Origin of the sequence: Paenibacillus sp. JJ-100, from assembly GCF_948329825.1 — a bacterium.
Classification (GTDB): domain Bacteria; phylum Bacillota; class Bacilli; order Paenibacillales; family Paenibacillaceae; genus Paenibacillus.
Genome location: NZ_CAOJCM010000009.1, coordinates 1 through 57,671, shown reverse-complemented (window position 1 = coordinate 57,671; position 57,671 = coordinate 1). Strand labels below are relative to the sequence as shown.

At 45.6% G+C, this 57,671-nt stretch carries 50 protein-coding genes, 1 rRNA gene and 1 riboswitch (1 of these 52 running past the window's edge); of the genes, 18 read left to right on the top strand and 33 right to left on the bottom strand.

Features of this window, described 5'->3' with window-relative positions:
- Together PQG66_RS22750 and PQG66_RS22745 are read left to right on the top strand one after the other, a co-directional pair.
- Window positions 1–1,724: the 3' portion of an alpha-glycosidase gene (locus PQG66_RS22750; protein ID WP_272040114.1), read on the top strand. The gene continues 49 nt to the left of window position 1, outside the view; 1,724 of the gene's 1,773 nt are visible here — the last part of the coding sequence; its start codon lies off the left edge, out of view; the stop codon is at window positions 1,722–1,724.
- A gap of 403 nt (window positions 1,725–2,127) precedes the next feature.
- Complete coding sequence (locus tag PQG66_RS22745) at window positions 2,128–4,275, top strand: alpha-amylase family glycosyl hydrolase (protein ID WP_442955159.1); 2,148 nt, start codon at window positions 2,128–2,130, stop codon at window positions 4,273–4,275.
- 274 nt (window positions 4,276–4,549) lie between these two features.
- On the opposite strand, the gene PQG66_RS22740 is transcribed toward PQG66_RS22745, so the two are convergent.
- Genes PQG66_RS22740 through PQG66_RS22730 form a run of 3 tightly spaced genes read right to left on the bottom strand, consistent with a single transcriptional unit; the run spans window position 4,550 to window position 8,079 of the window.
- Entirely contained in the window at window positions 4,550–5,386 is an 837-nt protein-coding gene (locus PQG66_RS22740; protein ID WP_272040112.1) for a sugar ABC transporter permease, read from the bottom strand.
- Window positions 5,383–6,738 (bottom strand): carbohydrate ABC transporter permease, encoded by a 1,356-nt coding sequence (locus PQG66_RS22735; RefSeq protein ID WP_272040111.1) that lies wholly within the window; start codon window positions 6,736–6,738, stop codon window positions 5,383–5,385. Before PQG66_RS22735 ends, PQG66_RS22740 begins: the two co-directional genes overlap by 4 nt.
- Window positions 6,739–6,789: 51 nt before the next feature.
- Window positions 6,790–8,079 (bottom strand): sugar ABC transporter substrate-binding protein, encoded by a 1,290-nt coding sequence (locus PQG66_RS22730; RefSeq protein ID WP_272040110.1) that lies wholly within the window; start codon window positions 8,077–8,079, stop codon window positions 6,790–6,792.
- A 449-nt stretch (window positions 8,080–8,528) separates the two neighbouring features.
- On the opposite strand from PQG66_RS22730, the gene PQG66_RS22725 reads away from it, so the two are divergent.
- Window positions 8,529–9,563: a LacI family DNA-binding transcriptional regulator gene (locus PQG66_RS22725; RefSeq protein ID WP_272040157.1), complete on the top strand. Its 1,035-nt coding sequence runs from the start codon at window positions 8,529–8,531 to the stop codon at window positions 9,561–9,563.
- A 368-nt stretch (window positions 9,564–9,931) separates the two neighbouring features.
- Window positions 9,932–10,546: a hypothetical protein gene (locus PQG66_RS22720; RefSeq protein ID WP_272040109.1), complete on the top strand. Its 615-nt coding sequence runs from the start codon at window positions 9,932–9,934 to the stop codon at window positions 10,544–10,546.
- An 89-nt stretch (window positions 10,547–10,635) separates the two neighbouring features.
- On the opposite strand, the gene PQG66_RS22715 is transcribed toward PQG66_RS22720, so the two are convergent.
- The 3 genes from PQG66_RS22715 to PQG66_RS22705 are packed head-to-tail and all read right to left on the bottom strand — an operon-like array spanning window position 10,636 to window position 14,266.
- Window positions 10,636–11,775, bottom strand: a complete 1,140-nt coding sequence (locus tag PQG66_RS22715; protein WP_272040108.1) for a toxic anion resistance protein — start codon at window positions 11,773–11,775, stop codon at window positions 10,636–10,638.
- A 58-nt stretch (window positions 11,776–11,833) separates the two neighbouring features.
- The gene (locus tag PQG66_RS22710; protein ID WP_272040107.1) at window positions 11,834–13,522 is read right to left on the bottom strand and encodes a vWA domain-containing protein; all 1,689 of its coding nucleotides are present in this window, start codon (window positions 13,520–13,522) and stop codon (window positions 11,834–11,836) included.
- A 12-nt stretch (window positions 13,523–13,534) separates the two neighbouring features.
- Window positions 13,535–14,266 carry a hypothetical protein gene (locus tag PQG66_RS22705; RefSeq protein WP_272040105.1) on the bottom strand — a complete coding sequence of 244 codons (732 nt, stop codon included), beginning with the start codon at window positions 14,264–14,266 and terminating at the stop codon, window positions 13,535–13,537.
- A gap of 121 nt (window positions 14,267–14,387) precedes the next feature.
- Here PQG66_RS22705 and PQG66_RS22700 point away from each other — a divergent pair, with 121 nt between their 5' ends.
- A complete protein-coding gene (locus PQG66_RS22700) occupies window positions 14,388–14,750 on the top strand; it encodes a hypothetical protein (RefSeq protein WP_272040104.1) in 363 nt (120 codons plus the stop codon).
- Window positions 14,751–15,020: 270 nt separating this feature from the next.
- Here PQG66_RS22700 and PQG66_RS22695 read toward each other — a convergent pair whose 3' ends face one another.
- Together PQG66_RS22695 and PQG66_RS22690 are read right to left on the bottom strand one after the other, a co-directional pair.
- Window positions 15,021–15,584: a Uma2 family endonuclease gene (locus tag PQG66_RS22695; protein ID WP_272040103.1), complete on the bottom strand. Its 564-nt coding sequence runs from the start codon at window positions 15,582–15,584 to the stop codon at window positions 15,021–15,023.
- A gap of 148 nt (window positions 15,585–15,732) precedes the next feature.
- Entirely contained in the window at window positions 15,733–18,051 is a 2,319-nt protein-coding gene (locus PQG66_RS22690) for a glycoside hydrolase family 127 protein (RefSeq protein WP_272040102.1), read from the bottom strand.
- Between the two features lie 204 nt (window positions 18,052–18,255).
- Here PQG66_RS22690 and PQG66_RS22685 point away from each other — a divergent pair, with 204 nt between their 5' ends.
- Complete coding sequence (locus PQG66_RS22685; RefSeq protein ID WP_272040101.1) at window positions 18,256–19,023, top strand: helix-turn-helix transcriptional regulator; 768 nt, start codon at window positions 18,256–18,258, stop codon at window positions 19,021–19,023.
- A 248-nt stretch (window positions 19,024–19,271) separates the two neighbouring features.
- Window positions 19,272–19,682, top strand: a complete 411-nt coding sequence (locus PQG66_RS22680) for a hypothetical protein (protein WP_272040100.1) — start codon at window positions 19,272–19,274, stop codon at window positions 19,680–19,682.
- 301 nt (window positions 19,683–19,983) lie between these two features.
- Here PQG66_RS22680 and PQG66_RS22675 read toward each other — a convergent pair whose 3' ends face one another.
- The 10 genes from PQG66_RS22675 to PQG66_RS22630 all read right to left on the bottom strand — a co-directional run bounded on the left by PQG66_RS22675 (window position 19,984) and on the right by PQG66_RS22630 (window position 31,504).
- A complete protein-coding gene (locus tag PQG66_RS22675) occupies window positions 19,984–20,493 on the bottom strand; it encodes a hypothetical protein (protein ID WP_272040099.1) in 510 nt (169 codons plus the stop codon).
- A gap of 543 nt (window positions 20,494–21,036) precedes the next feature.
- The gene (cdiI, locus tag PQG66_RS22670) at window positions 21,037–21,402 is read right to left on the bottom strand and encodes a ribonuclease toxin immunity protein CdiI (RefSeq protein WP_272040098.1); all 366 of its coding nucleotides are present in this window, start codon (window positions 21,400–21,402) and stop codon (window positions 21,037–21,039) included.
- A 19-nt stretch (window positions 21,403–21,421) separates the two neighbouring features.
- The gene (locus tag PQG66_RS22665; protein WP_272040097.1) at window positions 21,422–22,729 is read right to left on the bottom strand and encodes a WXG100 family type VII secretion target; all 1,308 of its coding nucleotides are present in this window, start codon (window positions 22,727–22,729) and stop codon (window positions 21,422–21,424) included.
- 305 nt (window positions 22,730–23,034) lie between these two features.
- Window positions 23,035–24,399 (bottom strand): amino acid permease, encoded by a 1,365-nt coding sequence (locus PQG66_RS22660; RefSeq protein ID WP_272040096.1) that lies wholly within the window; start codon window positions 24,397–24,399, stop codon window positions 23,035–23,037.
- A gap of 137 nt (window positions 24,400–24,536) precedes the next feature.
- On the bottom strand, window positions 24,537–24,818 hold the full coding sequence (locus PQG66_RS22655; RefSeq protein WP_272040095.1) for a hypothetical protein: 282 nt from the start codon (window positions 24,816–24,818) through the stop codon (window positions 24,537–24,539).
- 179 nt (window positions 24,819–24,997) lie between these two features.
- Window positions 24,998–25,456 carry a GNAT family N-acetyltransferase gene (locus PQG66_RS22650; protein ID WP_272040094.1) on the bottom strand — a complete coding sequence of 153 codons (459 nt, stop codon included), beginning with the start codon at window positions 25,454–25,456 and terminating at the stop codon, window positions 24,998–25,000.
- A 144-nt stretch (window positions 25,457–25,600) separates the two neighbouring features.
- Window positions 25,601–26,944 (bottom strand): DUF1963 domain-containing protein, encoded by a 1,344-nt coding sequence (locus PQG66_RS22645; protein WP_272040093.1) that lies wholly within the window; start codon window positions 26,942–26,944, stop codon window positions 25,601–25,603.
- Between the two features lie 19 nt (window positions 26,945–26,963).
- A complete protein-coding gene (locus PQG66_RS22640; RefSeq protein ID WP_272040156.1) occupies window positions 26,964–28,145 on the bottom strand; it encodes an alanyl-tRNA editing protein in 1,182 nt (393 codons plus the stop codon).
- Window positions 28,146–28,594: 449 nt separating this feature from the next.
- Entirely contained in the window at window positions 28,595–30,364 is a 1,770-nt protein-coding gene (gene dhaK / locus PQG66_RS22635; RefSeq protein ID WP_272040092.1) for a dihydroxyacetone kinase subunit DhaK, read from the bottom strand.
- On the bottom strand, window positions 30,365–31,504 hold the full coding sequence (locus PQG66_RS22630; protein WP_272040091.1) for a glycerol dehydrogenase: 1,140 nt from the start codon (window positions 31,502–31,504) through the stop codon (window positions 30,365–30,367).
- 326 nt (window positions 31,505–31,830) lie between these two features.
- On the opposite strand from PQG66_RS22630, the gene PQG66_RS22625 reads away from it, so the two are divergent.
- Window positions 31,831–32,871, top strand: a complete 1,041-nt coding sequence (locus PQG66_RS22625) for a PocR ligand-binding domain-containing protein (RefSeq protein WP_272040090.1) — start codon at window positions 31,831–31,833, stop codon at window positions 32,869–32,871.
- 97 nt (window positions 32,872–32,968) lie between these two features.
- Here PQG66_RS22625 and PQG66_RS22620 read toward each other — a convergent pair whose 3' ends face one another.
- Entirely contained in the window at window positions 32,969–34,348 is a 1,380-nt protein-coding gene (locus tag PQG66_RS22620) for a discoidin domain-containing protein (RefSeq protein WP_272040089.1), read from the bottom strand.
- A 442-nt stretch (window positions 34,349–34,790) separates the two neighbouring features.
- Window positions 34,791–35,651, bottom strand: a complete 861-nt coding sequence (locus tag PQG66_RS22615) for a LysR family transcriptional regulator (protein WP_272040088.1) — start codon at window positions 35,649–35,651, stop codon at window positions 34,791–34,793.
- 189 nt (window positions 35,652–35,840) lie between these two features.
- Here PQG66_RS22615 and PQG66_RS22610 point away from each other — a divergent pair, with 189 nt between their 5' ends.
- The 5 genes from PQG66_RS22610 to PQG66_RS22590 all read left to right on the top strand — a co-directional run bounded on the left by PQG66_RS22610 (window position 35,841) and on the right by PQG66_RS22590 (window position 39,179).
- A complete protein-coding gene (locus tag PQG66_RS22610; protein ID WP_272040155.1) occupies window positions 35,841–36,833 on the top strand; it encodes a zinc-binding dehydrogenase in 993 nt (330 codons plus the stop codon).
- Between the two features lie 160 nt (window positions 36,834–36,993).
- The gene (locus PQG66_RS22605) at window positions 36,994–37,215 is read left to right on the top strand and encodes a hypothetical protein (RefSeq protein ID WP_272040087.1); all 222 of its coding nucleotides are present in this window, start codon (window positions 36,994–36,996) and stop codon (window positions 37,213–37,215) included.
- A 28-nt stretch (window positions 37,216–37,243) separates the two neighbouring features.
- Complete coding sequence (locus PQG66_RS22600; protein WP_272040086.1) at window positions 37,244–37,762, top strand: hypothetical protein; 519 nt, start codon at window positions 37,244–37,246, stop codon at window positions 37,760–37,762.
- Window positions 37,759–38,175: a hypothetical protein gene (locus PQG66_RS22595; protein WP_272040085.1), complete on the top strand. Its 417-nt coding sequence runs from the start codon at window positions 37,759–37,761 to the stop codon at window positions 38,173–38,175. The genes PQG66_RS22600 and PQG66_RS22595 overlap by 4 nt, the downstream gene beginning before the upstream one ends.
- A 215-nt stretch (window positions 38,176–38,390) precedes the next feature.
- The gene (locus tag PQG66_RS22590) at window positions 38,391–39,179 is read left to right on the top strand and encodes a formate/nitrite transporter family protein (protein ID WP_272040154.1); all 789 of its coding nucleotides are present in this window, start codon (window positions 38,391–38,393) and stop codon (window positions 39,177–39,179) included.
- Window positions 39,180–39,346: 167 nt separating this feature from the next.
- On the opposite strand, the gene PQG66_RS22585 is transcribed toward PQG66_RS22590, so the two are convergent.
- From PQG66_RS22585 to PQG66_RS22560, 6 genes are all read right to left on the bottom strand, one after another.
- Window positions 39,347–39,802, bottom strand: coding sequence for an acetyltransferase (locus tag PQG66_RS22585; RefSeq protein WP_272040084.1), 456 nt, complete (start codon window positions 39,800–39,802; stop codon window positions 39,347–39,349).
- Between the two features lie 282 nt (window positions 39,803–40,084).
- Window positions 40,085–42,070, bottom strand: coding sequence for a methyl-accepting chemotaxis protein (locus tag PQG66_RS22580; protein WP_272040083.1), 1,986 nt, complete (start codon window positions 42,068–42,070; stop codon window positions 40,085–40,087).
- A 392-nt stretch (window positions 42,071–42,462) separates the two neighbouring features.
- Window positions 42,463–43,302, bottom strand: coding sequence for a MetQ/NlpA family ABC transporter substrate-binding protein (locus PQG66_RS22575; RefSeq protein ID WP_272040082.1), 840 nt, complete (start codon window positions 43,300–43,302; stop codon window positions 42,463–42,465).
- Window positions 43,303–43,430: 128 nt separating this feature from the next.
- Entirely contained in the window at window positions 43,431–44,102 is a 672-nt protein-coding gene (locus PQG66_RS22570; RefSeq protein WP_272040081.1) for a methionine ABC transporter permease, read from the bottom strand.
- Window positions 44,099–44,908 (bottom strand): methionine ABC transporter ATP-binding protein, encoded by an 810-nt coding sequence (locus PQG66_RS22565; RefSeq protein ID WP_272040080.1) that lies wholly within the window; start codon window positions 44,906–44,908, stop codon window positions 44,099–44,101. The genes PQG66_RS22570 and PQG66_RS22565 overlap by 4 nt, the downstream gene beginning before the upstream one ends.
- A gap of 158 nt (window positions 44,909–45,066) precedes the next feature.
- A complete protein-coding gene (locus tag PQG66_RS22560) occupies window positions 45,067–46,725 on the bottom strand; it encodes an outer membrane protein assembly factor BamB family protein (protein WP_272040153.1) in 1,659 nt (552 codons plus the stop codon).
- A gap of 214 nt (window positions 46,726–46,939) precedes the next feature.
- On the opposite strand from PQG66_RS22560, the gene PQG66_RS22555 reads away from it, so the two are divergent.
- A complete protein-coding gene (locus PQG66_RS22555) occupies window positions 46,940–47,902 on the top strand; it encodes a copper amine oxidase N-terminal domain-containing protein (protein WP_272040079.1) in 963 nt (320 codons plus the stop codon).
- Window positions 47,903–48,052: 150 nt separating this feature from the next.
- On the opposite strand, the gene PQG66_RS22550 is transcribed toward PQG66_RS22555, so the two are convergent.
- The 3 genes from PQG66_RS22550 to PQG66_RS22540 all read right to left on the bottom strand — a co-directional run bounded on the left by PQG66_RS22550 (window position 48,053) and on the right by PQG66_RS22540 (window position 51,019).
- Window positions 48,053–48,754, bottom strand: a complete 702-nt coding sequence (locus PQG66_RS22550) for an ankyrin repeat domain-containing protein (protein WP_272040078.1) — start codon at window positions 48,752–48,754, stop codon at window positions 48,053–48,055.
- A 348-nt stretch (window positions 48,755–49,102) separates the two neighbouring features.
- Window positions 49,103–49,771, bottom strand: coding sequence for a pectate lyase (locus tag PQG66_RS22545; protein ID WP_272040152.1), 669 nt, complete (start codon window positions 49,769–49,771; stop codon window positions 49,103–49,105).
- A gap of 366 nt (window positions 49,772–50,137) precedes the next feature.
- Complete coding sequence (locus tag PQG66_RS22540) at window positions 50,138–51,019, bottom strand: radical SAM/SPASM domain-containing protein (protein ID WP_272040077.1); 882 nt, start codon at window positions 51,017–51,019, stop codon at window positions 50,138–50,140.
- A gap of 227 nt (window positions 51,020–51,246) precedes the next feature.
- Window positions 51,247–51,348, top strand: a riboswitch (TPP riboswitch).
- 248 nt (window positions 51,349–51,596) lie between these two features.
- Here PQG66_RS22540 and thiM point away from each other — a divergent pair.
- The 4 genes from thiM (at window position 51,597) to PQG66_RS22520 (ending at window position 55,031) form a co-directional block, all read left to right on the top strand.
- Entirely contained in the window at window positions 51,597–52,409 is an 813-nt protein-coding gene (gene thiM, locus PQG66_RS22535; RefSeq protein ID WP_272040076.1) for a hydroxyethylthiazole kinase, read from the top strand.
- The gene (thiD, locus tag PQG66_RS22530; protein WP_272040075.1) at window positions 52,406–53,218 is read left to right on the top strand and encodes a bifunctional hydroxymethylpyrimidine kinase/phosphomethylpyrimidine kinase; all 813 of its coding nucleotides are present in this window, start codon (window positions 52,406–52,408) and stop codon (window positions 53,216–53,218) included. The genes thiM and thiD overlap by 4 nt, the downstream gene beginning before the upstream one ends.
- Window positions 53,218–53,883, top strand: coding sequence for a thiamine phosphate synthase (gene thiE / locus PQG66_RS22525; RefSeq protein ID WP_272040074.1), 666 nt, complete (start codon window positions 53,218–53,220; stop codon window positions 53,881–53,883). Before thiD ends, thiE begins: the two co-directional genes overlap by 1 nt.
- Window positions 53,884–54,287: 404 nt before the next feature.
- Window positions 54,288–55,031: a MerR family transcriptional regulator gene (locus PQG66_RS22520; protein ID WP_272040073.1), complete on the top strand. Its 744-nt coding sequence runs from the start codon at window positions 54,288–54,290 to the stop codon at window positions 55,029–55,031.
- Window positions 55,032–55,256: 225 nt separating this feature from the next.
- Here the strand turns inward: PQG66_RS22520 and PQG66_RS22515 are convergent, their stop codons facing one another.
- From PQG66_RS22515 to rrf, 4 genes are all read right to left on the bottom strand, one after another.
- A complete protein-coding gene (locus PQG66_RS22515) occupies window positions 55,257–55,763 on the bottom strand; it encodes a hypothetical protein (RefSeq protein ID WP_272040072.1) in 507 nt (168 codons plus the stop codon).
- A 255-nt stretch (window positions 55,764–56,018) separates the two neighbouring features.
- Window positions 56,019–56,675, bottom strand: coding sequence for a deoxynucleoside kinase (locus PQG66_RS22510; protein WP_272040071.1), 657 nt, complete (start codon window positions 56,673–56,675; stop codon window positions 56,019–56,021).
- A complete protein-coding gene (locus PQG66_RS22505) occupies window positions 56,672–57,295 on the bottom strand; it encodes a deoxynucleoside kinase (RefSeq protein ID WP_272040070.1) in 624 nt (207 codons plus the stop codon). The genes PQG66_RS22510 and PQG66_RS22505 overlap by 4 nt, the downstream gene beginning before the upstream one ends.
- Window positions 57,296–57,553: 258 nt before the next feature.
- Window positions 57,554–57,670 (bottom strand): 5S ribosomal RNA (gene rrf, locus PQG66_RS22500).
- Window position 57,671: the final 1 nt, after the last annotated feature.

Sequence of the window (57,671 nt, the reverse complement as noted above, 5' to 3'; positions counted from 1 at the left end):
CTTACAATCGTACAACGATGCATCTGCGCTTACGATCCAAACGAGGGGATTTGGATGCCGTAATCGCTATTACAGGGGATAAATATGCCTGGGATCGGACCATCACGCATATTCCCATGCGAATCTTTGCTCGTGATGAGATGTTTGATTATTGGGAAGCTGAAGCATCTCCACCCTATCGCAGACTGCGGTACAGTTTCCAACTAGTTAAAGGAGAAGAGTCTGTCTGGATGACCGAGCGTGGATTCGAACAGGCACTGCCAGATCACCCGCTTGAAATGTTCGATTTTCCTTTCATGAATCCGGCAGATATTTTCGAACCTCCTGCCTGGGTTAAGGATGCTGTTTTTTATCAGATTTTTCCTGAACGGTTTGCGAATGGCGACCCTTCTCTCACGCCGGCCAATGCAGAACCTTGGGGCGGTGAGCCAACACCGGTAAACTTCTTTGGTGGAGACCTTCAAGGTGTAATGGATCACCTCGATCACCTTAGTAAGCTAGGCATAACAGCGATTTATTTCTGCCCTTTATTCGAGGCAACGACCAATCATAAATACAATACGGCTAACTACCTGAAAGTCGATCCCCAATTTGGCACGAACGAGCAATTGAGAGCACTTGTAGATGCGTGCCATGCTCGTGGGATACGAGTCGTCCTGGATGCTGTGTTCAACCATTCGGGAAGAGAGTTCCCTCCTTTTGTCGATGTGATGAAAAATGGATCAGCTTCTCCTTACGCAGACTGGTTCTACATTAAAGATTGGCCGCCTCGTGTAGAAGAAGGTATCCCGACGTATGAGACCTTTGCCTTCGAACCGCTGATGCCCAAGCTGAACACGGAACACCCTGATGTAAAGGCATATCTGCTGGAGGTCGCCCGTTACTGGGTTGAAGAGATGGATATTGATGGCTGGCGGCTAGATGTAGCCAATGAAGTGGATCACCAGTTCTGGCGAGAGTTCCGTCAAACGGTTAAAGCGATTAAGCCAGATGCCTATTTGCTCGGCGAAATCTGGCATGATTCTTTGATGTGGCTGCAAGGTGACCAGTTTGATGCTGTCATGAATTACCCGTTTACCAATTCCGTGCTGGACTACACTGTACATGGCAAGCTGGATGGACTTGGATTCGCCAATGAGATTGGCAAACTGCTTGCAGCTTATTCACAAACGGTAACCGAGACCGCCTTCAATCTGCTGGGAAGTCATGACACTCCGCGTTTGCTTACCTTATGTGATGGTGACATAAGAAAGATGAAGCTGGCCGTAACATTACTGTTCTCGTATCCAGGTGCGCCTTGCGTCTATTACGGGGATGAAGTCGGACTGGATGGCGGTTACGATCCTGGCTGTCGCAAATGTATGGAATGGGATGTAACGAAACAGAATCATGAACTGCTCACATTTTTCACGCGTACCATTGAGTTACGCAAAAAACACCCCGCACTGCGTAGCGCAGAGATGAAAATGGTGTATGCACAAGCTGGAGACCCTTGTCTTGCAATGGAGCGTATTGATTCAGAAACAGGTGAGCGTATATTGCTGGTCATGAACGCCAGTGATGAGCCTTGTAAGCTGGAACTTGGATGGGGGGACCAACATATTTGGCGTGACCTGTTCTCTTCTAAACCGTTTGAGGCCAGACAGAATACATTGACGCTGGATTTAGCGGCTTATGGCTTCTCCTTATTGCAGCTCGAAGTTAAACAGCCCGCAGAAGCCTGATATTTAACATAAAAAAATACTAGCTTCTCGATTGCTTTCCTCTCTCCTCCGCCTTTTCTTATCATTGAATTGGCGGCGAGAGAGCATCGATTTTTTCGTTTTTTGTAAATATATAATTAGAAAAATAATACTCCTAAGAAAGTTATTGACATAAAACTGTTTTTTTCTTAAGATAACGATGTGATCATAACTCGAGGGCCATGCTTTTAAACCCCAGTGGTTTAGGACAACCCCGGTAACTCCTTAAGGAGATGCCGGGGTTGTTGGCGTTTATGCCTGGAAGGAGGGAGTGGAACGTTTTTCTAAAACAACTCTATATATTGTAAGCGCTATAATTCTAAGTCAGTCTGTTGATTGATGATCAAACCATTACATTCGTGAAGGGTGGATTACTATGTTCCAAATGGCCAAACGCGCAATCCTCAGTACCACACTGACCCTCGGTATGCTTGCCGGCAGCGCCCTGCCGTTCTTGCCAGCTTCTGCTGTATACGCTGATCCGGATACCGCTGTTACTAACAAGCAGAGTTTCAGTACAGATGTGATCTACCAAGTGTTTACGGACCGCTTTCTGGATGGCAATCCCTCCAACAACCCCACCGGAGCGGCATATGATGCCTCGTGCAGCAATCTGAAGCTGTATTGCGGAGGAGACTGGCAAGGGTTAATCAACAAAATCAATGATAACTATTTCAGTGATCTGGGTATCACAGCTCTGTGGATTTCTCAGCCTGTCGAAAATATTTTTGCAACGATCAACTATAGCGGTGTAACCAATACAGCCTATCATGGCTACTGGGCTCGCGACTTCAAAAAAACCAATCCATACTTCGGCACGATGGCCGATTTTCAGAATCTGATTACGACTGCTCATGCCAAAGGCATCAAGATTGTCATTGACTTTGCACCGAATCACACTTCCCCTGCCATGGAAACGGACACCTCTTTTGCCGAGAATGGCAAATTGTACGATAACGGCAAGCTGGTCGGTGGATATACTAATGATACCAACGGCTATTTCCATCACAATGGCGGCTCCGACTTCTCTTCTCTGGAGAACGGTATCTACAAAAACCTGTACGACCTCGCAGATTTCAACCATAACAATGCAACCATCGACAAGTACTTCAAAGACGCAATTAAGGTCTGGCTCGACATGGGCGTTGACGGTATTCGGGTGGATGCAGTGAAGCATATGCCTCTCGGCTGGCAAAAGAGCTGGATGTCTTCCATCTACACACACAAGCCAGTGTTCACCTTCGGTGAATGGTTCCTGGGATCAGCTGCATCCGATGCAGATAACACAGACTTTGCAAACAAATCGGGTATGAGTCTCCTCGACTTCCGTTTTAACTCTGCGGTGCGTAATGTGTTCCGTGATAACACGTCCAACATGTACGCTCTGGATTCCATGATCAGCAGCACAGCTACTGATTACAACCAGGTGAACGATCAAGTCACATTCATCGACAACCATGATATGGATCGGTTCAAAACAAGTGCAGTCAATAATCGCCGCTTGGAACAAGCTTTGGCCTTTACGCTGACTTCACGTGGTGTGCCTGCCATATACTACGGTACCGAGCAGTATCTGACAGGTAATGGCGATCCGGATAACCGGGCCAAGATGCCTTCCTTCTCCAAGTCCACCACAGCATTCAATGTAATTAGCAAACTGGCACCTCTGCGCAAGTCCAATCCGGCTATTGCTTATGGATCGACAGAGCAGCGCTGGATCAACAATGATGTATATGTTTACGAGCGTAAATTCGGCAAAAGTGTAGCTGTAATCGCGGTAAACCGCAACCTTTCCACACCTGTGAACATCACTGGGCTGAGCACGTCCCTGCCGACTGGCTCTTACACCGATGTACTCGGTGGCGTACTGAACGGTAACAATATCACGTCCAGCAATGGCAGTGTCAATGCGTTCACCCTCGCTGCAGGAGCAACAGCGGTGTGGCAATATACTGCAGCTGAAACTACACCGACCATCGGTCATGTGGGTCCAGTTATGGGGAAACCAGGCAATGTTGTAACGATTGACGGTCGCGGGTTCGGTTCTACTAAAGGCACGGTATACTTCGGTACTACAGCGGTTACCGGTGCAGCTATCACCTCATGGGAAGATACACAGATTAAAGTAACTATCCCTTCCATTGCCGCTGGCAATTATGCTGTGAAAGTGGCTGCGAATGGTGTGAACAGCAATGCGTACAACAACTTCACCATTCTGACAGGTGATCAGGTTACAGTTCGCTTTGTTATCAACAACGCTTCCACAACACTGGGACAGAACATTTATCTGACAGGTAATGTGGCTGAGCTTGGCAGCTGGAGCACGGGTACCAACGCAATTGGACCTGCATTTAATCAAGTCATTCATGCGTACCCGACCTGGTACTATGATGTAAGCGTACCAGCAGGTAAACCACTGGAGTTCAAGTTTTTCAAGAAAAGCGGATCAACGATTACGTGGGAAGGCGGTTCCAACCACACCTTCACTGCACCAGCGAGCGGAACAGCAACAGTTACGGTGAACTGGCAATAAAAGCTTCATTATTAAGAACACAAGTTAACCCGGAGCACGCTAATACAGCGTATACTCCGGGTTTTCTATGTTAATGCAACGCATAAGCTGGCACTTCCGCATATGTTGATGGAATACACAAGCAGGCACTTCCGCAGCTGTGCCAGTCGATAAAGACATGACATTACGGAAGTGCCTGATTGAAGTTTGAAGTGCCGCATGTATGACTAACCTCGCTAAACCTCGTTAATACGGCAGCTAATTATGATATTAACTATTAATGGTATGAGTAATGCTATCCTTTGGATGCTCCGCTTGTTAGGCCTTGAACGAGGAAGCGCTGCAAGAACACAAACAGCATAGTGATCGGGATTGCAATCAGTACGGCTCCGGCAGCAAACATCGTGAAGTTACTGTCTTGATACCGGTTCACAAGGTCCCACATACCAACGGCAAGGGTCCAGTTCTCCTTGGTCCGTAGCACCAAACGTGCGAAAATAAAATCCATCCAAGCCCCTGTAAAGCTGGTTAACGCAACATACGTCAGCATCGGTTTGGATAACGGCAGAATGATACTGGTAAAGACGCGAAGATGACTTGCACCATCGATGCGGGCAGCTTCATCCAGGCTGCGCGGGATGGTGTCAAAGAAACCTTTGACGATGAATCCGCCCAGCACCGCTCCTGCAGAATAAACCAGTATAAGCGCGGCATGTGTGTCGAGCAGTTTGATTTGCAGCAAAATAATATAAATGGCGATCATACTCATGAAGCTTGGGAACATACCTAGAATGAGCATCGTGGACAGAATCGTTTTACGCCCCCGAAAACGGAACCGGGACAAGGCATACATGCCCAGCGTCACCATTAATGTCGAGAAAATCATCGTGAAGAAAGCAATCTTCAGCGTGTTCATGTACCATCTTCCATACATGAAGGACGGATTGTTGAACAATTCGCCATAATGGGCGAGCGTGAAGCTTTCCGGCCATAGACGTTCACTGAACAACGCTGCTCCCGGACGCAGGGACGACAGAAATATCCACAGCACCGGATAGATGGATACGATGGCAATAATAATTAATAACACATAACTAAGTGTCAGACGAATCGGATTATTGCGTTTCTTCATTGAATCATGTCCTCCTCCTTGAATGATTTGGAGCGGCGGAAGTTCCAGATGGAGAAGGTAGCGATGATCAGGAAGATAATAATCCCTACCGCAGATGCCATGTTGAATTTGTTATTGTCCAGTGTAAGCTTGTAGAGCCAAGTGACCAGCAGGTCCGTTGCTCCGGCATATTGGTAATCGCCGCGAAGCGGGTTTCCGTTCGTTAACAGGAAGATCACGTTGAAATTGTTGAAGTTGCCGGCAAACTGCATGATCAGCACTGGAGTAGTTGCAAATAAAATGAACGGCATCGTAATAATCCGGAATTTCTGGAATGCGGAAGCGCCGTCCACCTCGGCTGCCTCGTACAGATCACGCGGAATAGCTGTCAGGACACCGAGAATCAATACCATACTGACCGGAATACCGATCCACATGTTGACCACAATGACAGTCACTTTGGCCCAGAACGGATCGGTCAGCCATGGTAGCCCTTCCAGCCCGAACGCTCGCATATACGTATTGATTGGTCCGAACTGACCGTTAAACAGGTTACGCATCAGCAACAACGAAATAATCTGTGGAATCGCATAAGGCAAAATGAAAATGGTACGCCACAGTTTTTTGAAACGAATACCCTGCTGTTCAATTAATAAAGCGACTAATACCCCACCGAAATAGGTGGTAAATGTAGCGAGGAATGCCCAGATAACCGTCCAAGTCAGAACGCCGTAGAACGTCTGGCTCCAGGATTTGAGCTGAATCAGATCTGTGAATGTTTTGAACCCTACCCAGTCGACCAACTTGGCTGGTGGAATATGATCCGGTGCGGAGTAGTTCGTGAAGGCAATCGTAACCGTGAATACAATGGGCATGATGGTGAAAAACAGAACGCCAAGTGCAGGGATGGATAGAAACAGATACGGGAAGTTTTTGTCCATCATATTCCGCATTGTTGCGGCAGCCCCAAGGGTGGGTTTGCCTTGTTCCCTTGCCAGTCCTGTCATATAAGCATCCCGGATGTTCAGAATGTACAGGAGCACAAACACAAAAAAGACTAACAATACGATAATTCCGTCTAACAGCAAAAAGATGGAATGGTCTCCCTTTTGAAGTACGGTCGAACCATTCACTTTGACAAAACGTTGTGTATTTTCCCCCAGTGTCCATATTCCCCATACAGCTTGGGACAGGCGGGGAAGCAGGTACGCAAGCCCCACTCCCTCCAGCAACAGTAGAACAATGCCTTTGATCCATTGCCGATTGTATAACTGTCCAAGGCCCTGCAATATGATGGAGCATATGGCCGCTGTCATCCGGTACTGCTTTTCCCTGGTGGGTTGAACAGGTACCGGGACATGCTGTTGTCGCATTTGCTCTCTCCTCTCCGGCCATTCGTAATGGTATAATTCATCGATTCATCTTTATTGTACGGTTGCCAGGCTTTCCTGAATTTGTTTCACAGCATTGTCGAGCGAAGTCTTCACATCCTTGCCGGTATCCCAGATATCCGTAATGGCGGATGATATAGGTCCCCACACACTGTCCATCGCAGGAAGCGAAGGCATCGGAGTCGAGTTGTTGAACTGTTCGAGAAATGCTTTGTTGATTGAATCTTCTTGCACCTTCGCGTCGGCAGCTACATTTTTATTCGCCGGTAACGTACCGTTCATTTCGAAGTTTTCCATCTGCGCTTCTTCATTGGAAAGGAAGGCAGCCAGCAGCTTGGAGGCATTTGGGTACTGTGTGAATGCGTTTACGTAATAGGCTTTGACACCTGAGAAGGATGTCATCGGTTTGCCATCGATGGCTGGAAGTGGAGCAACTCCAAAATCAATTCCGGCGTTGCGATAATCCGCAATCGTCCAAGGTCCATTAATATCCATCGCCAGCTTGCCGCTGGAGAACAACCCTTTTTTGATATCGTAGTTCACGTCACCCATCTTGAGTGGAAGCACTTCAGCCTTCAAGGTTTGGAGAAATTCTCCCCCCTTCTGTGCTCCTTCGTTGTTTAAACCGAGGTCACTGCTATCCATTCCGTTGTCACCGAAGATATATCCACCTTGAGAAGCCAGGAAGGCATAGTTGTAATAAAATTGCTGTAATTCCCACATCAGAGCATACTGATTGGACTTGGTATTATTAAAAGTTTTGGCGAATTCGATGATTTCATCAAAGTCTTTCGGTGCTTCAGGGTACAAGGCTTTGTTGTAAAAGAGAGCATAGGTCTCGACACTATACGGATAGCCGTACAGAATGTCTTTGAATGTCACCGCTTTTAGCGCATTCTCGCTCGTGTTGGCTGTCGTCTCGGCTTCAAAGATATCATTGGGCAGAATCAGCCCAGCTTCCGAGGCACTGCCAATCTTATCATGTGGAAATACGACAACATCTGCGGCTAGTCCAGCGGGCCCATCTGTCGTCAGTTTGGTTACCTGATCTGTCGGTGGCAGCTCCTCCATCTTGACTGTGACACCGTACTTCTCCTCAAACTTTTTGACACGTTGCTCAATAAAGCTGCTCTGATTCTTGTCTTCCCAGATCACCAGTGTTGCGCCCTCTTCCGGCTGAAGATTCTCAGCTGTAAGCTGAACTTGCTCCTCCGGAGGATTCTCGCTTGCCGTTGTCGGAGTTGACTCTCCGCCCCCAGACGAGCATGCAGCCAATGTGAATGCCATGACAACAGACAACGTTGCGCCTTGCCATTTTCTCATGTAAAATGTCCCCTTTCCTTCTGCATGGTTCAACCAAGTTCGCGCTTTTCTACCCTTTAAACTGCGTAGATTGTCAGGTATTTTGTTTTCTAGGTGCCTTTTGTACAAACGTTTGCTCAAAATGGAAGACAAGGTCACTGCGAGGTTCAATATGTAGGGAGAATGAATGGATAAGTATGTATAAACATAGATGTAAGCGCTATAATATCTTCCACATCATACAATACGAGGCTTTCTTTGTACAAACGTTTGCACAAGCTATATTACTCCATAATCAAGCGTTTCCTGAAGTCAGTTCGCAGTAATTTCCTGTTTTCTTGTTCTAGCTCTTTCTTCCTTTATTTTGCTATGCTTGCATTTTGGTTCATCCAGTTACCGATTGCTTTCTGGTATTCTTTGCATTACCATAGGAGAATGTTGAAATGATTGAATCAGAAGGGGTTTTTTGCATGATTACGATCAAGGATATTGCCAGATTGGCGGGTGTTTCCCCTTCTACAGTGTCACGGGTGATTTCGGGCCATCCTAGAATCAGTACGGAAACATCTCTTAAAATTAAACAAATTATGAAAGAGCTTAATTATCATCCCAACATTATGGCGAAGAGTCTGGTATCCAAAACAACACAGACCCTTGGGATTATGCTTCCGCGTCCTGCGGAAGAGCTGTTTCAAAATTATTTCTTCGGAGAACTGTTACGTGGCATTATTACTCATGCGACTCGGAACAATTATGAATTGCTGCTGTCCACCGAGACTTCCTCCGATGATGAATTACAGGCAATTTCTCGTCTCGTGCATGGACGCAGGGTAGATGGTATTCTACTGCTTGGTTCCAAACGCGACGATCCGATCATCTCTTTTTTGGAAGAAGAAAAATTTCCTTTTGTGCTGATCGGCCGAAGTGAAACACATCCCAATGCACCTATGGTGGATAACGACAATGTGCAGACAGCGTACGATGCGACACAACATCTCATCGCACAGGGGCATACTCGTATCGGATTTGTGAGCGGCCCGCCAGATATTACGTTATCACATGATCGTATGCGCGGTTATCAAAAGGCGCTTGTTGAAGCCGGACTGACACCAAATAATGACTGGATCGTAGAGGGAGAATTTCTACAAGAGAGCGGATTTCGAGCGATGTCCTTGTTCATGTCTCTGCCCGACAGGCCTACGGCTATAGTGGTTATCGATGATAATGTAGCCTTTGGTGTGTTAAGAGCACTCGCGGAGCTTGGCTATCGTGTACCTGAGGATATCAGTGTGGTCAGCTTTAACAATATTGCTTTGTCCGAACTTGCTTCGCCACCACTAAGCTCTATTGATATTGGAACATATCAGCTTGGTTACACAGCAGTTCAGGTATTGTTAAAAATTCTTAGTAACGAACCTCTCACTCAGAATCCGGTTATTATCCCCCATCGTCTGATTGTTCGTGAATCCTCTATTTATTCCAAAGTAAAGCCTTCTCTTAGCTAATCATGCTAAGCATTAGCTCAAACATGCAAACGTTTGTCCTATCACCCATCCTTCGGAACTTGAAGGTGTAGAAGAAAAACGGGCTAACATGCCAAAAGACAAAGAAGCCGCAAGCGATGCGGCTTCTTTGCTATCTTTTCATGCGTACTCATTCGTGTAAAGTTCTTCTCTCACCCTCGTGTGGCTGACAATTTAGTATGAACTCCAATCTGTGTCAGCTGTAATAACGACACCATTCACAAAACTGGAATCATCTGACCCGAGATACGAGGAAATTTATTCCACCAGGTCACTCTCCGTTTCCTGTATAATAGTAAAGATGAGCCATGGCTCTAACACAATTCAGACAAAGGGAGTTGAACATTTACGTGAACAAATTACGTATAGTCTCATTAATGACCAGTTTCATATTGCTTGGCGGAGTACTTCTCTTTCCTGCTTCTCATGCCAACGCTGCCAAGGAAGAATTCTATACATATTGGGATCAAGACGAGTTTGCGGACGAATATCCGTATGAGGGAGATTTAATAGACGATACAGAAGAGCCTGAGGCAGTAGATGAGTTTATTCAGGAAAAAGCGGAATTAAAAAAATATCTTGATCAGATTTTTGCTATCGAGACCTATGAGTCTAGAGCCATTGATTCCTTGAGTAGTGTGGGTAACACCGTATCTTCAGCGAATCGAAAATCGATGTTTCTTAAGCTGACGAATACGGTAATTCCGAATTATACCAAATTCGTCTCCAAAGCAAAACTGATCCAATCCAACAACCCAGAAATCAAAAAAATTCATACCTCCTTCATTAAAGGAACTTATATGCAGCTTGAAGGTTATATCCTTTACAAACAAGCCGTTTCCAAAAATAAAGTGAACTACACGATCCTTCAACAAGGTAATGCTAAAGTTAAAGCTGCCGATGTAATTCTCGACCGAGTTACTGAGTCATTGTTGGCGTATGCTGACAAAATTGGGTACGAGTAATACCTGTATGCAATCATTGCAAAAAAAGCAACCATCCTTAACTAGTCATTAGGGAGTGGTTGCTTTTTCTAGTTATTCTCATGGATTGGTTACAGACCAAGCTTCTGTCCTTTTTCTAATCGTTGAATCTGCTGTTCCCCGGTCTCCGCCAGTTCACGAAACTGACCAATCGTCTCGCGCATTCTTGGCAAAGCCTCTTGTTTGTAGACCGAAATTGAGTCCAGGGCGGAGAGCACATCCGTGAAAGCCTGCTTCATCGTATCCACCGAGATGCTTGCTTCATAAGCTTGCTTCTGGATGGCTGTCCCCTGATCCTTCAGCATTTTGGATGTGCCGGCGATCAGATCATTCGTAGTACGGTTAAGCAACTCGATTTTCTGCAAGACAATCTTCTGATTGTATAATGCACTGGCAACAGTGACCGCAATTTTGAGCGCCGAGATGGTCACGTTCTTCGCCCGGTCTACACCACGAATTAGCTCCTTATTGTTACGAATGACCACTTCAATCGCCATGATACCTTGCTGATTAACGACCAGCATCTGCTGTAAATCCATTACCCTTTGACGAAGTGGGAACAAGACTTCCTCAGTAATGAAACGCACCTTCTCGGGGTCTTCATTACGAACCTTGGCTGCCTCGATCTGTGTATCAATGGACTCATCCATCAGCATGCCAAGTTGAATCTCTTTCTGTAATCGTTTGGTCAGCTCACGCAGGCTCTGCTGCTCAATCTCGAGCGTCGTGTTGTCGTTACGCAGTGTGGCGCGGCCTTTGTCGAGTGAAACGACAATATCGGCAATGACGGCGTCAGCTTTCTGGTACTTCAGGAAATATGCGCGCAGCGGATTGAACAGTTTGCCCAGAAAGCCTGTTTTGGCAAAATCGACCACGCTCGGGTCGAGATCCTTCAGTTGCATATGCAGCTCGGTCAAGCCTTTGGCGACCTGACCGCCCTCGTCTCCCGTCTTGGACAGGTGTCCAACGGAGACTTGAAGCAGCGCGTTTTTCTCAGAAGAGGATCGCATCGTGTTCATGCCAAAGCCGTCAATGGATTGCAAAATTTCCTTGCGTTTCTCTAGAGATTCCAGATCCAGATTCATAATCATATCCACATTGGAATTCGCGACCTGCTGCAGTTCCGCCACCTCGGCGGGCACCGGTTTGATCTCTTCCTCAATCACCTTCTGAATTTCCTTCTGGCTCGGTATTTCCATCGTAAACGACATTCGCAGTTCCCCCTTTTCGTTCCCAACTATAGGCTTACCTCTTAACATTCATATAGAGTTACATCTGCACGTTAAACAGGTTTCCAATTTTGTAGACGACATCGTCCGTGTCTGCGTTAATGCTCGCTGCCTCGTTAATGCTGGAGATACTCTCTAGCGCTTTGATGTCGGCATTATATCCAATCGTGTAGATCGGTACTTTGTACGTCTCCACCAGATCACGAATATCTTTAAGAGAATGTCCTTCGTTCGTCTCGCCATCACTCAGAACGAAAATCAACGGTTTCACATTCGGGTTCGCCGCTTTGTAATCCTCCAGCATTTTCAGCGCGACCACAATGCCGTCAAATGTTGCTGTTCCCCCGCTCGCTTGCAGGCTATCTACCGTTCCGACAAACATGGATTGCTGGTTCGTATCATATTTGGCAATCGGTAGATTCACCGTCACGCCGCTGGAGTACGAGACCAGTCCGATACTGTTATCCGTACCGAGATACTTCTGCCCTTTATGCAAGGATTCTTTGAGACGATTCAGCGGTTCACCAGCCATACTTCCGGATACGTCTGTTACAAACACAGCCGCAATCGGATTACTTCCATTCTTCTTCTCTTTCCAGACTTTCTGTGCAGACAGCAGTGTGCCGCCATCTACGGTCGCCAGCTCGGATTTGTAATCTTGCAGGCCGTTGAATCCAAATTCCTCTGCCTTTTTCTGATACGGATCTTGCGCGACAAAGTCGGCGAACTTCTGGATAATCTCCTGTTTGTCCTGCGGCAATTGACCGAGGGCATACAGCGGACTGTCATGCCTTACACCAAATGGGGTGAACACGTATCCACTCTTGAGATCAGCCGTATTCACATAAGTCTGATACTCCAGTACAAAGGCATCCAGTCTGCCCGACTTCGCTGCTTCCCGCATCTGAATCGTTGTGGATGCTGTGAATGGCACGTTGGCCTGGAATTTCTCGAAGCCTTGAATGGCTTTCTCCCCAAGCGGATTGCTGCTATCATACGTATTCAATGCGGTAACCAAGAAATTCAGTCCTGTGGAACTGGCAAACGGGTCGGTATACCCCATCGTCAGTTCATTGTTTGCAATGGCTTCGGTTATCGTTTTGACATTCACGGAGCCGTAAGTATTCACAAGTGCATCATACTTGGCTTTGGAGATGACAATTCCCGGTACGTTGCCAACGATCCGTTTGGAGATGAGATGCGTCTTCACCCCACTGGCTTCCACCATCGCACCCCAAAGTTCATTGGACGGTGTGAAGGCATCTGGTACGTATTTGCCGGACTTGATATAATCCGTAGCTGTACCTGAAGCGATGTTACGAATCTTGACCGATACCTGTTTGCCATCAACCGTGATGTTTGCTTGGTTGAACTCCTCTGCCACCTCCGTTAACCAACCATCTGCTCCGTTGCCCGACTTCTCGGTGGAAGAGAAGATTTCGACGAAATCATTGGTGGTGTTCTCCACTGTAATCGGGAATTTCGAAATATCGGGTAGTGATTCTGCGACATCAACGGGATCGAGATCAATCTGTCCTTTGACCGGTTCCGCCGTAGCTGGAGCAATGTCCGCGTACAATTTGCTGAGTTCCTTACCTGCATTTTCGGTTGTGACCTGTGTAGAAGACTTGCCAAAGTTCGATGTCAGTGTGATTCCTGCATAAACGAGACCAAATACAAGGACTAGCATAATTATAGATATGAGAAAAAACTTCCCTTTCTTCGCCATAGGTGCAACCCCTCACTGTCTGTATAATTTGGTGTGCTTGATTAACTGATCAATCTCCTGCATACAAGGCATCTGTTCAATATCTCCAGCTTCGAAACTGTCCAGGCGCGAAATCTCCAGCAGTAGCTGGTCCAGCTTAAGTAAAACCTCTTCATTAGTGTGAAGCGAATTCTTCACATAGGTCAGATAATCGTTGTACACCTTCGTTTTTTCCTGAAAAATCTTCTGCGGAATCGTGGAGGATTTAGCTCGCATCATGCTGGCATAATCGGCTTCATCGAACACATTCAGTCGATTCAAAATGCTGCGAATGTTCAGATATAGAAGCTTCTCTACCTCTTCCGTGACAGAAGCAAACTTCTTAAAACTCAGCTCGCCGGGGTCAAAACGTTGATGAAGCACGTTCATCAGGGTTACTTTTTTCTTTTTGATCCGGTTCAGTTGGGACAGTCCCAGCGTAATGTCTTCTTCAAGGATTTTGATGCGTCTGTAAAAAGATAGAGCCTCTACATAATCTTCATGGGTTTCGATCTGTCTCACCGGTAGAACGACGGGCTGTTTGAACAGTAAACTGTAACTGCCATAGAAGAGCGCGAGTACACTGCCGAACAGTAAAGTCACGGCAAGTGCGGTCTGGAATGCACTCACTCCGAATCCAAGTCCGGCAAAACCCGGTGAGAAGGCCAGAACATTCACGGCCACGATGCCGAGGATGAGCCCAAACAATTGTATGAACCTGGTCATGGTCGATCCTTAGGCCTCCTTATATGTTATTTACTGTAGATCATTGTCGTTTATTTCCTGTTATTCATATTGTTATTGTACATGATGTGAACGCTCTCAGGTGGATAGGATTGGAAATCAGGTGGGTTATGATGTAAATATTTGTGCAGAAATTGGCGTAGATGTTGGTGTAGATGTTGAACTCGATGTTGGTGTAGACGTTGAACTTGATGTTGATGTTACACTTGGAGTTGGCGTTGATGTTAGAGTTAGACTTGATGCTAGTGTTAGTGCTGGTGTAAAAGGATACGCTGGTGCTAGTGTTGATCATCAACGAGCTACGTATATCGTTGTTCTGGTCAGTCATAGTAATATACGTGGTTCGGGCTTATCCCATTATCACTTTCAGGGACAACACAGAACGAGCTTTGCTACTTGTAGATCGGATAGATCAATAAACAACCAGGGATTGCCTTCATGTGGAAAATCAAATGTTATCCGTTAATACGTGGAAAATCGGGTTGCGTGTCATTTTTTATATGTCTGAACAGACTTGTCTTTGCAGACTGGAGAGGATGTGTTGCAAGCAGAAAATAATGCAAGGTCCTGTGTTAGTATGCACGCCAAGCGGAGCATGTGAGTAATTATTAGCGGTACTTATGTAGCATATATGACTTGTGCATCATGTACACCGCGCTTCTTCTCATGACAAAGAGACGAAACGGCAGACACCCTGCCTTTCGTCTTTTGTAGGTTTATTTCTTTTTCTGAACTATCAAAGTTTGAAGAGTACATCCAGCGGAATGCTCAGGTCAGGATATAAGACAGATTGTATCGTTTCTTGTTCTGAAAACAAGTGACGGGTCTGATATCGGCCATCCTCCAATGTGTACACATGAACCGTCTGATTACCTGGATCAACAATCCAATATTCATTCACACCATATTTTTGATATAGATTAAATTTTTCATTAAAATCTTTGAGTGCCGTTGAAGGCGATAACACTTCTATGATAAGTGAGGGGGCTCCATGGCAACCTTTTTTAGAAATTTGATCATTAGAACATACCACGGAAAGATCCGGTTGCACGACATGATCTGGCATGTCATATTGTTCACTTTCGCTGAAAAAAACATCAAAGGGGGCAACAAATACATAACATTTTCGATTTTGAAAAAATGTTCGTAAAGCAAAGTGCAACTCACCGACTATAAACTGGTGTAAGGAGGTCGGTGTAGGAGACATGTTATATGCCTTTCCGTTAATCAATTCCCACGGCCCATCCCAAGTTAGCCAATCCTCATAGCGATATACGCCAGTATTATCAGGTTTTGACACGACCCACCTCCTTTTTTATTAGCATTTGCTTTAATTATCTTTTGTTTTGCACCTCATCGTATGGCACTATACTCCGTCCATTATATCAATGCATGAACGGCATTTCATATCGAACATAGGATTGATTCTTCGCCCTAAGCATAAGTGTTCACACTAAAGATTCCGGTCTACAGCGTGTAGTTCGAACCTCTGTTACCTTCCCGGCACAGCCGTTCTCCCCGTTTGCTTGGAATGCAACTCTTACACTCTCCTTACCTCTCGTGATCTCTTCTGGAATCTCGTAGCTGACATAGAATACCTCGCCGATCTTGTTCATATGAATGCGCTGTTCGCCCACAATGACACCTTCCACCAAAATGCTAAATTGTCTCTCATACCGAACATCTTCTCGTTTAAAATGTAGGAAATCCCCGCCCCAGTAGGCTACACATAAATAGTTCATAGCATCCGAGTTTACGGCCAATCGGTAGCTGAATTCTGCATCTTGCGTGCCATACGCCTCTCGCCACATATACAGCTTGTTACGGCCATCTGTACTGGAGCCATTGAATTGTTCCGTACGGCAGTTGCTCTCCAGTTGATGTCCAATCTCATCCTGCTGACCATCCGGCTGTACGCTGTCGATAGTGATATCATTCAGTGCTTTCTCCCGTGCATCCCCTTCATCGTTCAACGCCCAATACACCGTGTAGAACTCGTGATGCACATCATAGAACGGAATGAGCTTTACGGCTTCCCCGGTAGACGTCACTTCCTCGCTCAACTCAAACGTAAGTGTCCCCTGATTAACAACCCTGATCCACTGGCTTATATCCTCTTCCTCGGTACGAATCACGGGAACAGATGCCGTCTTCGGATTCAGCGCAGTCTCGTCGATAATCGTGTCCTCGGGAAGCTCTTCGCTACCGAGCGCACCAGCAAGCACAATCGGGCCATATAGGAAAGCCACCTTGTGAGCATCGTCTCTAGCTGTATATTTACGCAGTGCCATCGGCAGCGTAAGGGTAATGACATCGCCCACCACCCAAGTGCGGTCGATGGACAGGTAGCCGGGTTCCAGACGTGTATACGACTGGGCCGTATCCCCGTTAACTGTTACCGTCATCGGCTCCTGGAGCCAGGACGGTACACGTAATCTTAGACGAGCCAAGGCCGTGCCTTCGGTGATCGTCAGGGTACCTTTTTCCGAATAAGGGAAGTCGGTATCCAGCTTCAGTGTAAGCCCCTGTGCAGCCCATTCCAGCTCCGAGGCAATATACAGGTTCACGTACAAGTCTTGCGCATCCTCATAATAGATGGCCTCCGCATACTTGCCCGGGTTCTCCATGCCAGATCCAGTGCAGCACCACCATGCGGTATCGCGTGTCCCGTAGATTTTGTAATGCCCTTGCAGGGTAGAGGCAAAGTACGTTTTATTGCCCGTATCCGGGTCTTGCGTGCCAAGAATGTGGTTATAGACAGCGTTCTCATAGTAGTCCATGTAGGCACTGTCCGGGTTCCATGCAAACAGTTGCTTCGTCAAGTGCATCATGTTGTGGGTACAGCAGCTCTCTCCGGTTTTGATGCCAAGGCTCTCCATGCCCTTTGCCTCATAATGCTCAGATATGCTCGTCGCGCCAAAGACATAAGAACGATGCTTCACGGTGGTATCCCAGAAAAATTGTGCTGCTGTCCGGTACTTCGTCTGCCCAGGGTCTTGATTATAGATTTCGGCTGCGCCGATCACTTTGGGGATCTGGGTATTGGCATGTCTCCCCTGTAGCTCATCCCGTTGTTGCTCTAATGGCTCCAAAATGAGTTGATGCGTAAATTGCTGGGCTGCTTTCAGATAGGCGGAGTTTCCGGTAATTCCGTACAATTGGGCAAACACTTCGTTCATCCCGCCATGCTCGCACAGCAGCATCGTCTGGATCTGCTCCTCGGTCATGGTATTTAGTCCCTCCACTGCCCAGTCCGCAAAACGTGTAACCACCTCAAGCGCCTGCTCATTGCCCGTCAATTGATAAGCATCAATCAGACCACGATAAATTTTGTGCACGCTGTACCACGGAACCCAATATTCACCGATGTTAAATCCACCGATGTGTTCTGCACGGAAGGCGATACGGAAAGCTTCTTCAGACAAACCGCCAATGTATCCGCTGCCTGTCGCCTGTTGGATCGCAGCCAGTTCGGTAACAGCATAATCGAGCGTCTGCTTCAACGTAGCATTCCCGGTGGCCTGATACGTCACCGCGAGAGCCGACATATAGTGCCCAAGGGAGTGTCCGCTGATCGAGCGAGCTTCCCAGCCTGCATAGCGTTCCTTGCGTGGTGTTAACCCATGAGCTTCATAACATGGAGCCAGAAAACGGTCAATGTCCAGAGATAACAAGTAATGTTCTCCGGTCTGCTGTGACGTTTGAAAAGGGCCTTTTAGCAAATTCACATGTGCAGGGCCCAAGAATCCTTTTTTCGTATCGATCATGCGGCAGCTCGCTCCTTCGGCTTATGTATTTTTTCTTTTTTCAGGTAGGATTGATTTCAGCAGAGGAGGGTAAAATCCGTGATCTTCTCCGATCTCCTCCACTTCCATCCCCTCTAGCTTCCACCCTTGAATGTCCCCATGTTATCAAATAAACTACAATTACAGCAGACTCAGAATCCAAGAAAAGGTGGATAAATCCGTCCTATGTCAAAATCAGTGGAACATTATTTATGTGGAAAATTCATATCGGAAGGTAACTGGAGTCATATGCGCCGAAGTATGCCGGTTCATGAGATCATTTTGATGCTGGAAGGTGAGATGTACATTGCCGAGGATAACGAGCGATACGTTGTTCGTGCGGATGATTTGTTATTTTTGAGGGCGGGCCGGACGCATTATGGTTATCAGATCAGTGATGCTCCTGTGAGCTTCTATTGGATACATTATGGGACGGCACCTGGCCTATTGGGTGATTTTCCAACTCATTCAACGATTCAGGTTCCATCTATGGCTAATCAATTGTTCAAGCAACTGTTACATGTCTCATCCTTCTCTCCCGAAGAGGCGGATGCCGCAGCGTTATTACTGCTCAAGGAACTGGAGCGTAACCTGCACTCAGACCATCGGCCACATAACGCCGTGGTAGACCACATCTGCAAATGGGTCGATATTCATCTGCATCTGAACATTACGGTGAGTGAGATTGCAGAGAACTTTAACTTCAATAAGGACTATATCTCCAAAATGGTAAAGCAGGAAAAAGGTGTCGGACTCAAAACATATATCCTCACTGAACGCATGCGCCGTGCCAAACGGTTGCTGCTCAATACCAACGCCAGTGTGAAAGAGATCGCTGCCCAATGCGGCTTTCGTGATTACAAGCTGTTTTTGCGCACCTTCAAGCAGCACGAGGGGAACACGCCAACTGAATTTCGCAATCATCTATACACCACACAGCTGAATCGTTTATAAGAATGGATATGCATAGCTTTAGACCTTAAGTGCCTTAGATATCCTAGATGCCCGTTGACCGGAATTGCACCTAGCTTCGCCGCAAGCTTCAGACGATCTTCGAAGTGGACATGTTGAGTCAGGTAACACCTACACATTTACGAATGAGAGTTCATGAGATTCCATACCTAAGTCTAATATGTTATTCGTTTATTAAAAAGTATAATTGAGGAAAATAATATACATAGGAACTGGAGAAAGCTGATTGAATGAAGATGAAGATGCCTGTAATGTTGCATGTGGTTCGAGCTTTACTGAGTTTGAAAGTAATCGTTTTGGTCTATTCGATGGTGCAGCTACAAATTAGAATACGGGATGCGGAGGCCAATTTTTTATATCTCGATACCAAGTCCGAAAGTTTATATTATGCTTTTGGGGCTGCCGAAGCCAGTATCTATGTTGCATTTGTTCCTGCGTTTTTAGCTGTCATTTCTATTAGCTGTAAATGGTATAAAACAATCCTGATTATTCTTGTTATTGGTCTTCTTAAAGTATCCTCTTCGAACGATGTTTTGACCATTCTAACTTATCTTTTTGCAATTCTCACCATCCTTCTCCACAGTCCCAGTAAAAACTATCTTCGAAGACAGTCCACGAATACAACAACAATAACTACCTAGCAGGATCCAGTCGAACACAAAACAAGGATGTTTCTAAACAGAAACGTCTTTGTTTGATTGACTCACTTACAAGGCTATAACTCGTTTGTCATCACAACAACGCTTAGTTAATATTGACCACATTTTTAATATGAAATCTCCTCAATTAGTGAGTTAGAAATTTGAACTGAGATAACCCACAAATTTAGAAATCTCTATACGAGATTATAAGGGCTATATTTTATTGGTTGAGTAGTGTATAGGTTCATTCAGCACTGGAATCCTCGCCAACAAAAGAATTCTAATAGGGCGGTTACGCTCCTTAAAGTTTTGAATAATAGCTCAAGATAGGTTGTACGGCACTCTCTAAATCAACTGCTTCCTGACCAATCTTCACTATACAAGTGTCATCGTCAGATGCAGGCTCAAAACCAATTCTGATATTTGAAATATTGAATTTATCTTTTAGACCTACTAGTGTTTCTAATATTTTTTTTACGTTGAGTCTTGCATCAGAACTCTCGCCTTCATATAGCTCATTCTCTGAAAAATTAAATGTAATATCTTCTAATTCTTTATTAAAGGAAAATATTATCATCACGTTTTTTATACTACACCCTATTTCAACTTGCTTCAAAAACACATTTCCCGTTCCAATCGGCGAAAGTACGTCCCTGAAACTTTTGATTTGATGAAATTCAATATCTGCTCCACTATTGTTGTCAAAGAAATGGGAGGACTTGACTTCTGCCAAGTTAATTTTAAGTTTCGAAATAAACTTGTCTAACTCATCTTTTCGGAAGTCCTCTAGTATAATTTCAAGATATTCCAAACGCTCCACTCCTTTTATTGGTCAATAAAGCCCTTAAATGTCCCGTCTTGATTTAGTCTTACTCCCCGACCACAGCTAGTTTCTTTTCTAGGAATGTGATTCCCCTAGCGTTTGTAACTTTAACGAAATCTCCGGGAGGATTGATAATTTCCTCTAAATGCTTCCATGCTATCTGATTAATTTGTTTAGACCCACCTCTAACTTGTCCCCAAATCAGGGTTCCCTACTGCGCATTTTTTGTAGAGCATGCCCTATAACAGTCTCTCCTCCTTTTATAGCTTGTGTAGCACTAAACCATTTAGCACGACGACGTAGCTTTCTTGTCATGATAAACATAGTGCATGTTCGTTTCGGATTCGTGCACAATAAAAAAGGTCAATCATGGCAATATCTGACCATAATCAACCTGATAGATGTAACTCTTTAGCAATTTTTGAGTATAAAATTAAATTAATTATATCTGTTTTTAAAAAATCATAGAAAATAAGTTTAACTATTATATCTACCTAGTAATGCTATAAGTTAGGTATATTCTTACCAAACTTATGCAATATTGAACTTTTGCTTGATTTCTACTAGTCGAGCTTCCACCTCATCCTTTACGTTTGGATTCCTCTTTAGATAGTCTATACTTGCTTCCTTTAGATACTGATAAAAAGAGGAGTAATCCAATATAACTGTCTGATCATTCTCTACCGCAGGATAATCAAAAAAATAACAAACCCCCGTATCTCCGAAATAACCTTCTTCCCATTCATCTAACTCACCAGCAAAAACACACCAAACACTCTCACTACCACCAAACCCTTCTCCATTGCAATATTTTTTAAGTGCATCTAAAAAATATTTCCCCTCAAGATGTCGATAATACATATCTATTAACTCTTTTTCTGTTAATTTGGCATTCATCAAATCAACCTCCTAGAGATTATTCTGATATCGTCGGAAAGAAGTTAGTTACCTTTCCATTTTCATCAAGATATCCTGTGAATTTTAGTCCGTTCGATGCTGTTCCACGAATCTCCCTAACCACAATTTCTCCACTCGCCATCGCTTCTTTTCCCCATTGTATCATTTGATCATTTGAAATTACACTTGGATCATATACAGTCTTAGGACTTGGAATATTTTTGTACTGATCAGCTATTACTTTCAATTCCCTATCAAGTGCCGGAATTCTATAATTAATTTCAATGACTCCAGAAATTGTGGGATGTGGTGTTTTCGAAACAATAAGGTCCTCAAGATTCCAACCTTGGTCTGTTAAAATCCTTTCGAAACTTTCTAAATTGTGACCTCCGACAACCCCCTTATTCTTTTTCCTTACAATACTTTGTGCATTTATTAGATGATCGTCAAAACCGTCCAAATACTCAAAACTATTTTTATTCACCCATGTAACATTATCATCACCATATTTTGAACGTAAGTACTCATCCCATTCTGCTCCTGTTCGAGCGATCTTACCATTTTCCGTCATCTGTCCCGTTCCAGGCCGTTGGTTAAAAGCACCAATCTTGGTGCCGCCCCCTGACGATGTCAGCATATTATGTGGTTTGAGCATCTTGGCGGTAAAACCGCCTCCGACCATCATTCCTCCCATGCCGATCATATTGGCCCAGTGCTCGCTAGACCAGGCATTCGTGGGAAATACGGCTTCACGGATTGTACCATGGATACCAAATGTCAGCCAGTTAGCCGTATCATTCGGAGAATTAAATGCCTTATCTGCCCGATCGACATATCCTTGAACCAGGCCACTCGGAATACCGAATGTCCAATAATCTAGAAATCCTCCGACACTATCATAACGCTTTTGGTAACGATCATCTGCAGCTTCAAGAATGGCCGTACCCAGCTCTGCTAAACTATCCCCCGATTTTTGAAAAAAATCACGATTATCTACAGTGGGTGCCCTGCATTCATCTGGTGGAGGTGGCACACAGTGGATATCAAAAGTCTGGGCAACCTTCTGATCCGCTAATCTGAATTTTTCAGCATGTTTTTCAAGCGTTACGGCTATCGATAGAGATAATGAACTGAAGTTATCCATCACTCGTTGTGCTGCGATGAAATCGGCATAAAACCGTTCCTTGGTGCTCCCGTTCCATTGCCTTTCTATCTCGAACAGCTGTTGTTTTAAGATTTGATTCATCTGGGAAACTTGGCTTTGGGCCGCTGTGAACTGTTTTGAAACGGACAGCAGCTGTTCAGGGGTCACTTTAATCGTTGTCATGTGGTACCTCGTTCTGAAAATGTATTTCGTTGTTATACGAAAACACAATATATTTCCTTCTATTCCACCCATCAGACAAATGGGGATTTTATTATAAATGGAATTAGTTTCTTTTCGTAGAGACTGTCGGCTTAATCTTCTAGTTCCTATTACCCCCAAAACTCCCTATTGGTGACAGGTCTTCGTACCCCAGACTGTATCCCTATCCATAAAAAAATCCCGGCGCAAGCGCCGAGATTTATATAAGATATACACTATTTATTTTTCTAATATGCTCTTGACTAGATCTCATTTAACTAAGTTGCTTAACGCCCGGTTCCCCGGCCTTCCATTCTCCGGAATCGAATCAAAGACCAGAGCGTCAGCACCAGAAGCACCCCAAGACAGATGCTGATGCTGAATCGATTCCCCTCATCAAGTACAAACATCAGAGCAATAATGCCGAGTATGACAACGACCGCTCCTGTAATATAAGGGAATCCCCACACCTTAAATGTAGGCTGAACCGGATACTTACTGCGTAATTTGAGCTGTGAAGCAGCGATGCAGATCCAGACCAGAATGACAACAAACCCCGGAACAGCAAGAAGTACTCTGAACAGCTGCTCCTGTGCAAACAGTCCTAACATCGAGCCTCCAAGCAGAACAACCGCACACACGAGCAAGGTGTTTATTGGACTTCCGTTGCGATTGGTTCTGGCGAGTCCTTTGGGTGCTTCTCCACCAACAGCCATGGAATGCATCATCCGAGATGCTCCGTAGATGCCTGAGTTCGCTGCGGATAGCACCGCAGTCACCAGAATAAAATTCATAACATGTGCAGCCCCCGGCAAGCCAGTTGTTGCCAACACTTGTACGAATGGACTGCTCTCTGGCCCAATCTCGTTCCATGGGATGAGACCACAGATGATCAGAATCGGTAAGGTGAAGAATAATATAATTCTGAACATAAAATTACCCACGATTCGCGGCATCACTTTCTCGGCATTTTCCGTTTCCGTCAAGGTCAGACCGATCAGTTCAGATCCTCCATACGAGAACATCACCACAAGCAATGCCGAGAAGATCGACGTCCATCCATTCGGGAAGAAGCCGCCGGCTTGCGTATAGTTTTGCAAATATGGTGTGTTATCACTCGGAATAATGCCAAAGATCAATCCTGTTCCAAGAACGATAAAAATAATAATCATTGCAATTTTAATCCCGGCAAGCCAAAATTCAAATTCCCCGAACACCCCTACACTAAGCAGATTCACTAATATAATGAATGTCGCACACGACAAGCTGAGCATCCAGAGCGGCACGTCAGCGAACCAATATTGCAGGAAACTACCAGCGGCAATAACCTCGATAACACATACAGCTAACCATAAAAAGCAGTACATCCATCCCATAATAAAGGAGACTCTGCTTCCGAACGCTTGCTGTATAAAATCTTTCATATTTTTATTTTTGTACACTGTAGCCATCTCTGCCATAGCGGCCATAACAACCAACAGCAGAAGTCCAGCAAAAATGTACGTTACAACGACACCCGGGCCAGCGAGTCCAATTGTCCCTGCACTGCCTTTAAAGATGCCCGTCCCGATGACACCGCCCATCGCCATGAACGTGATGTGTCTCGGTTTCAGTTTTTTCTGTAATGATTCTTCATTCTGTGTCTGAGCCAATTCAAATCCTCCTGAGGTACAAAACGTCTGTAATCCTAGTCTATTTTTAAACAATATAAATTCCAGTATACCCTATCTCATATGAATCAGCCCATCTATTCTGTTCGGCCAATTCATCCCAAGGCATAGCCAACAACCTATAATCTATACCCCTTAATTGTACAGATCAATCGGTATGTTCCCCACGTAACCAGGCTATATCCCACTCCATACATGAAGAACGCATCCAGATTGGCGATGAACGTTCCCCAGTCACTGCCAATGTATAGCAATGGTAACAAGAGGGACACCCCCAATGCGATCGCCTTGCTGCACCATTTTGTAGCGTACCAGCAGACGCCAAGAATAAGAGCGATTAAGGGGCACAACACAAATACAACGAATATCGGGTTCACTCTTTCAAATAGCCAGTAGAGCATTTCCCCACCCCTCCAGTTCACTGATGCGTCACAGCGTTTAATTCCAGCATTTATTTTAACACTTTTCTGACTTCATGAACTGTATCAAATGCATCATTTTTTTCCTATCGAATGAACAAACGACAAAACCAGCCTCCCTATGCTCGAGAGACTGGTTTCCTTAGAGTTAAATCTATGAATTATCCAATAACTTTGGTCATGAATGCACTGTTCGGATCGAGAATGTAATCGGCAAATGGCTCGCAATACTCAAAGCCAAAATCTTCATACAGCTTGCGTGCCGGGATAAAAGAATCCATCGAACCCGTCTCCAGACTGATCCGCTGATATCCGCGAATCGTTGCTTCCTCAATGATGTGAGCCAAAATCCGGCGAGCAACCCCTTTGCGCAAATGAGCCGAAGCCGTACGCATCGATTTCAGTTCGCCATGCTCTACGCTCAATTCCTTTATAGCCCCACAGCCAAGCAGCTCGTCGCCTTCCCATGCACACCACAACGTAATCCCAGGCTTCTTCAGTGCATCCAGATTCAGTGCATGCATGCTTTCCGGCGGCGTATCTGCTGTCATATCTAACAAATGTTCCGTAATCAACGCTTTTACCTGATCCCCACTCAGATCATCCACTCTAATTTCCATCGTTCCCACTCCTACCAACCTTTTGTCTATGACACATCTCTATGAGGTTAAACATTAATTACATTACATTTTATAATGATGTCAGGTTTTGTGACAAGGTAGATTCTTGGGCTTGAAAATGGATGGATCAGCTCATATGAATGATCATGACTGTTGATACGACACTGCCGTCATCTGGCATGGCTCACATACAAACATATAAAACATGCCTTCACCATACTCTTGAATCATCTCGCCGTCGAGTTGACCGATTGCCTTCATCGTAGTGGAGCAGGCAGGACATGCTGGATATTCTGCATCCTGCACCCAGCCGGGATGACCTCCAACTTGTGATAGGGAAGGTTCCATTGCCCATTCACTACCATGGAAAGGTTGTCTCGGTTCCGATGCGATATGGAACAAACGTTGCTGGCGTTGCCCCTCTGCCGAGTCATCTAGGATCATTGAAACCATACCTGAAACCTCGACTTTGTTCTCCTCCAGATCAATGTCATCCAATCCATCAGGCTTTACATTATGTTCACTCCAAAATGGATTCCCTTCCCCATCCATCTCCATGTACACCACGCCGTAACTGCTACACAGCAGGCAAGTCTGTACATCAAGCTGAGAAGATCTCCAGTCCACAGAATGTAGTGCCGGATGTCTAGCATGTACATTCATTAAGCTGATAAATATACCGCCACACCATGGACAATGCTTAGAGGTTGGCTCAAGCAGGGAAACTGGCTCTCCTTTTACACGTTCCCTCGCATCAGTCTCTCCTACTTCATATAGTGAATAACTTGGGGTTATAAACAATTCTCGGCGTTGACCATCTTGGGTTAACTCCCAGCCTGCCTGCAACGCGTAGCACTCAGGTGCGACATACATTTCGCTAGCCCATGTAGGCTGCGTCCGTTTCCATCGCCAGAACTGCTGCACAACAACATCGTCACCGATGTAGGCCAGCATCATGAGGATAAGATTCCGATTCTCCTCATCGTGGTTTACTTGATGAAGCAGGTGATCTCGCGTCTCGACAGAGGCGCCTTTGAATAGAACGGCTGGGTATAGAATCTCCCGCTCTAACAGCTCCGGGATCTCCACTGTCAGCGGCAGGTCATGATAACATACAAGATACATTAAGATATCTTTGCCGGTATCCTCATCATCTGAGCGAATTCGCTCCATTGCGTACTGCTTCATCTCACATTGCTGCTCCGCCGAAAGGGTAAGATACACCTGTTCCATGGAGTATTTATACGGTATATAGCGAATAAGCGGATCACGTATGCGGGGTTCATGCATGATTTTCAGAACTTGCACCGCATCCGTAATTCCCTCGTACAGATCCACATCACGCCGATTAGCCTCAATATAGCGCTGGTATGCCTCACGTTCCATCTCCTGCTTGCAAGGCATGCAGTACCCACCCGTTTTGGCAGCTGTAGCTGGCAGAATCTTATGGTCGCACCCTTCGTTCACACACGGAATACGTTCAGTCATCCTTCAGCCTCCTCCAAACTTAAGAATGGTCTCCGAGCTGTGCTCTGGTGAATTCGTAAAACGCAAGCGCATCTTCACTGCTGGCAAAACCTGCCTGAGCCATTGTCTCACTGCCCCCGCCTTTGCCTTGGTAAGCCGCAAGATTACCTTTGAAAAATGGCCCGCACGCCCATTCGGACGGCTGCCCGTTCTGTGCCAGCACTACCTTCGCTTCCGAGATGCTGGCAAACAGCACCAAACCTTCATGCTCTGCCGTAAGCTTGGTAGCAAGGCTCTGCATATCTTTAAGTGACTTGTTCTCAAATACTTGGGCAATAACCAGTCCTTCTCGTGCAGAAAGCAGTTCCTGAGCGTAGTAAGCATCATTGGTTGCTTTTACCACATTTAGCTCGCTGTGCAGAAGCTTCTGCTCCTGTTCCATTTTCTCAATGCGCTCTAGCAACTCATCCCGATTGGTCTTCAATTTCGTGGTAACGCCGTTCAGCACGTGTTGGATCGCCGTAAATTCATTCAATGCTCTCGTGCCGCATTTAAAATAAATTCGAGTGGCAGCCTTCACCTTTTCGGTTTTGAGAAGCTTGATTATGCCAATCTCGCCCGTAGCTGCTACATGAGTGCCGCCGCAGGCATTGTACTCCACACCCTCAATCTCCACGATACGAATATCCTCCGTCACCGTCGGCGGCTTCACCAAAGGCAGTCGCGCCGCTTCTTCGGCGGTAACCCAAGATGTGCGAACCGGTGCATTGCGAACAATCTGCCGATTCACCTCTTGCTCAATGTCAGCGAGTTGTTCCGCGCTCAGCATCTCTGCCGCCACATCAATCGTTGCGTAGTCTGTGCCTAGATGAACACTAACCGTCATTGCGTCCGTCAGCTTCAACGTGACCGCCGATAACAAATGCTGCCCTGTATGATGCTGCATATGGTCGAATCGACGTTCCCAGTCCAGCTCACACTGAACTTCGTCCTGTTCTGGAGAATGCTCCAGCTTATGCCAGACCTCTCCGTCTTCCAGATTCACATCTAGCACAGCAATGCCGCCAATCTGCCCCAGATCACAGGATTGTCCACCTCCATGCGGATAAAATGCCGTCTCAGCCAGTGTAACGTACACACCATCCGCCTTCGTCAATCGATTCGTAATATGTGTATGCCACTCGCGTATGTACGCAGAGTCGTAGTAGATTTTTTGAGTCATTGGCATGCTTCGTTCCCTTCTCGGTCAAGTGGGTAGTTCTATTTCTTCAGATTACACTATTTGGCATAACCAAGCCAATATCGGTTTATTCTGACACCCTTTGGGATCACAAAAAGACTGTTCTGCAAGCCAAGCCTATAGAACAGTCTATATTTAATTCAACGTTTGATTTGAGAACGTTTGGATATGGATAAATCGATATAACTATGTATACAGGTTCCCCGAAATGAGCAAAGCTGTATGCCACAATGCCGATAACATATCCAAGCCAACTATTCATCTAAATTTAGTTTTTTAAAATTAGATGTAAATGAGTACATGTAAATTTTGACTCACTATGGCCTAAAAAAGGCACACGTAACGACGCCGGACTCCAGCGTCGCCACCTGTGTTAAACAATATCTATATGTTTTTTATCGTCATTTATGCAAAAATAATAGATTCTCTACTTACTTCATAGACTCGGAAAGTTCTGTAAAGATCACACCCAGCGCATACGCACCAGCATCTGGATAGCCCAGACTACGATCACCGACTGTACCTGCGCGTCCCATACGTGCAACGATATCTTCCGTTTTCTTGGCACCCTCAACCGCTGCTGCTGCACCTTTGGCAAATGCTGTTTTGAAGTCATCTCCAGATGCTGCACTTTGCGTCCAGGCATCTGCACATGGTACGAGGGCATCGATCAGCGTTTTGTCCCCTACAACCGCACCACGTCCGAAGGAACGTTCACCTGTTGATTGAATGCCTTGAACGGCCGCCTGCATCATCTCAGCGAATTCAGCTACGTTCAGATGTTGCTTCTCACCAACGGCTTTGCCTGCTGCACGGAATGCCGAACCCCAGATCGGACCGGAAGCTCCACCACAATACTCCATGATCACCAAGGAGCAAGCATCGAGGAACGAACCGATATCTTTTTTCTCTTCGTTAATGATGTGGTTCCATTCACGCTTCAGTTGACGGAAGCCTTTAGCTACACTCATTCCGAAGTCGCCGTCTCCGGCATGGGAATCCAGTTCACAGAATGGTACTTCATTCTTGATGATGATCTCGCCCATTTTATCAATCAAATAGACCACGTTATCCAAGGAGAACTGATTGTTTTCAATGACAGCCGCTGAAGCATCAGTTTGCACTTCGTAAGACACCGGAACATCCTCCGTCACAACCGCTTCTAGCGCTTCAGAGTAAGGCACTTGTGTTACTGGAGGACCAGATACTTTGAATGCTGGCGTGTCACTTTCCTTGAACAACAATGTTTTCAGTTCATCATCCAGCTTCAGAATTGTCACCGATGCACCCGCCATATCAATACTGGTCATATAGTTGCCTACGAACGTTGTGGCTACATTAAGACCTGTATGCCCTGCAAGCTCACGTTGAACCGAATTGTTGAGCAAATACAGCTCTTGTAGCGGTGTTGCACCGAATCCGTTCACAAGCACAGCGATCTCAGCAGAAGCATCTTGATCCAGCTTCATATCTTGAAGCAAAGCGGAAACCATACGCTCTGCGAGTTCATCCGCAGATACGATCTTCTCACGACGAATACCTGGCTCACCATGGATACCTACCCCAAACTCCATCTCATCCTCTGCGATTTCGAAGGTCGGTGTTCCTTTGGCAGGAACAGTACAGGATGTGAATCCAAAGCCAATACTGCGCACGTTCTGTGCTGCTTTCTCGGCAACAGACTTCACTTCTTCCAGACTGCGTCCTTCTTCTGCTGCTGCACCAGCGATTTTGTGAACTAGAACCGTTCCAGCCACACCGCGGCGTCCAACCGTATACAAGCTGTCTTGCACGGCAATGTCATCTTCAACACGAACATACTGCACGTTGATGCCATCTTCCTCAGCTAGATGAGCGGCATTTTTGAAGTTCATCATGTCGCCGCTGTAGTTCTTGATAATGAGCAGCGTACCTTTGTTGCTAGCCGTTGCCTTGATCGCTTGATACACCTGAATCTGGGAAGGTGATGCAAACACATCACCGCATACAGCTGCATCCAGCATACCTTTGCCCACATAACCCGCGTGAGCCGGCTCGTGACCACTACCGCCTCCGCTGATCAGGCTGACTTTGTCAGCCTGAATCTCTCTGCGTTTGATCACTTTGTATTTTTTCAGGAATTCCAGCTCCGGATGCGCAAGCGCAATCCCGTTGCACATTTCCATGACAACATGTTCTGCCTGGTTGATGATTTTTTTCATTTATTTTGCCTCCTGGCGAGCTTTGTACTCCCGTCCGATTCGGTCTGCTGCTGCAATCGCTGCTGCTACTTCAGGAACTGTAATCGGGAATGGCATCGCGTGGATGGATTCCTCTGGAATGCAAGCAATCTCTGCTACTTTCAAAAGCTCTTCTTGTGTAATGGTTTCTACGCCGATATCTGCCAGACTTACAGGCAGTCCTACGGAGAGACAGAAGTCCATAACTTCATGCAGCTCTTCGGTCGGTGCATTTTCAAGCACGAGCTGTGCAATCGTACCGAAGGACACTTTTTCACCGTGGAAGTAATGGTGTGTGCCTTCCAGAACGGTCAGACCGTTGTGAATAGCGTGTGCTGCGGCCAGACCGCCACTTTCGAATCCAAGTCCAGACAACAGGATGTTGGTTTCTACGATGTTTTCCAGAGCTTGAGTTACCACGTTGCTGTCAGACGCCGCTTTCGCTTTGGCACCATCAGTAAGGAGCATTTCGTAACACAGTTTAGCCAGTGCCAGTGCTGCATTCGTTCCTACAGCAGAAGGGGTGTATCCTTCACGAGAACCCATTGGCAGACTTGCATTCACACGAGAGTACGATTGGGCAGTTGCTCTTGCTTCGAAGTATGTGGACAATGCATCCCCCATACCGGATACAAGGAAACGAGTTGGAGCATTGGCGATAACGGTTGTATCAACCAATACCACGCTTGGACTCTGTTTGAAGTAAGCATAATCATCAAAAGCACCTTCCGGTGTATACAGTACTGCCGAGTGACTTGTTGGTGCATCGGTAGCTGCGATCGTTGGGCAGATAATTAATGCCTCACCTTCAGCAACACATTTCGCTGCATCAATAGCTTTACCACCACCGAGACCAATGGTGCATGCGCATCCTTTTTCTTTTGCGATCTGCTGCAAGCGAGCTACTTCTTCACGTGAGCACTCACCTTTAAAACCGCTTTCAACAAAAGTGATTTTGAATTTTTCAGCAGTTGCATCCAGCTTCGCTTTCACACGCTGTACATCATCCGGGTGAGCAATCAGTAGTGCAGAATCTCCAAAGGATTTCACGAAATATCCCAGGTTCAACAATTCATCTTCGCCTTGCACGTATTTCGTTGGGCTAATAAATGCTTTTCTCATAATATGATATGCCTCCTAGTAGTAAGATAGATGGTAATGCCAAGACATCACAATAAAGCTTGTCCTTCAAATTTTAATTGTTGCAATTAACCTAAATATAACGCAGAAACAGAAGGTTTACAGTGGACTTTGATAACAAATAATTATAATTATCAATCGTAATTTTTTGCTTTTTCTCATATTCGTGGTATGTTATTGTCATGAGATGGTTGAATTTTGACCTCTTATTTTCTATTACCCGCTGTGCCCGCATTTTAATATGTACAAATTTCAAATTTTAACGACTCTCCGATCTACGAATTCGGTCTGCAACGGAGGTTACTCATATGATTAAAGAATATCTTCACATCAATAAAATACTGGATCTGGACAAGTGGAAACGCCTTCAGGATTCCCTTGCCACGGTCACTAAACTTGCCATTCTTACTGTCGATTATAAAGGCATACCCGTTACGACCCACAGCAGCTGTCAAGCATTCTGTCAGAACGTCCGCAAAGATCCCGAGCTACTTCCCTACTGTCAAAAATGTGACTCACGCGGCGGTTTGGAGGCTGTTCGCCTTAACGAACCCTATGTTTACCTTTGTCATTTCAATATCATTGATATAGCGATTCCAATTACCATTGATGGGAAATATATCGGAGCGGTCATGGCTGGGCAAGTCAAGCTGGCTGACCCTGAGAAGGGAACGGATCTGGAACAGATCGTCACGTCCAAAAACGTACCTATGCATGATGCAAAAATGAAAGAGTTACAGGCAGATTACGACCAGCTTCCCGTCATGACGTATGAGGAGATCGTGAAAATTTCCAATATGCTATCCTTGCTGTGCAACTATATCGTGGAGGAAGCCTTGAATAAAAACCTGCTGGTAGAGATGTTCAAGAAAGCTTCCGGCAATCAGGAGTCCGTCAACTTGTCCACCATTCTGCCGGGGTATTCGATCCGTAACATTGAGTCAATCAAAAAGGAAATGACCAACGCCATTGCAGATGCTTATCTCAAAAACAGTCCGAGTGATACGGAAAGTGTAAATCCGGTGCTCCAGCCTGCTTTTGACTATATCCATAGTCACAAAAGTGAACAGGTCTCGCTAAAGCAAGCCGCCGAACTGTGCCACCTGAGTCCGAGCTATTTCAGCAGGCTATTCGCCAAGGAGACGGGTGAGAACTTCACCACCTATCTCGCCAAACTCAAAATCAAGTGGGCCAAGCAGCTACTGGAGGTCACTGACATGCCCGTTTCACAGATCAGCGATGAGCTGGGATTTAATGAATCGGGGTATTTTATTAAAATTTTCAAAAAGTTCGAGGAAATCACGCCTGCTCTTTATCGAAAATATATTCATGAAAAGATACATTTGTAATCAAGCATCTCATCAACCCAAACCTTAATCGATCTAACCTGAAAAATGGCTGATCAGAGCACCTCTCTGATCAGCCATTCATATAGATCATTTACCTTTATAATGCAATCCCCGTTACTTTCCATTCCAGAATACCTGTAGAAGCCTTGCTGCTGGAGACCATTTGGAGACGAATTTTGGTTGTGCTCACTGGATCAAAGGTAGTTGTATTATACATATCTGCTCGAGTTCCCATGCCTTTGGCATTTTTCACTTCACGCCATGCTGTGCCATCCCAATACTCCATTTTATATGAGCGAGGTACATCAATGCCACCGCCATCTTTGAACCAGTACACATCTGTCTGTGACAAAGTGTAGGTGCGATCAAAATCATACTGCACCCAATGCGTTCCTATCTCTGGCCAGTTTCCATATACTTTTTGCGTGCGATCATTGGAATGTGCCGGATCTAAACCATCATTCAGGGCAGCAATCGTCTCCCATGGAGAAACATAGGACGTTGTCACTTTAGCGCGATGGGCTACATTCACAGGCTGATTCGTTGACGGTGCAAGAGGGAAACGTGCTGTGTCTTTCTTCAACTGGCTCCACGTATACCGCAGTAACCAGATGTCCCATTTCGTAATGATATTCGAATTCCCTGCCCACATAATTGTTGGTAGCGGGAATCCACCTGGTGGACGGTCTGCCACTTCATAGAAATCAGGCAGGCCAAAGCTGTGTCCAATTTCATGCTCGACAATATGAACTTCATCGTTGTTCACAGTACTCAAGATGTAATCATCCGATACGCGCTGTCCCCAGTCTCCACCAGCGCCACCGCCGAAATTAGACGTGCCCCACAAGTACATGTCAAAGCGTTTGTCCAAACCACCCGGATACACATAGTTTGCATTCTCAAAGTGTTCGAACCTAGACAACTCGCTAGGGGCATACGGTAAGGCTGCCGGGATTTTAGGATCTGACTTGCTCAGCTCATCTATAGAAGTGGTGGTATACACGATTTCGTCCGATTGTTTATTTAATATCTGTGTCGGATTCGCCACTGCCCAACCGACGACTTTAACTTTAATATCTCCATATGGCCAACCATCGTAACCCTTGAGATGTTTAGTCCAATTATTAAGCTGACGCCCCAGCATCTTCTCAATATCCTTGCGCTGTTGCAGAGTCACATTCTTGGTAGATTGCCACCGCACCACATAATTAATGGTCCCTTGTCCCGTAAAAATCTGATCATAGATTAGATTCTTCCGATTCACCGAACGTTCCTTGATCATACGATTGGTGTATACCCACTCAATGGAAGATCTTAATTCCGAAGGCATGTCTGATAAAGTAGCACTTATGGTTACCCTTGAATTGGCTTCCTCAGCTGCGTAGACCTCTCCAGACCAGGCTGTACTTCCTCCTAGCAATGTTGCAGATAGTGCGAGTGACATTACAGCTAATGTACATTTTTGACGCGAAAACATGCTCCTCATCCCTTCTCTTTTCACCCTCAGAATCGTTACCTTTATTTTAAATTTTATGTAATATATTACCTTTATTATTTTTGCATTTTTTACACATTCTTGTAATCATACTTTATACCTGATTTGTGTATAGGTTCGTGTATCTATGCTTATATTTCATTTGATCAAATCAGATTATAGCTGAACCCTTTTTTCTCATTCATGAAAAATACTTTCACGGAATTGCGCATACGAATTAAAGCCCTGTCCAAAAGGACAGAGCCGTTTCATTACATTATAGAATTTTTTGCATATGGATTCGTATCTTGATCCCGTGCTTACGACAATACACCGAGATCGACCTCCAGTTCCTCCTCCTAATGCCGCAATTGCCCGCCAATCTAACGCTGTGGCAGCTCAATAAGAAGCCAAGCAACCTCCTGATTCATTCCATTCACATACTTTATGATTCCAGTACGGTCATAATCTCCACCAGTGCATGAAGCGCACTAGAACTATGTTCACCACGAGCGTACACAAACCCTACTTCCAAACGAGAATACGGATCAGGCAGAGATACAAGTTCCACCTCACCTCTGGATGCTGCTTGAACAACCGAAGAACGTGGCAGCAAGGATACACCCAAGCCTGCCGTAACACCATGGAGAATTGTGTCCAGTGTCCCATATTCCATGACGTTTAATAATTGAATTCCTCTAGTTTTCAAAAAATCCTCAGCTTGAGTGCGATGACTGCATCCAACCTCAAAAAACAACATTGGCCTGCGGAGCAGTACAGATATGTCATCTTCTCCCGGTTTAGCGATCAGCACCATTTCATCGTCGTATATCTTCATATAATTCAGCTTCTCATGTTCTACAGGGCCATAGACCATAGCGCCATGCAATTCATGCTCGATAACCTTCTGATTTAACTCATGTGTACCACCTGTGACAAGGGAATAATGCACCTTCGGATAACATGCGCAGTACTCTGCCAGGAGCGGTGTCACGAAACGGGAAGCTGCCGTCTCAATCGAACCTAATCGCAGATTCCCCGTCGGTGGACCACCTTCCTGCGTCACCTGCTCTGCTTCATTTAATAATTGCAATATTCGATCCGCGTAGCCAAGCAAATTCTCTCCGGCCGGGGTAAGTATCATTCCACGATTGGAACGGTAAAACAATGGCACCTGAAGCTGCGCTTCCAATTGTCTGATCCGTGTGGTTACGTTGGATTGCACATAATTAAGTACGATGGCGGCTTTAGTGATACTGCCCTCGCGGGCAACCGCCTGGAATATTTTCAAATCCCCTGCATCCATTTTCTTCTCACCTGCTTGTTATCTATCATTATTCTTGATACTGACCTTCATTTCTGTTTATTTTACGTGTTTCCAGACTGCCTGTACAATGACTCGGTAATACGTAGTCTATCTATTTACACGATCACTACGATAACAGACTAACCTAAATTCTACGGGGAGGTATTATCTATGAAAGCAACACAAACCATGTACGCAATGAACCATTCAGGTCATCGTGGCCTTGAAGGTCTTCAATATTCATCCTGTGCAACACCTCAAGCAAAGCCGGGACACGTTGTTATAGAGCTTCGCGCAGCTGGACTTAATCATCGTGATCTCTTCATCATGTCAGACCGTTCGCCTCAAGACACGCCGTTTATTCCCGGGTCGGACGGGGCGGGCATCATCGTGGAGGTTGGACAAGGGGTGCTGCATCTCGCTTTAGGTCAACATGTCATCATTCATCCTACGATTGGTTGGGAACATACCGCAGATGTGCCCGTGGTTCCGCAAATTGTTGGCGGGCCATCGAATGGAACGCTCGCACAATATATTGAACTTCCAGCCAGCAATGTGCTACCCAAGCCCGAGCACCTCTCCTGGATTGAAGCTGGCGTATTGTCTCTTTCCGCGCTGACAGCATACCGGGCATTGTTCACTCGTGGCGGGCTGAGAGCAGGTGAGCACATCCTCATTCCCGGCGTTGGAGGCGGTGTAGCTACCTACGCCCTACTCATGGCAACCACCGCTGGAGCGAGGGTAACGGTAACGTCAAGAAGTGAGGTTAAACGAGCTGAAGCGTTACGTCTGGGAGCTTCCCAAGCCCTGGATAGTCACGCAGATTGGAATGACACATTGAACAACCTTGGTCCGGTAGACATCATCCTGGATAGTATTGGACAAGCTATGTTCCCCAAATATGAGAAGATGATCCGACCTGGCGGACGAATTGTGATGTTTGGTGCAAGCTCCGGTGATGACCTACATCTGCCGATTCGTTCAATCTTTTTTCCGCAAATCAGCCTGATTGGCACCTCCATGGGTAGCCGTGAAGAGTTTGTGCAAATGCTGGAGTGGGTAGAAAAACATAAGATACATCCTGTAGTAGACAGCGTCTATTCACTTCAAGATGCAGCACAAGCGTTTGAACGCATGGAAAAAGGCGAGCAGTTCGGTAACATTGCTATTACGATGGACTAAACAACGACCTTCTTACCATGAACTTTCCCCTTATCAATGATAGACTTATGCTTAGACATAGTTATCAGATAAGGGGGATTTACTACTGACTCGTTATCTTAAAGGTTACATGATACGCGCTATCATCGTGGCCATCGCAATCAATCTTCAGGAGGTACAGATGATGTCCAATCATGAACATCTCATCGCGTTAGTTCGCAACATTATGAATGCGGAAGGAACTGAGCAGGAGCTTGATGATATGTTGATCGAGGTGCAGCAGGCACTGCCTTATGCAGAGGTTAGTAATCTGATTTTTTGGGATGAACGTGATCTTACCCCGGAGCAGATCGTGGAAGAGGCACTTCAAGCTCGTCCTATTCAACTCCCACCCCAATCTTAAACTCTCTCTCAGGAGGTGAACGAAACTTATGTCTAAAAAAGATATAACTCCCCCATTGGACGCGCTTAATCTCGACTCAGCCACTTCAGAGGAAAAACAGGAAGCGCTTCGTCAGATCATTGAATTAATTGATCCAGCATTAACTCGGCAAGTCCTTGCACTTGGCATGGACAGACAGGAGGAAGATTTGGTACGTATTGAGGCTTGGCGCGCCCTGGGTATGGCAGAAGCTTCTCCAATTTTGAGTACGATCCGCGAAGCAGCAGGACAGTTGGTACGTAATTCAGATGAAGACGAGGATGTGCAAATTCAAACTTTACTGACTCTAGCTCTACTCCCCGTTACCGAGAATGAGATTCAGCTGGCTCAGGATGTCATTGAATCGGATGCCTATATCCTGTTGCAAAGCGCTGCTTTCGATGTTATAAAAGCAAACAAACATTCCCCGCAAGCTGTGCTTGCGCTGGAATCCCTGCAAACTCATCCCGACTTCGGTACTTCGGCCAGATGGGAACTTCAATCTGAATCAGGACGTGATAATCCATGAACTCCAATGATCAACAGCATTCACAAGAACAACATAGAGAACGCTCGGCAGAGGAAGCCACTCAAGCGGTTCACCTTACTCAAGGCGAGATTCATGCCATTCAGAAGGCACTGCTTTTTCTCAAATTCGAATGTGAAGAGACCGCCTCTTTGTTGTACGCAGGCAGTCCTTTATTAAATATTGCGCTAAGCAAAATGAGAGAAGCAGACGTTCACGGCGAATTCTCCAAACAGTTCCACTCTAATCCTAATCGCCATGCAGAATCGTTTATGCGCGATAAGCTGGAGCGCTCTTATGCCGAAGAACATGTTCCGCATGAACGAACCGAAGCGCAGCTGAATGAAATTTGGCAGAGTTGCATGTTTCCATTTCCCACAGGCCAGTTCAAGCCAGAATCGGATCCCCAATCATAATCCCCTTCCCTTACGGAAGGCATCCCATATTATGTTTTTGAAGTTAAGATCTCCGTGTTGGAGTTTTCCGTAGGATCATATACTACACACCTGACACTCTTTAGTATCTAATAATAATATAAATTTAAATTCTTTCGTTTTGATCAACCACTAACGTCATTTACAGGTATAATGTAGACAACTTAGATGATTCATTACATACGGGAGGGCGAATGATGGAAACAGAAGGTCTACGTGGTGTCGAGCAGCTCGCTCTAAAGAAGCACAAAATTTACAAACAAAGTTTACTGCGATATCTGTCGCGCTCTATGCTGGCTAGCATGTTCATTGGATTCGGTGTCATTGTCGCATTTAAGACGGGTAATTTCTTCTATATGGAAGATTCCCCGTTCACATACCCGATGGCAGCCATTACCTTCGGTGCGGCGATTATCCTGATTGCCTATGGTGGCGGTGATCTGTTCACTGGCAATACGTTCTATTACACCTATGCGGCACTACGCAAAAAGCTGCGCTGGCTTGAAGTGGTTAAGCTGTGGATTGCAAGCTATAGCGGAAATATGATGGGTGCGGCGGTGTTTGCCCTGTTGATCTACCTGACGGGACTGTTCGATTCGGCACAGGTGAACGGCTTTCTGCTGAGTGTGGTCGAGCACAAAATGGAAGCCCCAGCGATGCAGCTCTTTTTCCGTGGTATCCTCTGTAACTGGCTCGTATGCCTGGCGTTTTTTGTACCGATGTTTATGAAGGAGAACGGCGCCAAAATGTTTGCGATGATGCTCTTTGTTTTCTGCTTTTTCATCTCGGGGTATGAGCATAGCATTGCGAATATGTGTACGTTTGCAATTGCACTGGTGTTAAACCACCCGGGGACAATTTCCTTCGACGGTGTGATTCACAACCTGGTGCCAGTGACCCTTGGTAATCTGGTAGGCGGTGTGCTGCTAATGGGCTTCATGTATTATGCGGTGAACAAACCGTTCCTGGACGAAGAGACACATTAATTTTATTTTGGAAAAAAGATCCCCTTCCTGCCCGGTCTAACAACCACGGGTCACCAGTAAGGGAACCATTCACCCCCCGGGTGGTGTCTCTCAGATGCAGGAGACACCACCCGGGGGGTTTGCCTTAACCTGTCGTCATCTTACCCCGACAGGCATGATGAACATATCTACTGACCTTCTGCTCGCTTCATCTCCAGATGCAGCAGCGGAAAAGGATTGCCCGAGCTGTCCCGTTCGGATCGTCCTGTCTGCATAAATCCCAGCTTGGTATAGAACCCGACCGCATCCTCGTTTTGTTCATTTACATCCACTCTAAGCGCTGTGCCTTTCATCTTCATACTTTGAAAGACCAGAAATTTACCGACGCCTTGTCCCTGAAAATACTCGTCTACAAACAGCATCTCAATAAAGGTATTGTCCAGACCGATGAACCCGATGGGCTCTTGCTCGGTATCCAGCACCTCCCATACCTCTACTTGCTTTTGTTCCAGAGCTTCAGTGACCATTTGTTTATAAAATAGAAAGTGATGCTCTTCCAGAAAGGTATGCGTTGCTCGAACAGCACGCTCCCAGATGGTAACCAGCTTGGCGTGATCCTGCTCCCGGTAAGGTACCATTAACATTATTCAATTCACTCTCCTTAGTCCAAATGCGTGATATAGGTGCACAATCCCGATCATTTTCCATGTTATAGAGATTAACCCCTTCATTTCTGCCCATATCTTAACATATCCTGCTTTCGTCAACATCTGCGAACATCAGAATCACCCGCCCAACAACAAAGCTCATACCGTCTCACGTTTTTAAACAAACAAAACATCAAAAGACCGTCCTCAACAGAGGCGGTCTTTGATCTTTGATGATTTAATTGCATTTCGGAAAATGAAAGGCTTCTTTGACACTGCTCAATACTTGAATCGTTGTATCATGCGTTGCAGTTGTTCAGCCATGGAGGACAGGCCACGAGCGGATGAAGAAATCTGCTCCATTGCTGCCAGTTGCTCTTCTGATGAAGCGGCGACCTCCTCGGAAGTTGCGGCATTGTCCGAAGCGATGCCTGCAAGTTCATTAGACATAGCGGATACTTCCTGTACTCCTGCCGTGATTTCTTGTGAAGTAGCTGCAATCTCTTCAATCTGAGGTGTCGTTTCCCGCATGCTATCCATAATAAGCTCAAACTTGTGGATTGCCTCTGTTGAGATCTCCATACCCTCTCCAACTTCATTTGTCACTTTCTCCATCATACGAACGGAAGCCGCTATATCTTCATGGACTGCCGTCGTCAGCACAGCAATTTCATTGACGGAATGTCCAGATTGCTCTGCCAGTTTGCGAACTTCGGCTGCAACAACAGCGAATCCGTTCCCATGCGAACCTGCACGTGCAGCCTCAATGGATGCATTGAGAGCGAGGAGGTTCGTCTGCTTGGCCATACTTCCGATTAACTCCGTGATCGCTGAGATTTTATGTGATCTTTCGTATAACGCATGAATCATCTGACTCGTCTGTGCTACCGTTTCTTGAATCGATTGCATCTGACCCACGGTCTGTTTGACTGTGTTACCGCCTTCTTCTGCCTGTACGTTCGTTTGTCTAGCCAAATCAGCGACTTCTATCGATCGTTCGGCAATGCGTGTAATCCCAATCGTAATTTCATTCATAGCCACATGATTATGTTCGATCCCCTGGGTCTGCTTCTCGGCACCCATCGCAATCTCCTGAATAGCTCGTGCTACCTGCTCACTCGCCGCACTGGTCGATTCAGCACTCTGAGTCATTTCTTCCGATGAAGTAACGACTTGACCCGCGCTTTTCTCTACATTTTGGATCAACTCACGCAGATTGTTTTGCATTTCGCCAAAAGCATTACTCAATTCACCAATCTCATCATTGCTGTCAATGGAAATGGTCTGGGTCAGATCCCCTGTACTCACCTGAATCGCCTGATCCTTCAACTGACGGATCGGTTTAATGATGGAACTCATGACCAACCAGATAATACCACTACCAATAACGAGGAAAGCTACAATAACAATGATCATACGATTCAGAATCGGTGCAGCAGCATCCTCTACTTCAGAAGAGAACATCGTACCAGCGACCTTCCATCGTGTAGATTCATTCGTAGCAAAATACATGACTCGATCCACCTGATCCACAGTGTAGTTGAAGCTGCCGGATTCATTCGTGTACACTTGTGCCCAGAAATCTTCTGTTGCATCTGTTCCAGGTTGAAGCGTCGGGTGATAGACATATTTCTCGCTGGCATCCAACAGAATCAGGTATCCCTGTTCTCCTACCTTAATTCCACTCACTAATTTACTAAGACTTGTCAAATCAAGATCCAGCTGGATTACACCTGATTGATCACGAAGTGCCTTCGAAATCGTAATCGTCATCTCACTGGTCTCGGCAGAAATATACGGATTCGTCACAATAACCTGTTGTGGACTATTCATCGCTTCTATGTACCAGGGTCTTTTCCTCGGATCGTAGTCTTCTGGCATCTCCCCATCGGAGGAATTATGAAACACCCCTGCTTCTGTCCCCAGACCAATACTTACGATATCCGTATTTTGCGCAGCATAACCCTTCAATTCCTCCAAAATCCGAGTCTCGGCATCATCCCGTTTTAATTCATCTGCGAGCATGTCTGCATAATATTCGATCTGATAACGTTTAGCATTAATCGAGAGATCAATGGTTGCACTGGCCAGGTTCACATTTTCCATTGCACTATGTAAAATTTGCTTCTCAACTTCATTTTTTGCACTGCTGTACGATAAAAATCCTATACTTAATGAAGGAATGGCCAAAAAGGCAATAAAAGCCAACACCAGCTTGGACTTAAAATTTTTATGGAGCTTGCTGAACCAGTTTGTTTTTTTCAATTTTGTCTACCTCTTTTCTCAATGAAGTTATAGTGTGATCTGTGTGACTCTCTTAGAGATGAGACTAACCCTCCTTTTCATACTATAAGTTGAAGCGTCCTTCCCTATCCTTCATCCAGATTTTTCCCTGAGTAACTATAAATTAGGTCTTAAAGCTTATAAACGACATTTTTTTCAACATAAAACCACTTGATTTTTCATAGAAAATAATTCTTTTGAACTACTTTCATTCATTATACGCAAAAATAATACATAAAGTATGTTAGCGATATTAATAAACTGTTAAGTTTCTAAACAATTGTTAGTAGCTTGTGAATTTCATAGAAAAAAAGATCTGAGCAATAATGCTCAGATCTTAAAATTTATTGTGCATATTGATTTATCGTACTTTTCTATTCAAATGCCGGGATAACGATATCTGCGTACTTCTCTTCGAAGAACGCTTTGACTTCTGGACCCGCCATACGCTTAGCCAGCTTCTGGATGGCCTCTGAATCTTTGTTATCCTCACGTGCAACCATGGTAATGGCAAAATGGGAGTCATCCTTTTCGATCAACAATGCATCCTTTTTTGGCGTAAGGCCAAGTGGACTCGCATATGCCGGAGTCATCGCTACCAGATCAGCATCATCCATCATGCGGGCAAGCATCAACAGATCCACTTCCTGGAATTTGAAATTCTTTTTATTCTCCGTGATGTCCGCTTGCGTAGCATCGAAGCCTACACCCTCTTTGAGCTTGATCAGGCCATTTTGCTCCAGCATCACGAGAGAACGTCCGATATTCGATGGATCGTTTGCGATCGCAATCGTTGCACCTTCCGGCAGTTCATCAATGGATTTATAGTTCTTGGAGTAACCACCGTAGATCGCATTGTAGATAGGCTGTACGGCTACCAGATTAGCATTGTTCGCCTCGTTATACTGCTTCATATATGGAACATGCTGGAAGAAGTTGGCATCCACTTCCTTGTTTGCAAGTGCAGTGTTAGGCTGTACGTTATCTGATAACACGACAATCTCCAGATTGACACCGTCCTCTTTAAGGAGCGGTTTAACAATATCCAGCACATCTGTCATTGGTGGAATTAATGTAGCTATTTTCAGTGTGACTTCCTGTCCTGCTTGTGATTCTGGTTTTGCACCTTCAGCAGCCGGTGTTTCTTCTTTTTTCCCACAAGCGGATACGACCAGCATAACTGCAAGTAATGTAAGTAATAATTTTGCCTTCATTGAATGTTTACCCCTTCTCTATGTCCTTAGTTTGTGTTTCTTGATTATTCCTCGGTGTAAATGTCCTTCTTGTAACTCAGATTGCTGTTGGAGACTGCGCGCGCTTTGTTAAACACTCACTGCTGTTCTTATGACCTTCGATCCAGAAAGCGGGATAGTCGATTACCTGTAAACTGAATCATCTGCACCAGAATAATCATAATAATAATCATGAATATCATGATTTCACTTTCGAAACGCTGGTAACCGTAGCGAATGGCAAAATCGCCAACTCCGCCGCCACCTACGATTCCCATGACTGTAGAATATGATATAAAACTGATCGTTGCCGTGGTAAGTCCCAGTACAAGACCCGATCTAGCCTCCACATACAGGAATTTAAAGACAAGCTGCACCGTCGAGGCTCCCATAGACGAGGCCGCCTCAATTACACCCTTCGGCACGTCGAGCAGAGCCTGCTCGACCAAGCGGGCATAATAAGCGATAGCGATAACTGACAGAGGCACCGTCGCAGCTAACGTACCGATGGATGTGCCAACAACCATACGAGTGAATGGAATCATAAATACGACTAGCAGCAAGAACGGAAAGGAACGAATAATATTAACGAGACTTCCTAACACCGTAAATAATACTCGATTCTGATATCGCTGCCCTCTCCGAAACAGGTACAATAACGTCCCGAGAGGTAAACCAACCAAAATAGCTGCTGTAATGGAAATCCCCACCATTACAAATGTCTCACCAATGGCCTGCCATATCTCGTCCTGATATTTAAGCACAGACTCTGGTAACATCATCGTTCGCCCTCCTGTTCCGTCAGATGCTGGGCAACAGGTTCCGTTCCTGCGAAGTCTTCACCTGCAAGCAATGAAGTGAGCAGATCGGGCTGTGGAGCCGGGATGCTGCGAACTTCGGAGTCAGACAGGGTTCGTACAATCTGCCCCTCCTTCATCACCGAAATCCGATGACATAATCTACGAGCCACTTCCATCTCATGGGTAACAATCACAATTGTCATGCCCATTGTCTCGTTCACATGACGCAGCACATCTAGTATTCCACCTGTTGTTTGCGGGTCAAGCGAGGATGTTGGCTCATCGCAGAGCAATACAGCCGGATGATTGGCAAGTGCTCTGGCAATGGCCACACGCTGTTTCTGCCCTCCGCTGAGCTGAGCAGGATACTGATGTGCCTTATCCTCCAGGCCCACGAATCGCAACATCTCCATTCCACGCTCTCGCCGCTCTGAACGTGATATCCCCGCCAGTTCTAGCGGCATGCTCACATTGCCCAGCACTGTCCGGTTACTGACAAGATTGTAATGTTGGAAGATCATACCGATCGATTGCCGAGCCTTGCGAAGGTCTCGCTCTTTCATTCCTTCTAAATGTTGACCATTCACAATAACTTCTCCGCTATCAGGTTGCTCCAAACCGTTGATCATCCGCAGCAAGGTAGACTTGCCCGCGCCGCTGGAGCCAATTATACCATGAATCTCGCCCCGGCCCACTTCTAGTGAGACGGACTGCAAAGCTTGGAATCCCTGATCGGCATCGGGACCCCGTTCGTTGAATCTTTTACTTACACCATATAATGAAATCATGGAGATTCCCTCCCGTGAAAAATCATGTATGGTTCTTTCAGAAATCTTTCAAGAACACATGAAGAAAGCCCGCACAGCCGATATCCGGAGCGCGAGCAGTCCTATCCATTTATAATATAGCAACATGACGACCGAAACAAGCTCTTAGGGGGAGATCGTTACTTCAATCCGCTGACTGGAAATGCACGGAAGTGTCCATTAGCTGATCCGATGTACACCTGAACGTCGATTCGATTGATCATGCCATTCTTGGCGTCCCGATCCCGATGCTCCGGGGTACCCATGACTACATCATGTATACGCCCCAGCAAAACTCCGGTCTTTTTATCCATCACCAGTAAATCATCATACAATGGAAGCAGCAGGCGTTCTCCGATCAACAGATAGCTGCCCTGGTTAGTAGAAGACGGGCTGGCACCAATAGATGCCTTAGCACTCCAGACAGTCTCCCCCGTACGATATTTGAGAGCCGCAGGATATCCGTTCATGATTACATAGATTTGATTTTCTTCCACCAGTCCCCGTTCAATCTTCGCTTTAAGGATCCAGGAGGTCTTCCCTGTATTCGGATCAAATAAGGATGTCGTATAGTCTACATACTCACCATAAAGATATCCTTTTTTATTTTCACGAATTAGCACCCTACCATCATTCAGCACTTCTAATTGCTGGCCTGCACGAGCAGGGAAATGAGAAAGTTTCTTGCCTGAGGTCAGATCGAGCAGCACCCATTGATCATCTAATAGCATCCAGCGTTGAAGTGAGACTGATCCAAAGGGATCATCACGATAGATGCCATCAAAATAAGGATTATTTTCAATATGATCTATCGTGGATGGTTCTGCTTTAATCTGCCATATCGTCCGTCCTGTTAGAGGATCTGCGGCAATCAACTGGTCTCCCTCCCGATACAAAACGTAGGGCTCATCGGCACTCCGATTAACCAATTGATAACCTGCCGTTAACTTCTTGCTCCATAACCGTTTACCGTTTGAACTATTCAGTACATGAATCCATCCTTTGCTGGAGCCTTCGTCTGCCGAGGTATCCACTATAACTACATTTCGGGCAGCCTGAATGCCATTTACCTTCGGTATATCGTTAACAGTATTCTTCTTGTTCGTACTGTTATTTCGCTTCTTACCTTTCTCGGTTTTATATTCCCATAGAAGCTTTCCGTCTTTGAGGTTGATGTGACGCACACGATCCAGATATTGCTTACGATTCGTGTCATAACTTGTGAATAGCGTAACGGCATCTCGCTTCGTATTTAAAAGCGCTTGAGCAGGGCCATATCCGTTATGAATCCTCCACAACGTTTTTCCTGTATACCGATCCAGCGCGTAGTAGGAATCATCATGATGCATACCGCTGAATCCACCATCATCTCCTTTCATTAGAAGTACTTCATCTGTCCCTGCTTGTAAAAAAGTATAGTTCAGATCCCCTTGATTCACCCATGTAGGCTTCCAAGATAGCGTTTGTGGAATAGACTTACCAGCGACAATCTGAGTAATATAAGGAGTTACGCGATGGGTAAGTTTCATCTGATCCACTGCAACGTGATTATCTTCTCGTTCACTGAATAATGGCAAACCTTCTTGTAAAATTATTCGTTCTCCCTTTGTATAGGAGTCTTTGACAGAGATCTGTTCGGTTGAGTCTGGAGATAACGTTGAGGTTGAGGTCGTTGAAACGGTGTCCAATGTATTCTTTTGAGCTTCTGGCATTATGCATCCTGTTAGCAACATCACGCCGATCCCCGTTAGGATCATACTGCAAATCTGAACTACCGTTTGACAGCGAGACCTCTTCATCACATGCATTCATCTCCCACATAGACGTATTTTCATGTAAAACACTCTTTATGTTGAAAAGTTACACCTCATCTACAAAGATATCGAAAAATTCATAACGGCTATGACTTTGAAGTTTAATATGAAAAATTTGGGTTAATATTTTTAGGGATGTTCCAATAATATGCAACTTTTGGGATAGTCAGCCCGTCTAATGTTTGAAAGGAGAATGATCATGAAAAAAACAACACCTTCTAACACTCCTGTATGGAAGCAAAAGAAGTGGAAAATGATGCTTGCCGCCTCGATTTTAACCGCAGGAGCGGCACCTGCCCTATTCACTCCAACGGTGGCTGAAGCAGCTGCAACGGTTAAACCAACAGCTTATATTAATAATGTGCCTGCAGAATATGATGTAGTCATCCGTCAAGGTGTCACCTACATCGCACTGACTGAACTTCAATTTCTTGGAGACTACACTTTCGGATATGATAATAAAAGCAAACAAATCAGCATCAAGGCCGGCAGTGACAAGTACGTGTTAACACCGAATAGCAAAACTATGAAGAAAAACGGAACCAATGCAACCCTGTCTTCTGCTCCAATCCTAGTTAAAGGAAAAGCCATGCTGCCACTTCGTGCCATTGGTGAAACGTTTGGCGCACAAGTACGATGGGATCAAGTTGCGAAAGAAGCTTACATCTACAATACCAATGCTTCGGCAGTTAAAGATTACAACGGTTCCGATCTGACAGTTGCCCGTGAAGCAGCGCTGCAATTGCCACGTTTCTCGAATCTCGGTCAACCTCGTCTGCAATTAAAAAATCCACTTGGTCCAACAGATTCAAATACCAAATATATTTTTGAACAAGGCAAAAAAGACCGTTTCTTCATGATTCAGGATAACGATCTGGTGAGCTATTATACCATTGCTAACGGCAGTGCCATGCTGAAATGGCAAGCAAATCTGGGCAAACAAGCTGGAATTATCGGTGATCTGTTCTTTATCAAAACCAAATCCGTAGCTGAAGCTGGAACCCGACCTTCTGTCGCGGGTAAAACCCTTGTATCTTTCAAATATTCCCGTATGGCGGATGAAACAACTTATGAAATCATCAACAAATCTGGCTCGGTAAAAAGCGGCACTGTTGCTTCGCCCGAAGGTAAAATAATTGTAGAGGTTCCTGGGGAGAAGTAATTTTCGTTTGTAAAGAAAACACGGTGTATTCCAATGTACACTGCCAATAAACCAAAAAAACGGGAGAAGCTGTATTCTATGCTTCTCTCGTTTTGGTATGTTTACATATGTGCGGCATAGATAGATAAATGATCGAGATCAAAGCCTATGTCACTTTTTTGCACCCGCTCGAATCAATATTTCTTCAATTTCCTTAAAGCCTTTAGCTCGGGCATGACGGAGAGGAGACACCCCATCACCATCAGCTAAGTTTACATCTGCTCCGTGATGAATGAGTAATTCGATCGTTTCCTGCTGTCGTTCATTGCCATCGTTTAGAATAATCGCCTCCAGCAGCGCTGTCCACCCTAAACGATTTACATGATTCACGTCTATCGAGGTTTGAGTCAGAAGCTCTCGAACTACTTCTACGTATCCATGCTCCGAAGCGGGTATAAGTGCAGTTCCTCCGTAACGATTCGTTATGGTAGGGTCTGCTCCTGCCTGAATAGTCAGCTTTAAAATATCCAGATATCCCTCAGCACCTGCATACAGAAACGGACTATTTAACATATGATCTTGTATGTTCACATCTGCACCTGCCTCAATTAACTTTTGGGCAGATTGCACATCATGATTATAGGTTGCAATCATCAGTGGTGTTCTACCGTCCTGATCCTGAACCTGTACATTCGCTCCCTGCTGAATAAGCTTCTCTATGCTTTCCTTATCTTTTGCCTCAGCAGCACTCAATAATTGTTGATCTAGTGAAGCCATGTTCTTCCCCTCTTTCGAGTCACTGTTCTCATATGTACAACCTTGTATAAGCAGTACACAGCTGACCAGAATGATCCATACTATATTTTTGTTCATACGACCTCCTTACTGCTCTACACTACAATAATGGATTACTGCACCCCTTTTTAACCATGCAATTGGTGAGTTAGTACACATGTTATCACAAGATACTTCTTATTTCCCTATGGGTAATCTAAGATTCTACTATATTGCCACACAGTTAGAAAACAGAAAAACAGGTTGAAGCAGCACCCTCCTCTGCTTCAACCTGTTTGATGCATGTCCTTTTTCAACCAAAAGTAACATGCCTATGAATACAACGAACTTTTAATGAACGCAATGATTGAATAGGTTGACTGATGGATAGACCAAGACTGATGAATCAAATCAGTAATTACATCTTAGCCATAGGACCATTGCAGTCTAATACTGTGTATTGCCGGACTGGCTCGTTTTACCTGAAGCGAATCCTTTAAAGAGCGTCGGCACTTTGGAATAACGTGTATTAGTGATTCGCCCTTGTGTGCTGCTGCTATCTGTACGCATTATAGAATCTTTCACATTTGAAATATCTGAGCTATCCAGCGTCATATTAACCGCGTAGGACGTTCCTCCATTTTGCCGCACCAGTTTGCCAATATCATCCGCTCTGAAATTTTTGATATTGATCGTACCCGAAGCATTCATCTGGAACACTTTGTCGTACGCTTTATATGCTGCACCGCCTGTAATATTGACCGTTCCAGAGGATTTCAGTGTCAATGCGTCCTCTCCCACATCCTGCCACACGACATTTGAAATATTGCAGTTACCATAACAATGTACACCGTCTGCTGCTGGCGCACCGATGATGACATTTTTCAGTGTAGCACCTGCTTCCAAACGAAAGACTGGCTTCTGATTCTCGGCTTGAGATCCATCGCCCAAGGTAGATGGGTTGGCCACAAAAGTTTTCCCCTGACCATCATATGTCGTACCTTTAGGTACAACAATCGTTGAATTCACAACGGTTGGCGCGGCCGCCGCAGGCATAGCACCAAATATAGAAGCTACCAGACCAGCGGACAACAACAGTGTTAACATCTTTTTCATCATCAACATCCTCCCTTAATATGAATGGATTCGTCTGCAAGCCACAGGCTTGTCTCACGGAACCGAAGAAGTGAAGAAGTTCATCACTACCCGGGACCTGACCTTATCCTACAAAAAAAAGAAGATTACAGGAATAATCTTTAGATCAGATTTACATTATTTAGCATCAAATCAGATGATGCTTTGACCGTTATCACATATGGTTTTGTTGAGTTATACCGATATTAACTGGCGATATGCTGTTTTTATCTCTCTAGTATCCCATACATTGTTTGTAACACTGGGCATCTGGGCTATACTTTGTCCTGGATAATGATGTACCCTCGAATATGCATGTTTACTGTATGCTTCTTCCTGAAGCAAGCCTTAAGCTCCGGCTCCGAACCGCTGACGGTATCCACACTTCCGGCACAGTTCCTCTACAGCTTCTCGTTTAGAAAAACCATAGACCAGATTGTTCGCCCGCTCCCCATCCACAATTTCAGAAAAAGATTTCTCATGGATATTACCAAGGTTGATTACACCTTCTCCATCCAGGCAGCATGGAACGACGGTTCCATCCACCAGTACAGCGGCTTGATTACGCAACGCATGACAGAAGCCTTTGCCATCATCTTCAGGTGCATCCAGACTTGGCCACTGGAATTCATGATCCTGATTCAGGTATACATTGGGTGCAATTTTTACGCCACTACCCGGAACGACCTTTTCTTCAATCTTAAAATCCAGATTAAATTCTCGCTCCAGCACCTCAAGTGTCTCTCGATTTCGGTTCATCTGAGCATTCGTAAAATTATCCTGGGTAAGGTTCCATAGTCGGAATGAAACAATAACATTATGTTTCACGGCTTCACGAACAAAAGACAAAATGTTGCCCAGATAGCCCTCACGATCCGTAGAACCTTCATGTCCGTCGAAGCTGTGTAGCGAGAAATTCATCTGTCTCAGAGCAGGTTTACCTAATAATTTATGCTGCGTTTTAGGTAATAATGTGCCATTCGTCGTAATGTTTACTTTAAAACCTTTGGCATGGGCCATATCCAGCAACAGGTCAATTTTCGGATGAAGCAATGGCTCCCCTTTCACATGCAGATAAATATGTTTGGTATGCGGTTTAATTTGATCCAATATATGATTAAAAACTTCAGGGTCGATAAATCCTTTGGCGCGCTTCGTTTGTGGACAAAAGCTGCATGCCAGATTACAGATACTGGTGATCTCAATATATACTTTCTTGAACGTTTTCAACTCAGGGTCCCCATTCTGCCGGGAGGAACAACTGTCCTGCCCTCATTCGTAGTACGGCCATATGAGCCATTCTCCATTATATCGGGTTAGTGAGCTAAGGTAAATCGGAATAGCGGATCAATAGAAGATCCAGTACATCTCCACTCCAGTTTCAAGACGTAAATGCCAGCACTCTTTACATAGGAGCAGGATGTGATATATGCTGGGGACATAACTTCATAATTTAACATTTGCACTGGGGGAGCCTTGCGGCTGAGACGAATCGTACATTCGGACCCTTTGAACCTGATCTGGATCATACCAGCGGAGGGAAGTGGAGCGGCTTTTATGAATAGTAGGTTTCCCCTCTATCTAACATGGGGAACCACTTCAATGTTTAACCTATAGCTCTGCTCATTTCTCCGGAAATGGGTAGGGCTTTTTTATATTTGGTGATTATTGTCGATGCGTAGGCTGTAATCCAATATGCACTTCTGCTTGCTGATTCTCGCCCTATGGATTGTCTGGATTAGAACATGGCTCACTTTGTACGTTTGTCTCTCATATCCCGAGTAACTAGATCAAGGAGGTAATGAAGATGTCTTATCTTGAACGTGTACGTACGCGGAATCCTTTGGTTCATAATATTACGAATCTTGTCGTTGCACCCTTTACAGCGAATGGTCTGCTGGCTCTTGGTGCCTCACCGTTTATGGCCTACGCCCATGAAGAAGTTGCTGACGTAGCCCGCATAGCGGGAGCAGTCGTCCTGAACATCGGTACTTTGGATGAAAGGGTTGTTCAATCTATACGTCTGGCAGGACAATCCGCCAATGCTCATCATGTGCCTGTCGTACTTGATCCTGTTGGCGCAGGAGCCACGACATATCGCACGGATACGGCCCAGATGCTGGTTCGCGAGCTTCATCTCACGGTATTACGCGGCAATATTGCCGAAGTTGCCCATGTCATTGGTGTACCTTGGACGATCAAAGGTGTGGACGCAGGAGCTGGCGAGGGTGACCGGATCGACATTGCAGAGCGGGCAGCGAAGCAACTGAATTGTATTGTCGTCATTACCGGCCAAAACGATATCATTACAGACGGACTTCGTACGTTCCTTGCAAACAACGGACATCCCATGCTCACCCAAGTAACTGGCGCTGGCTGTCTTTTAAGCTCAGTCATTGGTGCTTTTGCTGCGATTGCAGATCAGGATGACGATTTATTGCGCTGTGTAGCCGAGGCAGTAGCTTTCTACGGGGTCGCCGCTGAACAAGCTGCAGCACGAACAGGTCATCAGGGGCCTGGCAGCTTCCAGATTGAATTATTAAATCAATTAGCACAGGTGACACCCGCACACCTTTTGCAGCATGCACAAATTCATGAAATTCGTGGAGGTGTACGATGACTATTGTACAAGCATTAACGATTGCCGGGTCTGATAACGGCGGCGGTGCCGGAATTCAGGCTGATCTCAAAACCTTTCAGGAGCTTGGCGTATACGGAATGACAGTAATTACAGCGATCGCTGCACAGAACACAACGGGTGTTCAAGGCGTTTACCCCATCAGTTACGATGGTATCGTCCAGCAGCTCGATTCTACGGGCGTTGACTTTCAGCCGTGTGCGGTCAAGACGGGCATGCTGTATAATGCCGAGATTATTCGTCTTGTCGCAACAAAATGGCAGCAGTACGGCTGGACCAATCTCGTGATTGATCCTGTTATGGTTGCCAAAGGCGGTGCACCTCTCCTTCAGCAAGAGGCTGTGCAGGCACTTGTTCAGGAGTTGCTGCCCCATGCCCTGATTACTACGCCCAACATTCCCGAAGCTGAACTACTCACCGGGATGTCTATTCGGAACCTGAGCGAGCGAGAGGAAGCTGCGAAGCAATTGGTGCAGATGGGTACAGCATATGCCTTAGTTAAGGGAGGACATGATGTGGACAGCGGTATGGTTGTCGATGTCATGTATGACGGGAAAACCTTTCATTATCTTGAGAACCTCCGTGTCGTTACACGTCATACACACGGAACCGGGTGCACGTTCTCTGCTGCGATTACGGCCGAACTGGCGAAGGGTTCTCCTGTACTAGCTGCCGTTACGACCGCGCGAGCATTCATTCAGGCAGCCATTGAAGATGAGCTGGGATTCGGGGCCGGGCATGGACCAACGAATCACTTTGCGTATCAGCGGAGACAGCGGGGTGAACGCTGATGCACGTATGGGATGTGGAGACGGTGCGTCGCGCTCTGCAATTATATTTAGTCATGGGTAGCGTCAATACGACGCGTGACCCTGTGGAGGTGCTGCGCCAAGCCATTGCTGGCGGCATTACGCTATTCCAGTTCCGTGAGAAGGGAACTGGCGCTCTGACAGGCGAAGCCCGCACAGCGCTTGCGTTGCGGCTTCGCGAGGTGTGCAGCCAGCACGGGATACCGTTCATCGTGAACGATGATGTGGAGCTGGCTGTGGAGGTAGAGGCCGACGGTGTACACGTCGGCCAAGACGATGCGGACGCGGCGCTGGTACGCGCCCGCATTGGAGAAGGGCGGATGCTTGGCGTATCCGCCCACTCCGCCCTGGAAGCCCGCCGTGCCGTGCAGGCGGGCGCAGACTATCTTGGCGTCGGACCCATGTATCCGACGCGCTCCAAAGCGGATGCCCACGCTGTGCTGGGCCCCGCTGGAGTTGCGGAACTGCGCGCCGCAGGCATCGCAGTTCCGGTAGTCGGTATCGGCGGCATTACGCCCGATACCGTGGCCGCTGTGATGGCGGCTGGAGCCGACGGCGTAGCCGTCATCTCCGCCATCGCAGGTGCGGCCGATGTACGCGCAGCGGCGGCACAGCTCGCTGCGATCCTGAACAGGGAGCAGGCATAGCCGCGCTCCCCGCAGATCAAGAGAAGGCTGCAGACCAGCGGTTTCTGCAGCCTTCTTTATGCAATTCAATTTCCTTCTCGTCAACTGCCAACGTAAGTTTTCAACGTCAAGTTCTGATGTGATCTTTTAAAGTCAACTTCACACTTCCATATAGACGAAACTCCTTAGCTCCATCGGGGCTAACAACTCCCTATCTCCTATTTCCTGTCTGCACTAGCCTCTTTTGTTACATCTATACTCCATCCAAAATCTTGGACACGTTCTATGTACTTCAGCTTGTTAAGCATCACATGTAATTGTCGGAGCTTCTGGTATCTTTTCTGGATTTAAAAGATAATACAATGAACATGTTGACTCTCACGTAACGTGACATTGTACAATTCATGTTGTAAGGAGGTTTACTTATGGCCATGAAAGTAAAAGAAGTCTCCGAACTTGTATCCATCAGTGTGCGCACACTGCATCACTATGACGAGATCGGGTTGCTTGTCCCGGATGAGACTACCGCTGCCGGATATCGAATGTATTCCGATGCCAATCTGGAACGATTACAGCAGATCCTGTTTTTCAAAGAGCTTGGTTTTTCGCTAAAAGAAATCAAAAATATTATAGATGACCCCGCCTTTGATGCAGAGGAAGCACTGCATATGCATAAGCTCATTTTGCTGGAAAAACGCCAGCGTCTGGATCAAATCATCGCAACGATCGATAAAACCGTATTACACCTGAGAGGAGAAATTCAAATGACTGCTAAAGAACAATTCCAAGGCTTTAATTTTAGTGATAATCCGTACGAACAGGAAGCTCGTCAACGCTGGGGTGACCATGCCATCGATGAGGCAAACCGCAAAACAGTTCATCAACCTGCGGATAAACAAAAAGAGCTGTCTGAGCAGATGAACGACATCTTCAGACGTTTGGCAGCACTTCGCCACACTGCACCTGAGTCTGCAGAAGTACAGGCCGAGATGAAACAATGGTACCTGTATCTGAACCAAATTGGAAGCTATTCTCCAGAAGCCTTCAAAGTACTTGGTCAGATGTATGTAGAAGATGAACGTTTCACACGGAATATAGACCAATTTGGTGAGGGTCTGGCACAATTCATGTGTAATGCCATGGCTGTATATGCTGACCAGCACCAATAACAAAAGGACGTAACGCCTAAGGCGTTACGTCCTTTTGGATCTTAGCGTACTCCGGCCGCAATGTGAATCATCCTGGTTGTCGATGTCCACTCCGAAATTCGCCCTGATCCCTAATTCTATTCTAATTATGTTTTGCTCTTTGCTTTCCTTTTGCAGCTATACTCTGTAGCATTCATATTCCTGTTTTACTACGGACGCATCGCATTCTGCACCATTGACCAGATCTTATGCTTTTGGGGTTTGATCCGATGCTTGATTAGATGCTTGCTCCGAGGTAGGTGCTTCTGAGGCCATGCTCGTTTTTGCCATCCGCCCTGGAATTTGCCAAGCAGACAGGACAGCTAAACCGATGAACAACAGATCTGTAGGTTCACTAAAATACTCCTGGATGGTTTCAATAAAAGCACTAATCATTTCTCCATCAAACACCAGTTTCAGCACACTGGCATCCGTAAGCAATTCCGATGTAAAATAAACCACCGTCAAGTATTTACCGAGCAAAATGCCCACTAGCGAAAAAATAATAGCAATTATCTTGTGCACAGTTGCAATTTGTTTGTTCGAGAACAACACGACAGCGTACCCGCACAGCACGCCAACCAGTATCGCAATTAGTCCAACCTCATACTCCGTCATAGCTGCAACGGTAGCCCATACCACACCTCCCAGTATGGCAGCAATCAAACCCCCGATGATCGGCATCCCGATTTTAATCCCTTGCTTTTCTTCCACGATGTCTTTCCCTCCTGAGTCATCCTTATACTATATTTCCAGAATTCACCTCTCCTATCGAACCACAAAAAACTTCAAATTTCAACAACTTTCTATATTTTAATACTAAAATACAGACAATTGCGCCTACCTCATTACCATATCCTCATTTTTAATACAATTTCACCATTAAAAAACACCTCTTCTACAGCCTGAACACTGTAAAAGAGGTGCCTATTTCTAATAACCTTTATTTCATTAATAATTAATATAAAATTATACCTGAGCTTCCTTAGAGGGTTTGATAACCGTTGCAATTTTCTCCAGAATAGTATCAACCGAAGCCGGGTCATGTACATCATATTCATCGATGTTTAGACGTAGCACAGGGCACGCTGTAAACTGGTCAATCCACACGGAATAGCGCTCATGCATATGTTCCCAATACGAGCGGTCTGTCTGAATCTCCATCTCACGTCCACGTTCCGTAATCCGGTTCAGAATCGATGGCAAACTGCCTTCCAGATAGATTAGAACGTCCGGGTGTGGAAAATAAGGCGTCATGACCATCGCTTCAAACAAGCTACTATAGGTCTCAAAATCGGTGGCAGACATCGTTCCCTGATCGGCATGCATCTGTGCAAAGATGCCCGTATCTTCATAGATAGAGCGATCCTGAACAAAACCGCCACCCATCTCGAAAATCTTTTTCTGCTCTTTGAAACGCTCCGCAAGGAAGTAGATTTGCAGATGAAAGCTCCATCTCTCAAAATCATGATAGAATTTTTCCAAATAGGGGTTGTGGTCAACCTGCTCCAGAGAAGTTTTGAAATTCAAACGGTCAGCCAGTGCTGCCGTCAGTGTGGATTTCCCCACCCCTACCGTACCTGCTACCGTAATTAATGCATTCGCTGGAATGCCATAGTTATTCATATGATAAGCTCCTTTACTTGATTAACAATTTGTCTGAAATGCTCCGGATGTTCTACGAAGTCAAGCTTCTCCGCATCAATTTTGAGAATAACTGGCGGATTCGAGCCATTGGCCAAATACTCCATGCCTGTTTTGTAGTCTGCTATTAACTGTTCCATATAAGCAGGATCCATGTCTTGCTCGAAGGAGCGCCCCCGTTTATTAATCCGATACATTAAAGTATCCAGCTCAGCTTCGATATAAAGTACCAGGTTCGGTTTTGGCAAGTCATCGGTTAATAGATGATAGATTTGGCGATATTTATCCCGCTTTGTTCCTTTTAAGGTACGTTCAGCAAAAATCATATTTTTATAGATATGGTAATCCGAAACGACCGGGCTGTTTTGCTCAATAAAGTGTGCACCCGTGTCCTCCAGTTGCTTGAAGCGGTTACAGAGAAAAAACATCTCGAGCTGGAAACTCCACTCATCAATATTCTGATAGAAGGAGGCCAAAAATGGATTCTCCTCAACAATTTCTTTTACCAATGGGAGGTTTAGTTCGTGGGAAAGCATTGTAGCGAGTGTTGTTTTCCCTGCTCCAATCGGACCTTCAACGGCTATAAATGGTGCTGATTTCATTCTGTTACTGTTCCTCCTCGTACGTATGCGTGTTCCGTTTCTATATAGACCCCACCTATTGTATCACAGCTAAGGGCATTGTAAGGGCAGTTATTTTATGTATAAAATAAGTCTCAGCGAAGTGACCAGCCATGCTTGTCGTGGATCTAATTTTAATTACATCTCATCTCATCTTATCTTATCTGATAATGATTAAGCATAATAATTAAGCTCCTATGCAAAAAGACACACCTGATATCATCAAGTGTGCCTTGGTTTGCTTGGCGGCTTCCTACTCTCCCAGGACCCTGCGGTCCAAGTACCATCGGCGCTAGAGGGCTTAACGGTCGTGTTCGGGATGGGTACGTGTGGAACCCCTCCGCCATCGCCACCAAAC

Bases quoted from the DNA above. Each gene is read 5' to 3' on its own strand.
- PQG66_RS22745 (WP_442955159.1), top strand. From the start codon at position 2,128: ATGGCCAAACGCGCAATCCTCAGTACCACACTGACCCTCGGTATGCTT.
- PQG66_RS22740 (WP_272040112.1), bottom strand. From the start codon at position 5,386: ATGAAGAAACGCAATAATCCGATTCGTCTGACACTTAGTTATGTGTTA.
- PQG66_RS22735 (WP_272040111.1), bottom strand. From the start codon at position 6,738: ATGCGACAACAGCATGTCCCGGTACCTGTTCAACCCACCAGGGAAAAG.
- PQG66_RS22730 (WP_272040110.1), bottom strand. From the start codon at position 8,079: ATGAGAAAATGGCAAGGCGCAACGTTGTCTGTTGTCATGGCATTCACA.
- PQG66_RS22725 (WP_272040157.1), top strand. From the start codon at position 8,529: ATGATTACGATCAAGGATATTGCCAGATTGGCGGGTGTTTCCCCTTCT.
- PQG66_RS22715 (WP_272040108.1), bottom strand. From the start codon at position 11,775: ATGTCGTTTACGATGGAAATACCGAGCCAGAAGGAAATTCAGAAGGTG.
- PQG66_RS22710 (WP_272040107.1), bottom strand. From the start codon at position 13,522: ATGGCGAAGAAAGGGAAGTTTTTTCTCATATCTATAATTATGCTAGTC.
- PQG66_RS22705 (WP_272040105.1), bottom strand. From the start codon at position 14,266: ATGACCAGGTTCATACAATTGTTTGGGCTCATCCTCGGCATCGTGGCC.
- PQG66_RS22690 (WP_272040102.1), bottom strand. From the start codon at position 18,051: ATGATCGATACGAAAAAAGGATTCTTGGGCCCTGCACATGTGAATTTG.
- PQG66_RS22685 (WP_272040101.1), top strand. From the start codon at position 18,256: ATGTCAAAATCAGTGGAACATTATTTATGTGGAAAATTCATATCGGAA.
- PQG66_RS22680 (WP_272040100.1), top strand. From the start codon at position 19,272: ATGAAGATGAAGATGCCTGTAATGTTGCATGTGGTTCGAGCTTTACTG.
- cdiI (WP_272040098.1), bottom strand. From the start codon at position 21,402: ATGAATGCCAAATTAACAGAAAAAGAGTTAATAGATATGTATTATCGA.
- PQG66_RS22665 (WP_272040097.1), bottom strand. From the start codon at position 22,729: ATGACAACGATTAAAGTGACCCCTGAACAGCTGCTGTCCGTTTCAAAA.
- PQG66_RS22655 (WP_272040095.1), bottom strand. From the start codon at position 24,818: ATGCTCTACTGGCTATTTGAAAGAGTGAACCCGATATTCGTTGTATTT.
- PQG66_RS22650 (WP_272040094.1), bottom strand. From the start codon at position 25,456: ATGGAAATTAGAGTGGATGATCTGAGTGGGGATCAGGTAAAAGCGTTG.
- PQG66_RS22645 (WP_272040093.1), bottom strand. From the start codon at position 26,944: ATGACTGAACGTATTCCGTGTGTGAACGAAGGGTGCGACCATAAGATT.
- PQG66_RS22640 (WP_272040156.1), bottom strand. From the start codon at position 28,145: ATGACTCAAAAAATCTACTACGACTCTGCGTACATACGCGAGTGGCAT.
- dhaK (WP_272040092.1), bottom strand. From the start codon at position 30,364: ATGAAAAAAATCATCAACCAGGCAGAACATGTTGTCATGGAAATGTGC.
- PQG66_RS22630 (WP_272040091.1), bottom strand. From the start codon at position 31,504: ATGAGAAAAGCATTTATTAGCCCAACGAAATACGTGCAAGGCGAAGAT.
- PQG66_RS22625 (WP_272040090.1), top strand. From the start codon at position 31,831: ATGATTAAAGAATATCTTCACATCAATAAAATACTGGATCTGGACAAG.
- PQG66_RS22620 (WP_272040089.1), bottom strand. From the start codon at position 34,348: ATGTTTTCGCGTCAAAAATGTACATTAGCTGTAATGTCACTCGCACTA.
- PQG66_RS22615 (WP_272040088.1), bottom strand. From the start codon at position 35,651: ATGGATGCAGGGGATTTGAAAATATTCCAGGCGGTTGCCCGCGAGGGC.
- PQG66_RS22610 (WP_272040155.1), top strand. From the start codon at position 35,841: ATGTACGCAATGAACCATTCAGGTCATCGTGGCCTTGAAGGTCTTCAA.
- PQG66_RS22605 (WP_272040087.1), top strand. From the start codon at position 36,994: ATGATGTCCAATCATGAACATCTCATCGCGTTAGTTCGCAACATTATG.
- PQG66_RS22600 (WP_272040086.1), top strand. From the start codon at position 37,244: ATGTCTAAAAAAGATATAACTCCCCCATTGGACGCGCTTAATCTCGAC.
- PQG66_RS22595 (WP_272040085.1), top strand. From the start codon at position 37,759: ATGAACTCCAATGATCAACAGCATTCACAAGAACAACATAGAGAACGC.
- PQG66_RS22590 (WP_272040154.1), top strand. From the start codon at position 38,391: ATGGAAACAGAAGGTCTACGTGGTGTCGAGCAGCTCGCTCTAAAGAAG.
- PQG66_RS22585 (WP_272040084.1), bottom strand. From the start codon at position 39,802: ATGTTAATGGTACCTTACCGGGAGCAGGATCACGCCAAGCTGGTTACC.
- PQG66_RS22575 (WP_272040082.1), bottom strand. From the start codon at position 43,302: ATGAAGGCAAAATTATTACTTACATTACTTGCAGTTATGCTGGTCGTA.
- PQG66_RS22570 (WP_272040081.1), bottom strand. From the start codon at position 44,102: ATGATGTTACCAGAGTCTGTGCTTAAATATCAGGACGAGATATGGCAG.
- PQG66_RS22565 (WP_272040080.1), bottom strand. From the start codon at position 44,908: ATGATTTCATTATATGGTGTAAGTAAAAGATTCAACGAACGGGGTCCC.
- PQG66_RS22560 (WP_272040153.1), bottom strand. From the start codon at position 46,725: ATGAAGAGGTCTCGCTGTCAAACGGTAGTTCAGATTTGCAGTATGATC.
- PQG66_RS22555 (WP_272040079.1), top strand. From the start codon at position 46,940: ATGAAAAAAACAACACCTTCTAACACTCCTGTATGGAAGCAAAAGAAG.
- PQG66_RS22550 (WP_272040078.1), bottom strand. From the start codon at position 48,754: ATGAACAAAAATATAGTATGGATCATTCTGGTCAGCTGTGTACTGCTT.
- PQG66_RS22545 (WP_272040152.1), bottom strand. From the start codon at position 49,771: ATGAAAAAGATGTTAACACTGTTGTTGTCCGCTGGTCTGGTAGCTTCT.
- thiM (WP_272040076.1), top strand. From the start codon at position 51,597: ATGTCTTATCTTGAACGTGTACGTACGCGGAATCCTTTGGTTCATAAT.
- thiD (WP_272040075.1), top strand. From the start codon at position 52,406: ATGACTATTGTACAAGCATTAACGATTGCCGGGTCTGATAACGGCGGC.
- thiE (WP_272040074.1), top strand. From the start codon at position 53,218: ATGCACGTATGGGATGTGGAGACGGTGCGTCGCGCTCTGCAATTATAT.
- PQG66_RS22520 (WP_272040073.1), top strand. From the start codon at position 54,288: ATGGCCATGAAAGTAAAAGAAGTCTCCGAACTTGTATCCATCAGTGTG.
- PQG66_RS22510 (WP_272040071.1), bottom strand. From the start codon at position 56,675: ATGAATAACTATGGCATTCCAGCGAATGCATTAATTACGGTAGCAGGT.
- PQG66_RS22505 (WP_272040070.1), bottom strand. From the start codon at position 57,295: ATGAAATCAGCACCATTTATAGCCGTTGAAGGTCCGATTGGAGCAGGG.